The organism is Streptococcus sp. Z554 (genome assembly GCF_053010305.1).
Genome location: NZ_JBRKNV010000001.1, coordinates 115344 through 173014, shown reverse-complemented (window position 1 = coordinate 173014; position 57671 = coordinate 115344). Strand labels below are relative to the sequence as shown.

Annotated in this window: 60 protein-coding genes, 1 tRNA gene, 2 pseudogenes, 1 riboswitch and 1 other annotated feature (2 of these 65 cut by a window edge); of the genes and pseudogenes, 16 read left to right on the top strand and 47 right to left on the bottom strand. The window is 38.4% G+C overall.

Features of this window, described 5'->3' with window-relative positions:
• The 20 genes from ACVC7R_RS00955 to gyrA form a co-directional block, all read right to left on the bottom strand.
• Positions 1-701, bottom strand: partial view of a nucleobase:cation symporter-2 family protein gene (locus ACVC7R_RS00955; RefSeq protein ID WP_447263119.1) — the 5' portion only. The gene continues 559 nt to the left of window position 1, outside the view; 701 of the gene's 1260 nt are visible here — the first part of the coding sequence; its start codon is at positions 699-701; the stop codon falls past the left edge of the window.
• The gene (locus ACVC7R_RS00950) at positions 698-1282 is read right to left on the bottom strand and encodes a xanthine phosphoribosyltransferase (protein ID WP_447263118.1); all 585 of its coding nucleotides are present in this window, start codon (positions 1280-1282) and stop codon (positions 698-700) included. Before ACVC7R_RS00950 ends, ACVC7R_RS00955 begins: the two co-directional genes overlap by 4 nt.
• Positions 1283-1359: 77 nt before the next feature.
• Positions 1360-1456: riboswitch (purine riboswitch) on the bottom strand.
• A complete protein-coding gene (guaC, locus tag ACVC7R_RS00945; RefSeq protein ID WP_447263117.1) occupies positions 1449-2432 on the bottom strand; it encodes a GMP reductase in 984 nt (327 codons plus the stop codon). It overlaps the preceding riboswitch by 8 nt.
• A 182-nt stretch (positions 2433-2614) precedes the next feature.
• On the bottom strand, positions 2615-3919 hold the full coding sequence (locus ACVC7R_RS00940) for an McrC family protein (RefSeq protein ID WP_447263379.1): 1305 nt from the start codon (positions 3917-3919) through the stop codon (positions 2615-2617).
• On the bottom strand, positions 3906-5828 hold the full coding sequence (locus ACVC7R_RS00935; protein ID WP_447263116.1) for an McrB family protein: 1923 nt from the start codon (positions 5826-5828) through the stop codon (positions 3906-3908). The genes ACVC7R_RS00940 and ACVC7R_RS00935 overlap by 14 nt, the downstream gene beginning before the upstream one ends.
• Positions 5829-5990: 162 nt before the next feature.
• On the bottom strand, positions 5991-6770 hold the full coding sequence (locus ACVC7R_RS00930; protein WP_447263115.1) for an L-threonylcarbamoyladenylate synthase: 780 nt from the start codon (positions 6768-6770) through the stop codon (positions 5991-5993).
• A 27-nt stretch (positions 6771-6797) separates the two neighbouring features.
• Positions 6798-7391, bottom strand: a complete 594-nt coding sequence (gene leuD / locus ACVC7R_RS00925; RefSeq protein ID WP_447263114.1) for a 3-isopropylmalate dehydratase small subunit — start codon at positions 7389-7391, stop codon at positions 6798-6800.
• A gap of 9 nt (positions 7392-7400) precedes the next feature.
• On the bottom strand, positions 7401-8783 hold the full coding sequence (leuC, locus tag ACVC7R_RS00920) for a 3-isopropylmalate dehydratase large subunit (protein WP_447263113.1): 1383 nt from the start codon (positions 8781-8783) through the stop codon (positions 7401-7403).
• Between the two features lie 3 nt (positions 8784-8786).
• Entirely contained in the window at positions 8787-9056 is a 270-nt protein-coding gene (locus ACVC7R_RS00915; protein ID WP_447263112.1) for a DUF1294 domain-containing protein, read from the bottom strand.
• Complete coding sequence (leuB, locus tag ACVC7R_RS00910; RefSeq protein ID WP_447263111.1) at positions 9053-10090, bottom strand: 3-isopropylmalate dehydrogenase; 1038 nt, start codon at positions 10088-10090, stop codon at positions 9053-9055. The genes ACVC7R_RS00915 and leuB overlap by 4 nt, the downstream gene beginning before the upstream one ends.
• Positions 10091-10101: 11 nt before the next feature.
• Positions 10102-11664: a 2-isopropylmalate synthase gene (locus ACVC7R_RS00905; RefSeq protein WP_447263110.1), complete on the bottom strand. Its 1563-nt coding sequence runs from the start codon at positions 11662-11664 to the stop codon at positions 10102-10104.
• Positions 11665-11978: 314 nt separating this feature from the next.
• Complete coding sequence (locus tag ACVC7R_RS00900; protein ID WP_447263109.1) at positions 11979-12635, bottom strand: MmcQ/YjbR family DNA-binding protein; 657 nt, start codon at positions 12633-12635, stop codon at positions 11979-11981.
• 43 nt (positions 12636-12678) lie between these two features.
• Positions 12679-13311 carry a copper homeostasis protein CutC gene (locus tag ACVC7R_RS00895; RefSeq protein WP_447263108.1) on the bottom strand — a complete coding sequence of 211 codons (633 nt, stop codon included), beginning with the start codon at positions 13309-13311 and terminating at the stop codon, positions 12679-12681.
• Between the two features lie 93 nt (positions 13312-13404).
• Entirely contained in the window at positions 13405-13764 is a 360-nt protein-coding gene (locus ACVC7R_RS00890; protein WP_447263107.1) for a YbaN family protein, read from the bottom strand.
• A 107-nt stretch (positions 13765-13871) separates the two neighbouring features.
• Positions 13872-15959, bottom strand: coding sequence for a type I DNA topoisomerase (gene topA, locus ACVC7R_RS00885; RefSeq protein WP_447263106.1), 2088 nt, complete (start codon positions 15957-15959; stop codon positions 13872-13874).
• 119 nt (positions 15960-16078) lie between these two features.
• On the bottom strand, positions 16079-16936 hold the full coding sequence (gene dprA, locus ACVC7R_RS00880; RefSeq protein ID WP_447263378.1) for a DNA-processing protein DprA: 858 nt from the start codon (positions 16934-16936) through the stop codon (positions 16079-16081).
• A 110-nt stretch (positions 16937-17046) separates the two neighbouring features.
• On the bottom strand, positions 17047-17982 hold the full coding sequence (dapA, locus tag ACVC7R_RS00875) for a 4-hydroxy-tetrahydrodipicolinate synthase (RefSeq protein WP_447263105.1): 936 nt from the start codon (positions 17980-17982) through the stop codon (positions 17047-17049).
• A 307-nt stretch (positions 17983-18289) separates the two neighbouring features.
• Complete coding sequence (locus ACVC7R_RS00870) at positions 18290-19366, bottom strand: aspartate-semialdehyde dehydrogenase (protein WP_447263104.1); 1077 nt, start codon at positions 19364-19366, stop codon at positions 18290-18292.
• A 155-nt stretch (positions 19367-19521) separates the two neighbouring features.
• The gene (locus ACVC7R_RS00865) at positions 19522-20268 is read right to left on the bottom strand and encodes a class A sortase (protein WP_447263103.1); all 747 of its coding nucleotides are present in this window, start codon (positions 20266-20268) and stop codon (positions 19522-19524) included.
• The gene (gene gyrA / locus ACVC7R_RS00860; RefSeq protein ID WP_447263102.1) at positions 20268-22736 is read right to left on the bottom strand and encodes a DNA gyrase subunit A; all 2469 of its coding nucleotides are present in this window, start codon (positions 22734-22736) and stop codon (positions 20268-20270) included. The genes ACVC7R_RS00865 and gyrA overlap by 1 nt, the downstream gene beginning before the upstream one ends.
• Positions 22737-22929: 193 nt before the next feature.
• On the opposite strand from gyrA, the gene ACVC7R_RS00855 reads away from it, so the two are divergent.
• Complete coding sequence (locus tag ACVC7R_RS00855) at positions 22930-23916, top strand: L-lactate dehydrogenase (protein WP_004253416.1); 987 nt, start codon at positions 22930-22932, stop codon at positions 23914-23916.
• Positions 23917-23981: 65 nt separating this feature from the next.
• Here ACVC7R_RS00855 and sdbB read toward each other — a convergent pair whose 3' ends face one another.
• The 10 genes from sdbB to ACVC7R_RS00805 form a co-directional block, all read right to left on the bottom strand.
• Positions 23982-24545 (bottom strand): thiol-disulfide oxidoreductase-associated lipoprotein SdbB, encoded by a 564-nt coding sequence (gene sdbB / locus ACVC7R_RS00850; protein ID WP_447263101.1) that lies wholly within the window; start codon positions 24543-24545, stop codon positions 23982-23984.
• A gap of 12 nt (positions 24546-24557) precedes the next feature.
• On the bottom strand, positions 24558-25265 hold the full coding sequence (gene ccdA2 / locus ACVC7R_RS00845) for a thiol-disulfide oxidoreductase-associated membrane protein CcdA2 (protein WP_447263100.1): 708 nt from the start codon (positions 25263-25265) through the stop codon (positions 24558-24560).
• A gap of 126 nt (positions 25266-25391) precedes the next feature.
• Entirely contained in the window at positions 25392-26252 is an 861-nt protein-coding gene (locus tag ACVC7R_RS00840) for a methionyl aminopeptidase (RefSeq protein WP_447263099.1), read from the bottom strand.
• A gap of 15 nt (positions 26253-26267) precedes the next feature.
• Positions 26268-27545, bottom strand: coding sequence for a CBS-HotDog domain-containing transcription factor SpxR (spxR, locus tag ACVC7R_RS00835; RefSeq protein WP_447263098.1), 1278 nt, complete (start codon positions 27543-27545; stop codon positions 26268-26270).
• Positions 27538-28089 carry a GNAT family N-acetyltransferase gene (locus tag ACVC7R_RS00830; RefSeq protein WP_251935856.1) on the bottom strand — a complete coding sequence of 184 codons (552 nt, stop codon included), beginning with the start codon at positions 28087-28089 and terminating at the stop codon, positions 27538-27540. The genes spxR and ACVC7R_RS00830 overlap by 8 nt, the downstream gene beginning before the upstream one ends.
• A 17-nt stretch (positions 28090-28106) precedes the next feature.
• Positions 28107-29366 carry a UDP-N-acetylglucosamine 1-carboxyvinyltransferase gene (locus ACVC7R_RS00825; RefSeq protein WP_447263097.1) on the bottom strand — a complete coding sequence of 420 codons (1260 nt, stop codon included), beginning with the start codon at positions 29364-29366 and terminating at the stop codon, positions 28107-28109.
• Between the two features lie 271 nt (positions 29367-29637).
• Positions 29638-29931 carry a 50S ribosomal protein L27 gene (rpmA, locus tag ACVC7R_RS00820; protein WP_006154204.1) on the bottom strand — a complete coding sequence of 98 codons (294 nt, stop codon included), beginning with the start codon at positions 29929-29931 and terminating at the stop codon, positions 29638-29640.
• A 16-nt stretch (positions 29932-29947) separates the two neighbouring features.
• Positions 29948-30292: a ribosomal-processing cysteine protease Prp gene (locus ACVC7R_RS00815; protein ID WP_000613699.1), complete on the bottom strand. Its 345-nt coding sequence runs from the start codon at positions 30290-30292 to the stop codon at positions 29948-29950.
• Positions 30293-30307: 15 nt separating this feature from the next.
• Positions 30308-30622, bottom strand: coding sequence for a 50S ribosomal protein L21 (gene rplU, locus ACVC7R_RS00810; RefSeq protein WP_000109141.1), 315 nt, complete (start codon positions 30620-30622; stop codon positions 30308-30310).
• Between the two features lie 34 nt (positions 30623-30656).
• Positions 30657-30743, bottom strand: a sequence feature (ribosomal protein L21 leader region).
• Positions 30744-30797: 54 nt separating this feature from the next.
• A complete protein-coding gene (locus ACVC7R_RS00805) occupies positions 30798-31493 on the bottom strand; it encodes a YoaK family protein (RefSeq protein WP_447263096.1) in 696 nt (231 codons plus the stop codon).
• Positions 31494-31639: 146 nt separating this feature from the next.
• On the opposite strand from ACVC7R_RS00805, the gene ACVC7R_RS00800 reads away from it, so the two are divergent.
• Both ACVC7R_RS00800 and ACVC7R_RS00795 read left to right on the top strand, forming a co-directional pair.
• Positions 31640-32617 (top strand): Gfo/Idh/MocA family protein, encoded by a 978-nt coding sequence (locus ACVC7R_RS00800; RefSeq protein ID WP_447263095.1) that lies wholly within the window; start codon positions 31640-31642, stop codon positions 32615-32617.
• Complete coding sequence (locus ACVC7R_RS00795; protein ID WP_447263094.1) at positions 32614-33696, top strand: DEAD/DEAH box helicase; 1083 nt, start codon at positions 32614-32616, stop codon at positions 33694-33696. The genes ACVC7R_RS00800 and ACVC7R_RS00795 overlap by 4 nt, the downstream gene beginning before the upstream one ends.
• Positions 33697-33874: 178 nt before the next feature.
• Here the strand turns inward: ACVC7R_RS00795 and ACVC7R_RS00790 are convergent, their stop codons facing one another.
• Positions 33875-34252, bottom strand: coding sequence for a DUF1934 domain-containing protein (locus ACVC7R_RS00790; protein WP_447263093.1), 378 nt, complete (start codon positions 34250-34252; stop codon positions 33875-33877).
• A 72-nt stretch (positions 34253-34324) separates the two neighbouring features.
• On the opposite strand from ACVC7R_RS00790, the gene ACVC7R_RS00785 reads away from it, so the two are divergent.
• A complete protein-coding gene (locus tag ACVC7R_RS00785) occupies positions 34325-35629 on the top strand; it encodes an HD domain-containing protein (protein ID WP_447263092.1) in 1305 nt (434 codons plus the stop codon).
• A gap of 12 nt (positions 35630-35641) precedes the next feature.
• Positions 35642-36448, top strand: a complete 807-nt coding sequence (gene yidA, locus ACVC7R_RS00780) for a sugar-phosphatase (protein WP_447263091.1) — start codon at positions 35642-35644, stop codon at positions 36446-36448.
• Between the two features lie 47 nt (positions 36449-36495).
• Here yidA and ACVC7R_RS00775 read toward each other — a convergent pair whose 3' ends face one another.
• The 3 genes from ACVC7R_RS00775 to ACVC7R_RS00765 form a co-directional block, all read right to left on the bottom strand.
• On the bottom strand, positions 36496-36714 hold the full coding sequence (locus tag ACVC7R_RS00775; RefSeq protein WP_447263090.1) for an AbiV family abortive infection protein: 219 nt from the start codon (positions 36712-36714) through the stop codon (positions 36496-36498).
• The gene (locus ACVC7R_RS00770) at positions 36711-37097 is read right to left on the bottom strand and encodes an AbiV family abortive infection protein (protein WP_447263089.1); all 387 of its coding nucleotides are present in this window, start codon (positions 37095-37097) and stop codon (positions 36711-36713) included. Before ACVC7R_RS00770 ends, ACVC7R_RS00775 begins: the two co-directional genes overlap by 4 nt.
• A gap of 323 nt (positions 37098-37420) precedes the next feature.
• A complete protein-coding gene (locus ACVC7R_RS00765) occupies positions 37421-37906 on the bottom strand; it encodes a hypothetical protein (RefSeq protein ID WP_447263088.1) in 486 nt (161 codons plus the stop codon).
• 1151 nt (positions 37907-39057) lie between these two features.
• Here ACVC7R_RS00765 and ACVC7R_RS00760 point away from each other — a divergent pair.
• The 6 genes from ACVC7R_RS00760 (at position 39058) to ACVC7R_RS00735 (ending at position 44009) form a co-directional block, all read left to right on the top strand.
• Complete coding sequence (locus ACVC7R_RS00760) at positions 39058-39450, top strand: hypothetical protein (RefSeq protein WP_447263087.1); 393 nt, start codon at positions 39058-39060, stop codon at positions 39448-39450.
• Between the two features lie 73 nt (positions 39451-39523).
• A complete protein-coding gene (locus tag ACVC7R_RS00755) occupies positions 39524-40123 on the top strand; it encodes a hypothetical protein (protein WP_447263086.1) in 600 nt (199 codons plus the stop codon).
• Positions 40117-40878 carry a cell division protein FtsK gene (locus ACVC7R_RS00750; protein WP_447263085.1) on the top strand — a complete coding sequence of 254 codons (762 nt, stop codon included), beginning with the start codon at positions 40117-40119 and terminating at the stop codon, positions 40876-40878. Before ACVC7R_RS00755 ends, ACVC7R_RS00750 begins: the two co-directional genes overlap by 7 nt.
• Positions 40879-41072: 194 nt before the next feature.
• Positions 41073-42461 (top strand): Rep family protein, encoded by a 1389-nt coding sequence (locus ACVC7R_RS00745; protein ID WP_447263084.1) that lies wholly within the window; start codon positions 41073-41075, stop codon positions 42459-42461.
• A 27-nt stretch (positions 42462-42488) separates the two neighbouring features.
• Positions 42489-42824, top strand: coding sequence for a DUF771 domain-containing protein (locus tag ACVC7R_RS00740; RefSeq protein WP_447263083.1), 336 nt, complete (start codon positions 42489-42491; stop codon positions 42822-42824).
• A 42-nt stretch (positions 42825-42866) separates the two neighbouring features.
• Complete coding sequence (locus tag ACVC7R_RS00735; RefSeq protein WP_447263082.1) at positions 42867-44009, top strand: site-specific integrase; 1143 nt, start codon at positions 42867-42869, stop codon at positions 44007-44009.
• A 50-nt stretch (positions 44010-44059) separates the two neighbouring features.
• Here the strand turns inward: ACVC7R_RS00735 and ACVC7R_RS00730 are convergent.
• The 6 genes from ACVC7R_RS00730 to ACVC7R_RS00705 all read right to left on the bottom strand — a co-directional run bounded on the left by ACVC7R_RS00730 (position 44060) and on the right by ACVC7R_RS00705 (position 46160).
• Positions 44060-44131, bottom strand: a tRNA-Arg gene (locus tag ACVC7R_RS00730).
• A 43-nt stretch (positions 44132-44174) separates the two neighbouring features.
• A complete protein-coding gene (gene rplS, locus ACVC7R_RS00725; RefSeq protein ID WP_001068670.1) occupies positions 44175-44522 on the bottom strand; it encodes a 50S ribosomal protein L19 in 348 nt (115 codons plus the stop codon).
• Between the two features lie 118 nt (positions 44523-44640).
• Positions 44641-44970, bottom strand: a complete 330-nt coding sequence (gene crcB / locus ACVC7R_RS00720; protein WP_447263081.1) for a fluoride efflux transporter CrcB — start codon at positions 44968-44970, stop codon at positions 44641-44643.
• Positions 44964-45338: a fluoride efflux transporter CrcB gene (gene crcB, locus ACVC7R_RS00715; RefSeq protein ID WP_447263080.1), complete on the bottom strand. Its 375-nt coding sequence runs from the start codon at positions 45336-45338 to the stop codon at positions 44964-44966. The genes crcB (ACVC7R_RS00720) and crcB (ACVC7R_RS00715) overlap by 7 nt, the downstream gene beginning before the upstream one ends.
• On the bottom strand, positions 45335-45601 hold the full coding sequence (locus ACVC7R_RS00710; protein WP_447263079.1) for a chorismate mutase: 267 nt from the start codon (positions 45599-45601) through the stop codon (positions 45335-45337). Before ACVC7R_RS00710 ends, crcB (ACVC7R_RS00715) begins: the two co-directional genes overlap by 4 nt.
• A gap of 115 nt (positions 45602-45716) precedes the next feature.
• Entirely contained in the window at positions 45717-46160 is a 444-nt protein-coding gene (locus ACVC7R_RS00705) for a flavodoxin (RefSeq protein WP_263393487.1), read from the bottom strand.
• Between the two features lie 103 nt (positions 46161-46263).
• Between ACVC7R_RS00705 and ACVC7R_RS00700 the strand changes: the two genes are divergently transcribed.
• On the top strand, positions 46264-47202 hold the full coding sequence (locus tag ACVC7R_RS00700) for a DHH family phosphoesterase (RefSeq protein ID WP_447263078.1): 939 nt from the start codon (positions 46264-46266) through the stop codon (positions 47200-47202).
• 92 nt (positions 47203-47294) lie between these two features.
• Positions 47295-47537 carry a type B 50S ribosomal protein L31 gene (locus ACVC7R_RS00695; protein WP_414275324.1) on the top strand — a complete coding sequence of 81 codons (243 nt, stop codon included), beginning with the start codon at positions 47295-47297 and terminating at the stop codon, positions 47535-47537.
• Between the two features lie 335 nt (positions 47538-47872).
• Here the strand turns inward: ACVC7R_RS00695 and ACVC7R_RS00690 are convergent.
• A pseudogene (locus ACVC7R_RS00690) lies at positions 47873-47968 on the bottom strand (DNA recombinase); the annotation flags it as partial.
• A 328-nt stretch (positions 47969-48296) separates the two neighbouring features.
• Here ACVC7R_RS00690 and ACVC7R_RS00685 point away from each other — a divergent pair.
• The gene (locus ACVC7R_RS00685; RefSeq protein WP_447263077.1) at positions 48297-49340 is read left to right on the top strand and encodes a 2,3-butanediol dehydrogenase; all 1044 of its coding nucleotides are present in this window, start codon (positions 48297-48299) and stop codon (positions 49338-49340) included.
• 270 nt (positions 49341-49610) lie between these two features.
• A pseudogene (locus tag ACVC7R_RS00680) lies at positions 49611-50582 on the top strand (tyrosine-type recombinase/integrase); the annotation flags it as partial.
• A gap of 87 nt (positions 50583-50669) precedes the next feature.
• Here ACVC7R_RS00680 and ACVC7R_RS00675 read toward each other — a convergent pair.
• The 4 genes from ACVC7R_RS00675 to ACVC7R_RS00660 form a co-directional block, all read right to left on the bottom strand.
• On the bottom strand, positions 50670-50945 hold the full coding sequence (locus tag ACVC7R_RS00675) for an HU family DNA-binding protein (RefSeq protein ID WP_447263076.1): 276 nt from the start codon (positions 50943-50945) through the stop codon (positions 50670-50672).
• A 108-nt stretch (positions 50946-51053) separates the two neighbouring features.
• Positions 51054-51890 carry a DegV family protein gene (locus ACVC7R_RS00670; RefSeq protein ID WP_214261802.1) on the bottom strand — a complete coding sequence of 279 codons (837 nt, stop codon included), beginning with the start codon at positions 51888-51890 and terminating at the stop codon, positions 51054-51056.
• A 178-nt stretch (positions 51891-52068) separates the two neighbouring features.
• Entirely contained in the window at positions 52069-53301 is a 1233-nt protein-coding gene (locus ACVC7R_RS00665; RefSeq protein WP_447263075.1) for a tetratricopeptide repeat protein, read from the bottom strand.
• Positions 53291-54454, bottom strand: coding sequence for an AI-2E family transporter (locus tag ACVC7R_RS00660; protein WP_447263074.1), 1164 nt, complete (start codon positions 54452-54454; stop codon positions 53291-53293). The genes ACVC7R_RS00665 and ACVC7R_RS00660 overlap by 11 nt, the downstream gene beginning before the upstream one ends.
• A gap of 189 nt (positions 54455-54643) precedes the next feature.
• Between ACVC7R_RS00660 and ACVC7R_RS00655 the strand changes: the two genes are divergently transcribed.
• Positions 54644-55657: a lactonase family protein gene (locus tag ACVC7R_RS00655; protein ID WP_447263073.1), complete on the top strand. Its 1014-nt coding sequence runs from the start codon at positions 54644-54646 to the stop codon at positions 55655-55657.
• Positions 55658-55856: 199 nt separating this feature from the next.
• Here the strand turns inward: ACVC7R_RS00655 and ACVC7R_RS00650 are convergent, their stop codons facing one another.
• Positions 55857-56276 carry a F0F1 ATP synthase subunit epsilon gene (locus ACVC7R_RS00650; RefSeq protein WP_006148659.1) on the bottom strand — a complete coding sequence of 140 codons (420 nt, stop codon included), beginning with the start codon at positions 56274-56276 and terminating at the stop codon, positions 55857-55859.
• A 10-nt stretch (positions 56277-56286) separates the two neighbouring features.
• Positions 56287-57671 carry the 3' portion of a F0F1 ATP synthase subunit beta gene (gene atpD / locus ACVC7R_RS00645; protein WP_006152632.1) on the bottom strand. Its footprint extends 22 nt past the window's final position, so 1385 of the gene's 1407 nt are visible here — the last part of the coding sequence; its start codon lies off the right edge, out of view; its stop codon occupies positions 56287-56289.

The window sequence follows — 57671 nt, the reverse complement described above, 5'->3', positions numbered from 1 at the left end:
ATCATGACAATAGAAGAAATTTCAAATTGTGGAGCACCAAAGTAGAACGGAGTTGGGATATGAACGAGTGGAGCTTCTGCTACTGGAGAGAAGTCAACCAAGCCCATAGCCGCAGCGATGATTGTACCTGCAATCAAACCAATCAAAATTGAAATTGATTTAATGAATCCTTTGGTAAAGATATTAACCAAAAGAATGATGAGAATCGTGATGGATGCTAAAGCTAGACTTTGCCCAGTCGGCTGTTCTACATTGTTTCCCATATTACCGATAGCAACTGGAATCAAGGTTAAACCAATTGTTGTAATGACAGACCCTGTTACGATTGAAGGGAAAAGATTGGCAATCTTAGAAAATACACCTGCAACCAGAACCACATAAATCCCTGAAGCAATTAAGGCCCCAAACATAGCACCACTACCATGACTTTGTCCAATCATGATAAGAGGAGCAACAGACTGGAAGGCTACCCCAAGAACAATAGGTAAACCAACACCAAAATGTTTATTGAGTTGCAATTGTAAGAGAGTTGCAACCCCACACATAAAGATATCTGTCGAAATAAGGTAGGTCAACTGTTGAGCTGAATAACCTAAAGCACCTGCAATCATGATTGGTACTAGAATTGATCCCGAATACATGGCAAGTAAGTGTTGCAAACCAAGAACGGCTGCCTGTGAGTGGTTTTCCTGTTGTTTCATTTGATATCTGCCTCCTTAAAGATAACTTTTCCATTTTCAAAACGCTCTAAACGCGCAAGTGATACTACCTGATGACCTAATTTTTCTAATAATTCACGACCATCTTGGAAGGATTTTTCAATCACGATTCCGATAGCTTCAACATTAGCACCGGCTTGCTCAATAATCTGAATCAGACCTTTAGCAGCTTGCCCATTTGCCAAAAAATCGTCAATAATTAGTACTTTATCTCCAGGAGATAAGAACTTCCCTGCAATAGATACGGTACTCGTAACTTGTTTCGTGAAAGAATAAACTTCAGCAGTTAAAATCCCCTCATTCATAGTGATATTTTTTGCCTTCTTAGCAAAAATCATGGGTACATCCAACTGTTCAGCCACATAAAGAGCTGGTGCAATTCCAGACGCCTCAATGGTTACAACTTTGGTAATACCAGCATTTTTAAAATGCTCTGCAAAGGTACGACCGATTTCTCGCATCAACTTATAATCAACTTGGTGGGTCAAGAAGGAATCCACCTTAAGAATATTCTCACCAAGAATATTCCCATCTTTTAAAATACGTTCCTCTAATAATTTCACAATAACCTCCGAAATAAAAAAGAGACTTACAAAGTAAGTCTCCAAGCTGAAATAGAGACAGCAATCCCCTGTCTTTATCTCTTTTGTGACTTACTCATTGTTAGGTATTTACGGTACCTTGTAGAAACGCCACGCCAATTCGCGACATAAATAAGTAATCTATAATTTAGTGAGCATCCCCATTCCAGATAGAGTTCTTCACAATCACATAATCTACATGTCTAAGATCAGCTACCTTTCGACCTCCAGCATAAGAAATCGAACTTTGCAAATCTTGTTCCATCTCAGTCAGGGTATCCTGTAAATGTCCTTTAGCAGGGAGAAGAATTTTCTTTCCTTCAACATTCTTGTAGGCACCTTTTTGATATTCTGAAGCTGAACCATAGTATTCTTTAAATTGTTTACCATCGACTTCGACTGTTTTACCAGGGCTTTCAATATGACCTGCAAATAGTGAACCAATCATAACCATGCTTGCTCCAAAGCGGATTGACTTAGCAATATCACCGTGTGTACGAATGCCACCATCAGCAATAACCGGTTTACGTGCAGCCTTAGCACACCAACGAAGAGCCGCTAGTTGCCAACCACCAGTACCAAAACCAGTTTTTACCTTAGTGATACATACTTTACCTGGACCAATTCCGACCTTAGTAGCATCAGCACCAGCATTTTCAAGTTCACGCACAGCTTCTGGAGTACCAACGTTACCAGCGATGACAAAGGTATCTGGCAACTCTTTTTTGATGTGCTGAATCATTGAAATCACACTGTCAGCATGTCCATGAGCAATATCAATCGTGATGTACTCTGGAGCATCTTCTTTTAATTGACTAACAAAATCATACTCGTAATCTTTAACACCAACAGAAATCGAAGCAATCAAGCCTTTCTCATGCATGCGTTTCACAAAAGGAATGCGCCCAGCTTCATCAAAGCGGTGCATGATATAGAAATAACCACCTTTTGCAAGTTGTTCTGCAACATCTTCATCCAAAATCGTTTGCATATTAGAGGGAACAACTGGTAATTTAAAGGTGTGCTTCCCTAGTGTCACTTGTGTGTCAGCCTCTGCTCGACTTTGAAGAACACACTTATTAGGAATTAGCTGAATATCTTCATAGTCAAAAATCGGAAATTCGTTTAACATTTCGATGTCTCGTTTCTTTTATAATGACCTACCTATGCTTGCGCATCACTACGCCTTTTCCGACGTTTCCTCTAACGATTATAAACTAAGGTAAAGATTTTGTCAATTATTTTGAAACCTAAAATTTATAACGTTCGGATTTTACTCGTTATTTCATAAAAAATAGAGAGTTTATAGGCTCTCTAATTTTGTTTTATATTATTTTGAAAAATTCTTTCTGACTTCCCTAGCATTTCATAGAATTCGCTGTAGGATGACGCCTTCTGAGGGACTTGGATAGACCACTTTTTAAGCAAGACCCCATAACCTTCAACTTTTCCTATTTCACTACTTACTGTCTGATCTATGCTAGGGAAAATTAAGCCAGCTTTCTCTGCTTGTAAGATATAAGCATAGGAAATCAATTGAAATAGATCATCACGATTGATTCCCTTTTCAGTCAATTCCAGTTTTTTATATTTAGCATCTAAAACGATTTTTAACTCTTTATGATAAAAATCTGGAAATACCTTTCGTTCACTGTTTGAAAATATTGAAATACCACCTATTTTCTCTCTATTCTTTGGATGAACAAAATTTTTAGGCAACAAGGTATGAACATACTCTTCCCAAAGCCAAGCAACATCAAAAAGAATACCATGGATTTTTTGCTCTTGATATCCTAAACCATGCTTTTCACTATTTAGAATCATCAGGCAAAGCTCCTGTAATTTTCTGTACTCTCGAAAATAGGCATGACGAAGAGGTTTGGTTTTATTCATTCTTATAATCTTAGCACGATCAGCGAGTTTATATGAAGGGGTTACACGAATAATTTCAGATACATGTTCTCGACTAGTCGAGATATTATCAAGAACTCCACTCCCTATACTTTTCTGATTCTTCATGTATTCAATCGTGTGACGGATCAGCTGCATGAGGGGATTATCATAGGTGAACTCTCTAGTTGTGTAGGAAATATTTCCTGTGAAAGGAAGATTTTTCTTGAGATGATTTCCTACATCAATCACTCCCTTAACATGACTGTCGTTATGAGAAAAACTCTGGTATTCCTTATAAAGCCCTTTTCGGAGAGCAGCTTGAAGATACTTAGGAAAGAGATACATCAGAAGTTGATAGAGCTTATCTTCACGCGACAAAGCAACATCTAAACTAGTGAGATTGATATTGAGAACTTTCTGCAATAGATAATGTAAAAAATAGTCATCTCTTTCGTTTGAAAAGCGAGAAGAAATGGTTAATTTCTCCTGACCACAACCTAGAAAACCAGTCACATTTCCTGTCTTGATTTTCTGATTGACCGTTTCCAAAATCTTTTGGTCTTTATCCAAGTCAGGAGAATATTGCAGGTCATTTGGAAAAATAAAGATATTGTCTTCTTGAGAAAGATTCTCTAGGGTTCTGTCTAAAAGAACCTGACTAATTTTAGGATATTCTGCGATAAACTCTTCTTTGTTTAAGGTCTGTTGATTGTCAGTTATCTGCATCGTCATCACCAATGTCTAGCTGATTTATTTGCTTATTATTTGCTAAATCAAACGCTTTTTTCAATGTTTTTAGAGTTTCAACTTCCTCATAAGAACCGCGCAGGTAATCTTCCAACAATGGTTTTAGATAATCAGACCAGAGTAATTCAAAGTCAAAATCCACTTCCTTCAATTTAAGGAAATAACTTGGTCCTATATGGTAATGACTATTTAATTCCTGAACCTTTTCAATTTCGGCATTCAAGTTTCTTAGACGAATTTTAGCTTCTTCAGCCTTATCACCAAGAGCATCATCTAGCATGCCTAGTTGGCTTTCAGCAGTAATTTCAACAAAACGGAAACGACGACGCATTGCGAAATCAAAGGTGTCAACTGAGCGGTCGATATCATTCATAGTTCCGATGATATAAACATTTTCGGGGATATAAAACTTTTCATCGTTTTCGTGTAGATTGGCATATTGAGTAGAAACACTCCCCTTTTCACCACGATAGCCAGGGTCGATAGAGAAAAAGAGTTCCCCAAAAATCTTAGAAATCTCACCACGGTTAATCTCATCGATGATGAAAACGAATTTCTTGTCTGTGTCAATTTCTGTTGGAGAAAGGTAGTCTTTGAGACCAAATCTCTTTCTCAATGTTTCTAGGACAGTTTTCCCACCACTTTTGTAGTATTCTTGCTTATTATAATTTTTATCTTTATACAACTCGTAAACATATTTGCGAGGTATTGACCATCCTGGAACACCACTATCATAATTTACTGACAAATTTTGTCTACTATTAACAGATAAGTAAGATGTTTTTGTTATATATTCTTTTTCTTCAGCAACATTTATATATTCTAAGTAAGAATCCCAAGCCTCATCAAAATTATCTTGTCCTCCAATCAATTGGGCTTCTTTTGCTTTCTGACAAAAATCTTTAAAAATACCATCCTGTAGCCTAAACTCAATAGCTCCATCCCCATTTGATACCGGTCTTAACCCCTCCACAAAATCTGTATAGTCATAAGATGGGTGAAACTGAACAAAGCCTATTTGATCTTCGTTACCATCTGTTAATTCTTTGGCAATTTCTTTAGCAAGATAAGTTTTTCCTGTACCAGGAGCACCACGGAGAATGAGGTTTTTGGATTGTAGTAGAGTTTGACTCAATGTATGATAAACCTTATATTCTAGAGACATTTTTTCTTCTTTCTTTTCATTTTCGTCTAAAAATTGTGTTGAATATTCAAATAAGATACTTCCCAACAATGATGGTTCCAGCTCAGGATACTTTTGCAATACGAGTTGACAAATCTCATGATTCTGAAGATAAGGCCCCCCTTGATTTTTTTGAGGAAGTAGCTTGTTCCAGAATCTCTTTTGACTATTCATATTTACCCCTAAAAAAGAATGGTTCTCAGAATAAATACAAAGAAGTTTTGTAACAACTGCAGAACGACCAATAAATTCATTTGTTGACTTTTTCATGTCAAAGATAGGATTATTGAAATCTAACTTTCTACCAGCTTGGATGATCTCATACAAATCCGATTTTAATTTGTTAAATCGGTCTTCTAGTTCTGATTCTGGAATGATTTTATTAGCTTGATTCTTATAGCTTTTGGTATCCTCATTCCAATAAATACCAAATTTTGAAGAGCCTCCTCCACCAATTCCCATAAATAATGAATTGTACTTTCCAGTCTCAAGAGCATAGCAAAAAGAATTACTTTTAGCGCCTTTCCCAATGACATACTCATCAATAGACATAGTTAAAATTCTATCAAGAGGCCATTCATTAAGAAATTCTTCTCTCAATTCTTCATTTTTCAAACTGTATTGTTTCGCAGATTCTCTTAAATTGATTTCATTTTCTTGATACCAATCATAAAAATCTTCTAAACTAACTCTTCTATCTTTCATCAATTAAACTCCTTTTACTGATAATGTTTGAATATTACACTATCTATTAACATATATTTTAAATCTAGAATAACACATACTATTAAAAAAGAAAAGAATTTCTAAAGAAAAAGCCCAGAGTAGAGGGTTTTATCCCCTCATAACACTAGACTCTTTTTTATCTTAATAATACTCGCCTTGACGGTAATCCCATGAGTTAAAGGTATCTGATAGGTGCATCATGATTTTATCAATGTCAAGTCCTTTACGGATCACAACTGGGGCTGGTGAAGTCGAGCGTGCTCCTCCTTGTTCTGGGATGAGTTTGCCGTCCTTATCGACCATAGACACCATCACACCTTGCTCGTAACGTGTCTCAATCGTTTTGTCTGGTTGGATAGATGCCACATAATCGTCTGCTTCGATGACAAGGTCCACTGCCCCTTCGATACGTTGACCGATACCTTCCACCTTACCACGATTTCCTTTCCCAGACGGGTTAGCTGATGAAGCATAAACCATCTTGCCTTCTTCCCAAAGTTTGGCAGCCAATTGTTCCCCGGCTTTCCCGAACTTAATCACAAAACAGCTCGTTCCACGCACGTCAGTCATGAGTTCTTCACGGCCATCACCGTATGCTTTGAGTTTTTCAAAGGCTTCTGGTTTCCAAGGAAGGATACAACCAAGAAGAATATCTTCATCCCAATGTTTTTGGTAGAAGGCTTCGATTTCAGTGTTGAGTTGGGCTAATGCGCGAAGTTCGTCCATGCTACCGCAGAGGACTACTCCTGGTTTGTTACGATTACGCTCTTTAGCTTCAAACTTACGCTCAAGTCCTGCCTTGTCACTTGTCATGATGATGTAACCAACTTTGGTAGGGCAAACGATACATCCACCCTCACCTTTTAAAATGTCATATCCTTCTTGTGAAAGTGTTCCGTCCCATTGAATGTGTTTTGTCATAGTTCTATTTCCTTTTCTATTTTTATGCTATTCTTGCCAGTAGGCTGGGCGTTGTGTTTCATAGGCAGCAATCAAATCTTCATACTGCAAGGTGATACCAATATCATCCAAACCATTTAGAAGCTTGTGTTTCCACTCGCTATCGATTTCGAAGGAGAACTCTCCAACTGGTGAGATGATTATTTGTTGTTTCAAGTCAACAGTTACCTGTTCAGTCGGTTGTAGCTGGGCTAGTTTCTCTCTAACTTCCCTGGGTTGAACGATGGGCAACATGCCATTATTGAGTTCATTATTGTAATGGATATCCCCAAAAGACCCTGCAATTACGACTTTAAAACCATAGTCAGCTAGAGCCCAAGCTGCGTGCTCTCTCGAAGATCCAGCCCCGAAGTTGTCCCCTGTAATGAGAATACTAGCTTTGCGGTACTCGGGTCGATTAAAGACAAAGTCTGGATTCTCAGTATACTGATCGTCCAAATAACGCCAGGCATACATGAGGTACTTACCAAAGCCTTTTTTATCAATCAACTTGAGAAACTGCTTGGGAAGGATTTGGTCGGTATCAATATTGTCATTCATAAGAGGAACTGTTGTTCCCGTAAATACTGTGAATTTATCCATATCCTCTCCTTACTGGGCTTCAGGCAATTGTCGAACATCTACGAAACGACCTGCGATAGCTGCCGCAGCTGCCATGGCCGGACTACAGAGATGGGTCTTAGCCCCAAATCCTTGTCTGTCTTCAAAGTTACGGTTGCTAGTTGAGGCGCAGTGAACACCATCTGGTACTTTATCAGGATTCATCCCGAGGCACATGGAGCAGCCTGGGTCTCTCCATTCGAAGCCGGCATCTAGGAATACCTTGTCCAAACCTAACTTCTCAGCTGCTCGCTTGACTGGTCGAGAGCCCGGAACTACGATTGCTGTTAGATTGGGAGCAATTTTCTTCCCTTGGACAAATCGAGCAGCTAGTTGTAAGTCGCTAAGACGAGCATTGGTGCAAGATCCGATAAAGATGTATCCTAGTTCAATATCTTCTGGCTTCTGACCTGGTTGTAAATCCATGTAATGATAAGCACGTTCATCATTCATATCCTTTATTTCTGGGAAACTACTGTCAAAGTCAACACCCATAGCAGGATTGGTTCCCCAAGTCACCATAGGAGCCAATTCAGAGACATCCATTCGGATAACCTTGTCATAAAGAGCATCGTCATCACTAACCAGTCTTTTCCAATCAGTTACTGCCGCATCAAAATCCTTGGGAACACACTCACGACCCTTGAGATAGTCATAGGTTTTCTGATCTGGATTCATGATGCCCATCTTGGAGCCGAACTCGATAGACATATTGCAGATAGTCATTCGCTCTTCCATACTCAGTGCATCAATCGCTTGTCCACGATATTCCACCACGTAGCCGACACTACAAGCAACGCCGTACTTGGCAATCAAAGCCAGAATAAAATCCTTAGAATAAACTCCTTTTTGGGGAACTCCTGTGAATTCCACCAACATTTTCTTAGGCTTAACTTGCCAGAGTGTCTGAGTAGCAAAGACGTGCTCGACTTCACTGGTTCCAATTCCGAAAGCAATCGCTCCAAATGCTCCGTGAGTTGCTGTATGGCTATCACCACAGACGATGAATTTCCCTGGCTGTGTTCGTCCTGTTTCTGGACCAACCATGTGAACGATACCCTGTTTTTCAGAACCGTGAGCTGCATGTTCAATCCCAAATTCCTCAACGTTTTCAGCCAGTTTATCAATTTGAGCCTTGGAAATCACATCTCGAATATCGTAGATATTGACTGTTGGAACATTGTGGTCAAAGGTAGCAAAGGTTAAATCCGGTCGTCTCAATCTACGCCCCGTATCTCGTAATCCTTGAAAAGCTTGAGGACTGGTCACCTCATGAATATAGTGCTGGTCCACATACATGAGTTGAGGCTGCCCCTCTTCCCCTGTTATGACATGGAGGTCCCACAATTTATCAAAAATCGATTTTCCTGCCATCCATTACCTCCAAATGAAATATAAGGCTACTAATGTAGTCACCATACCAAGAAACCAAACCGTTTTAAAGTACCATTTTCTAGTCTTATGGTGAAATGTGATTCCTGCCAACCAAGCACCAAATCCACCACAGACAAGTGCTATAGTCAAGAGAATTTTCTCAGGGATGCGCCAAGCACCTCTTTTGGCTTTAGATTTATCAATGCCATAGATTATAAAAATCAAAAGGTTCCAAATCAGGATAGCAAAAGTAATTCCTTCATTTAGTTTCATAGTCTTGCGATAATGGCTTCTGTCATTTCCTTGGTCGAAGCCTGTCCTCCTATATCTTTCGTTAAAATTCCAGCTGCCAAACTTGCTTCTACAGCCTGTTCGATTCGCTCTGCATCCTCATTTCGTCTAAAACTATCACGCAACATCATAGCAACTGATAAAATCATGGAAATAGGATTGGCAATGCCTTGACCTGCAATATCAGGAGCTGAACCGTGAATGGGTTCATAGAGGCTTGGTCCATTTTCAGAGTGACTAGCTGATGGCATAACCCCAAGTGTGCCAGATAGAACGCTTGATTCATCAGATAAAATATCTCCGAACAGATTCTCAGTGACGATAACATCAAACTTAGCTGGATTGGTAATCAGGAGCATGGCAGCTGAGTCGACTAGCTGGTGCTCCAAGGTTACGTCGGGGTAATCTTTTGAGACTTCTTCAGCCACTCTTCGCCAGAGTTTTGATGTAGCCAAAACATTTTGCTTATCAATACTGGTAAGGATTTTTCTCCGACTTCTTGCGATTTCAAAAGCCTTACGAATAATCCGCTCTACTTCCTCATAACTATAGTCATTGATATCACGCGCTTTTTTCTCTTCAAGGATATGATCCCCAAAGTAAATCCCTCCTGTCAACTCACGCACTAGGACAAAGTCTACCCCAGCAATTCGTTCAGGTTTGAGAGGCGACAAGTGCTTGAGACTATCAAAGATTTTAACCGGACGAATATTAGCATAGAGATTAAGTTCCTTGCGGAGAGCCAAAAGTCCTTGTTCTGGTCGAACTGTAGCATTATCATACTGAGGACTACCAATGGCGGCTAGGAGGATCGCATCCGCTTCTCTACTTGCCTTGAGAGTTGCTTCTGGTAAGGGATGTCCTACTGCATCAATACCTGCACCTCCAAAAGGACGCTTGTCTATCTCATAGTCAAAGTCTGTTTTTTCGGCTATAGCGGCTAGAACTTCTAAACCAGCTTCCATGATTTCTGGACCGATTCCGTCACCTGCTAGGGCAACAATTTTCTTTGTCATGGTGTTCTCCTTTAAAGACTAGGCATATCTCTGTAAGAGACATTTGGACCAATCTCGCCAGTATTCTCTTTTTGAACAAGGGTATTGGCATTTATGTATGCAATTGCTGAAGCCTTCAGTACATCAAAATCAAGTCCGGCCGCATTAAAAATAGTTTCTGTATCTCTGTTTTCAACAGTAACTAAGACTCGAGCCTGGGCATCAATACCATCTGTTATAGCATCTATTGTATAGGATACCAGACGAACCGATTGGTTAAAGAACTTGTCAATAGCATTAAAAATAGCCTCCACAGAACCTTGTCCAGTGGCATTAAACTCGACCTTCTCACCATCCAAATACGCCAATCTGACTGTGGCTTCAATGTCATTATCCGCGTGAGTTTGAAGCTGCAGATCATCAAAGTGAAAGCCTTCTGGGTTTTCAACCATAGTTCCAGCTACCAGAGCTCGAATATCTGCGTCTGTGACTTCTTGCTTCTTATCTGCTAAGGCTTTGAACTTGGTAAAGAGGGGATTGATATCCTCATCTGTGAAATCTAGGGCCAATTCTTTCAGTTTTTCTACAAAAGCATGGCGCCCAGACAATTTACCAAGTGGCAGACTGTTACTTTTGACACCCACCAACTCTGGTGTGATGATTTCATAGGTAAGTGGGTTTTTAAGAACACCATCCTGGTGAATACCAGATTCGTGAGAAAAGGCATTGCCACCAACGACGGCCTTGTTTTTAGGAACTGGAATACCAGAGAAGCGAGAAACCATTTCAGAGGTATTGATGGTTTCATTTAGAACGATACTTGTCTCTACTTGGTAATAATCTTGACGAATATTGAGAGCCACTGCTATTTCTTCAAGGGCTGCATTGCCAGCTCGCTCCCCGATACCGTTAATGGTTCCCTCAACACGCCCTGCACCGTTCTTAACAGCAGCGAGGCTATTTGCTACCGCCATTCCAAGATCATCATGACAGTGAGGTGAATAGATAATCTGACGATTGGTCTTGACATTCTCAATCAAGTATTTAAAGATAGCTCCATATTCCTCAGGCGTAGTAAATCCAACCGTGTCAGGGATATTAATGTACTTTGCCCCAGCATCCACTGCTGTCTGTACAACTTGTAAGAGGAAATCCAACTCAGTTCTAGTCGCATCTTCAGGAGAGAATTCAACTACTTCAAATTTCGAACGTGCATAGGAAACATGTTCTTTAATAGCTTCCAATATTTCCTCTTTGCTCTTATTCAACTTGAACTCACGATGAATCGGACTGGTTGCGATAAAGACATGGATTTGTGGATACTTGGCATCCTTGAGTGCCTCATAACACGCATCAATATCAGATTTGACAGAACGTGCCAAACCTGTCACTGCAGTTTTCTTCATGGCTTTAGCGATTTCCTGAACTGCTTTAAATGAATCAGGACTAGCCGCTGGAAAACCAGCTTCTATTGCTGAAATACCCCATTTCTCCAGTTGCTTAGCAATGGCAACCTTTTCCTTGATTGAAAAATTGACACCTGGTGTCTGCTCACCATCTCGGAGACTGGTATCTAAAAACTCAACTACACGCATGAGAATTCTCCCTCCACATTTTCGATATAGAAAAAACATCTCGCTCGGAATTCCAAGCGAGATGTTGATTTACTCCCGCTTGGTAAGCCAAACAGGACTAATGCTATTGCACTAGTCCGAGTACCTCAACAACAAAGCAAATTGATTAAACTTAGCTGTTTTCATGTTTGACTTTCTCCTTTGTTTGATGTCTTGTTTAGTATTCTAGCATAGGAAAAAATTCTTGTCAAGAAAAAATCCAATATTTTCTGAAAATTTCTTCAGTAAAGAATATTTTGGTAATTGAATCTATTTGAAAAATCAAACATACAATTTCATTTCTTCGAAGTCAAAAAGTAACTTCTCTCAAATAATTCAAGTACCTTCTCGTCAGTTAGAGTGTCATCGAGTGGAAGACTAATCCAATAGCGTTTATTCATATGAAAGGCTGGATAAATCCCGTTTTGTGAAAGCAAGTCAGCTACTTGATCATGTTTGAGATTGACTGCTTCCACTAATCCTTCTCTCCCCTTATCTAGCCTATCCCAAGGAATTCTCATTAAAATAGCATACCACTTCTGATTATCTTCATGGCGGAGAACCGCCGTATCAGGGGATTTTTCCCATAAGTATTCAAGTTGATTTTCATACATTTCTTGAACTTGAGTCATGATTCTCTTGGTCTGTGGACAGATAAACTCCTGTACTTCAAAACAGGCCTTTCGAATCTCATAAAGTTGCTCTAGGCATGCCTCTCGAACACTTCCGACAAAAGTTCCTCGCATACTTTCCATGTGGACTTGAGGATAGAGTTCACCAGTTTCCTGATCAAAAACCTGAAAAATTAAGTCTCCGTCCACAACTGTGACTTTCATAAGAAAATCACCCTGCAAAATAATTGAACTATAAGTCCATATTCCTTGATCTTCTACAAATCCATACTCTTTAGCCTTTTTACTGTTAAATTGATAGGCTCTAAAAATTTCAAACATAAGCGAAAACTGCTACCAAAAGCTAGCAGTTCCTTTCTATTTTTTAAAAAACAACCTTAGTTCCATGTAATTGTGTCACACCCAGTTGGTCGATAAAGGTTTGACGGTTGTCCATGTCAATGCCTCCGCCCGGTAAGATTTCAATTTTGCCGGCTGCGTGTTCTAAAATTCTATGATAGTGAGCAAGGCGTTTCTCTAGAGAATCGCCTGACACACCAGCTCGAGTCAAGATACGTCTTACCCCAGCCTGGCTGAGCCAGTCAATAGCTTCTAGTTGATCTTGGTCACTTAAGTCGTCAAAAGCCATATGGAAGACAATCTCCATACCTTTAGATGCTGCAATCAATTTCTCAAGATTGACTTTGTCCAATTTTTTATCTGCTGTTAATGCACCAAAGACAATCCCTTGGCTACCTGCCTGAGCAGTAAGACGAATATCGTCGAGCATAATAGCAATTTCTAGGTCATTGTAGACAAAATCACCACCACGTGGGCGAATCATAGTCATGATAGTCGTATCGTACTTAGCTGCCAGTTCCACAGCTGCCTTGGTAACTCCGTAGCTTGGTGTTGTTCCACCAACTGCCAAATTATCACAAAGCTCAATACGACGAGCTCCTGCCTGCATAGCTTTTTCAAGCAAGGTCACATTTTCAGCACAAAATTCGTAAATCATTTGATACTCCTTGAAGGTTTCTTTGATATTATTATATCATATTATTCTTAGCATCCTCTGTTTTTTATCAAGGGAAATCAAACCTTTTTAAAACTAATCTTTATCTGGTATGACCTTAAAGAGATAATAGGTTATAAATACTGTTAAGCAACCTAAAGCAATTTTTACAGGTAAAAGAGGAGCAAAATAAATGGAGATTCCCATCAAGATATAAATCGAAACAATAATCTTCTTCTTACGTTCACGCGAAATAGACTTCGTTTCTCTAAAGTCCGCAACATAAGTTTGGTAAAGCTTTGTATGATAGAGCCAATCCTCAAAACGTTTAGAAGATTTTGAAAAACAGGCAATTGACAATAAAAGAAAGGGGGTTGTTGGTAATAAAGGTAAGGCCACACCAATTATGGCTAAAGCTAATGAGATGAATCCAATACTGAGATAAATGATGCGCATATTGACTCCTAGTTAAGATTAATGTTCTTCTAGTTTCCCATAAAATGATGAGATCTGTCAAGTTATAACTTAAAAGGACTGAAAACAGTAGTTCAGTCCTTTTACAATTATTTAATTTTTTCTTCTTCGTAGTCACCATTGCTACATACAATTTGTTTGCCTCCACCACGGATTTTCTTCTCCATGAGGAAATGACCACATTTTGGACAATCACGCCCAACAGGCTTATCCCAAGAAGTAAATTCACATTCTGGATAACGATTGCACCCGTAGAAAATACGATTACGCTTGGTTTTACGTTCGATAATTTGGCCTTGATGACAGTTGGGACAAGTTACCCCAATTTCTTTTACAATTGCTTGTGTGTGGCGGCAATCTGGGAAATTGCTACATGCGTAAAACTTACCGAAGCGTCCAATCTTAATCACCATTGGACTTCCACAAACTTCACAGTCAAATCCTGCCGGCTCATCCTTGATTTGAATTTTTTCCATCTCTGCTTCAGCTTTTGCAACCTCTTTAGAGAATGGTTTGTAAAATTCATCAATAACTCGTTGCCATTGTTCTTTACCGACCTCAACATCATCCAGTTTCCCTTCCATCTCAGCGGTAAACTTCACATTAACAATGTCTGGGAAGTATTCGACAATTAGCTTGTTAACGACTTGTCCTAGATCAGTTGGTTCAAAGCGTTTAGATGCGAGTCTTACATAGTAACGTTTTTGAATTGTCTCAATGGTTGGAGCATAAGTAGATGGACGTCCAACTCCATTTTCTTCTAAAGTTTTAATCAGAGTTGCTTCTGAATATCGTGCAGGCGGTTGTGTGAAATGTTGTTCAGGTTTGCTATTGACCTGTTTGACCACATCTCCTACTTTCATATCTGGCAACATCTTATTCTTATCAGAATCATTGTAAATCGCCAAATAACCATCAAATTTGACCTGACTACCATTTGCTGCAAATTGAACACCATTTTGTGACAGCTTCACAGCCATGGTATCAAAAATCGCACCAGTCATCTGACTCGCTACAAAGCGATTCCAGATAAGCGTATAGAGTTTGAGTTGGTCTTTATCCAAGTACTTAGCAATCTTTTCAGGTGTATTGAAAACACTTGATGGTCGGATAGCTTCATGGGCATCCTGAGCACCAGAAGCATTTTTCACCTTACTTCCATGCTTAGAGTACTTGCTACCAAAACGTTCATTGATGTAGCTTGCTGCTTCATTCTGTGCAACCGGACTGATACGAGTTGAGTCCGTACGCATGTATGTAATCAAACCTTGTACACCCGTACCAATATTAATTCCCTCATAGAGCTGTTGGGCAACCATCATGGTCTTACGAGTACGGAAGTTAATCTTATTTGCCGCATCCATCTGCATGGTTGATGTTGTATAAGGTAGCGGTGCATTACGTTTACGCTCTTTTTTATCAACCTGTTCCACTGTGAAGTCTTTGCTAGTAAGATGAGATAAAACTTCTTTTACCTTTTCATTAGTAGCAAGCTTCATCTTCTTCCCATTCATACCATAGAAAGAAGCTTGGAACTGCTTGGTTCCCTTTTTAAAAACTCCATCAATAGTCCAATATTCTTCGGGTTGGAAGGCATTAATCTCATTTTCCCGATCAATGATTAGCTTAAGAGCAACAGACTGAACACGCCCTGCTGATAAGCCTTTTTTAACCTTTTTCCAAAGAATTGGTGAAATTGAATACCCCACTAAACGGTCCAAAACACGACGGGCTTGTTGGGCATCGACCAAATTCATATTGATTTTACGAGGTTCTTTAAAGGCATTCTTAACTGCATCTTTAGTAATCTCGTTGAAAACAACACGATTAGTATCATTCTCATCCAATTCGAGAATATGCGCTAAATGCCAAGAAATAGCTTCTCCTTCGCGGTCCGGGTCACTCGCTAGAAAGACTTTATTTGCCTTCTTAGCTTCTTTTTTCAAATCATTGATGAGAGGACCTTTCCCACGGATATTGATATATTGCGGTTCGTAATTATTTTCCACATCGACTGACATACTTGACTTTTTCAAATCACGAATATGTCCCACGCTGGCCAAAACCTTATAATTGCGTCCCAGATATTTTTCAATCGTTTTTGCCTTAGCGGGAGACTCCACGATTACAAGATTTTTTTTACTTGTTGATTTTTTCTTTTTGGTTGCCGTTGCCACTGTATCACACCTTCTCAAAGTAATAAACTTTATAAAGTGTAAACCATTTTTAAAAACCTGTCAAGACATAACTCCCATATAATAGAAGAAAAGTTTGCACAATGAAATCATTTTACTCGTTAAAATTCAAATTCTGCTAGAATGTCTTGCCCGCATGTTGCTAACTTTGCCCCTTCTTGGATCAAATGATGACAACCGTCTGAACGCCCATCTAAAATTGAACCCGGAATTGCAAAAACATCTCTTCCTTCTTCCATCGCTCGCTCACAAGTGATTAAGCTACCAGATCTCATTTTAGCTTCTACAACGATGACCCCTCTACATAAACCCGCAATCATACGATTTCGTGCAGGAAAGTGATATTTTAAAGGTTCTTCTCCTGGACCGTACTCAGATAATAATAAATGATGTTCTCCAATATATTCTTGAAGGCGTTTATTGGAACGTGGATAATAGACATCTAAACCAGTCCCAATAATTCCAATCGTTTTGCCTCCAGTTTGTAGAACAGACATATGGGCAGCTGTATCTATTCCCCTAGCAAGTCCACTCACCACAACCAATTCATTTTCCAATTCTTCAATGACTTTACGGACTGACTTCGTTCCTGTTTGGCTACAAGATCGACTGCCTACAACCGCAATCTTGGGTAGTTTTAATAGATTGAGGTCTCCTTTGTAAAAAAGCAATACAGGAGCATCATAAATTTCACTAAGTGAAATTGGATAAACATCATCCAAAATCGAAAACGATGGAAACTTTTCAAAATCTTTCTTTAACCGTTCCATGCTCTCAAAAGTTAATTTATGATAACGCTCCATAAAAACGACTGGATTACGACACTCTGAGGCTTCAGCGATGGTCTCTAAACTCAATTCCTGATCATAAATTTCTCCGTATTGAAGTACTTTCAGAACCTGCTGATTACTTAAGCCTGCTTGCTTTAACTTATAAATCTCAAAATTATCAATCTTAATCTTCATGATTAACTCCTTGTTATCTTATCTTTATATATATATTCGTAAAAAAAGAAAAAAACTTCAAAACAATTTTACTTGTTAGGAAGTTTCTATCTCTGTTTATGATGTTAGTAATCAGGTCGAAGAACTCCAGTGACAGTCGCCTTAGTTGCTTCGTAGTCCCCATCAATAACAACCTTGATAATGCGTTTAGCATCCTCTTCTGGTGTAGGAACCAATGGTAGACGAGTTGGTCCGGCTTCAAATCCCATATAGTTAAGGACTGCCTTAACAGGTGCAGGGCTTGGATATGAGAAGAGAGCATTGACCTTAGGAATAAATTTACGCTGAATAGCTGCTGCTTTCTTCATATCACTCTCTTCAATCGCAGTGAACATGTCATGCATTTCATCACCATTGGTATGAGAAGCAACCGAGATGACTCCGTCAGCACCAAGGTTCATTGCATGGAAAGCATCTCCATCTTCACCAGTGTAAATCAAGAATTCGTCTGGTTTGTGCTCAATCAAATAAGCCATATTTGCAAGGCTAGTACATTCCTTGACACCAATGATATTTGGATGTTCTGCTAGGCGAAGCATGGTCTCTGGCGTCAATTCTACTACTACACGACCCGGAATATTATAGATAATAATTGGCAAGTCAGAAGCGTCTGCAATAGCTTTAAAGTGCTGGTACATACCTTCTTGGGATGGCTTATTATAGTATGGAACAATAGCAAGACCAGCTGCAAAACCGCCAAATTCTGCCACTTCTTTAACAAACTCTATAGAGTCTCGAGTATCATTGGTACCAACACCAGCAATTAAAGGGACACGACCATTGACAACCTTTTGAACAGCTGCAAAAAGCTCCAGTTCCTCATCGTGTGTCAAGGTTGGACTTTCAGCAGTAGTTCCCGCCAAGAGAATTCCATCTGTATGATGATCCAATAAATGTTCAATCAACTTTGGAATGGCATCGAAATTGATAGAACCATCTTCATGAAAAGGAGTAATAAAGGCCGTAATAATTTTACAATCTTTTAAATCTTGATAAGACATCGGAAAACCTTTCTCTATAAGAAAGAGGCTGGGGCATACTTGCCTTTGCCTCCTGTTCTGTAAGTAAAATAAGTAGATTCGCTAAATAGCAACGGCGAAATCAAACTCTTCGAGTTACTGATTTCTGAATCATGGCGCAGTGGTTGATTGCTCAAAGCAATGCTTTGAGGTAGCAGATAAGACTTACGAAGTAAGTGCTTCCTTAAGTTTTAACACGCTATCAAATCCCTAAAAGTATCCTAATCAACTGTGCGGGGGCGAAACTACGAAATCAAACTCTTCGAGTTACTGATTTCTGTTTCGCTCCCTATTTCAATTCAAATTTCAATTCTGATGTTGGGCGTACAAGTCCACGTTCGTGAAGGGTTTCTGCAATTTGGACTGAGTTCCAAGCTGCTCCTTTAAGAAGGTTGTCAGATACTACCCACATATGAATACCTTTTTCAGCATCCAAGTCTTTACGGATACGTCCGACAAAGGTTTCGCGAGAACCAACCGCATTGATAGCTTGTGGATAGATTTGGTGAGCCACATCGTCTTCAAGAACTGCACCCGGAAAGGCAGCAATAGCAGCTTTGACTTCATCGATCGGAGCCACTTCTTTTGTTTCAATATAAACTGACTCAGAGTGAGCTGACAAGACAGGAATACGCACGCAAGTTGCTGAAACGGCCATGCTATCATCTTCCATGATTTTCTTAGTTTCCTTTGTCATCTTCATTTCTTCATAAGTGTAGTCATTATCAGTGAAGACATCAATTTGTGGAAGAGCATTAAAGGCGATTGGATAGTGTTTCTTATCGCCGCCTGATGGCAAGATTTCTGCATGCAAATCACGTGGGTTTACGCCGTCATTCAAGACTTCACGAAGTTCACGTTGGGTTTCAAGGATAGCACCCATACCAGCCCCTGAAACAGCCTGGTAAGTTGAAACAATGATACGGTCCAAGCCCCATTTTTGACGAACTGGTTCAAGAGCCACCATCATTTGGATGGTTGAACAGTTAGGGCAGGCGATGATTCCGTTATGTGCATCAAGCGCATGTGCATTGACCTCAGGTACAACCAAAGGTACATCTGGGTTTTGACGGAAGTAAGATGTATTATCAACCACTACTGCACCTGCTTTAACGGCGTATGGTGCATATTTAGCAGAGGTAGATCCACCAGCTGAGAAAAGTGCGATATCAACGCCTTCAAAAGCATCTTCTGTCGTTTCTTCAATAGTTACATCTTGCCCTTTGAATTGCAAAACTTTTCCTGCCGAACGTGCAGACGCCAAATAGCGAATCTTATCAATTGGAAGAGTAGATTCTTCCAACATTTTGATCATTTGAGCACCAACGGCACCAGTAGCACCGACAACAGCAACTGTGTATCCCATAACAAACCTCTTTCGGAATTTTCTAAAAATTTCTATAATAGAAACATTATACTACTTTTTAAAAAAAATGAAAAGTCTTTACCCTATCTATTTTCTTAAAAATAACAAGAAAAAGGCCCGCTATCACTAGCGAACCATTCTACTTATCTTACTGATTAATATCTTTGTTTATAAGGCTTATTAAAGGCTTCCAAGACATCTGATGGAGAATCTGAATAGGCTTTAACTTCCTTAAAGATACCCTTGACAATAATTCGTTCAGTCTCATTATAGTCAACACAAGTTACTAAGGTAATTTCTCTAACACCCGTCCGGTCTTCAATCTCATCAACCCTATCAGGTGTAACACGCTTAACCTCAGTAATTTCATAGGTATAAACCTTCTCTTTGTCAGTCAGATAAATCTTCATACCTGCTTTAGCATTCACCAAAGGCGAGAAGAGCATCTGACTTGCATTTTCAGCAGTGAAGATATGGTGACTAGCAAGTGAATAATTTCCCTCACCCATTTTTTGATCTGGTTTCATAGTACCTGCTCCATAGAACAGGTTCACATTGTCCAAACCTTTAAAGATTGGCAAGTTGATTTCTACTTCAGGAATTGCAATTCCACCAATAACAGGTAACTGTTGTGCATCCCATTGGGATGATAAAACAGCCTCCGAAGAAATAGCCTTAACGGAATCAAAATCAAAATTTCCTTCCACTTTAAGGTTTTCATCAATATTTTCCTTAGTTACCTGACTAACTTGATATTTGTTAGTATTCCAAACCATAAAGATATTACGAATTTTCGAATTAAAAATCAAAGCTAGAGACAAAAGGATTAGAAATCCAGCCAAAATATTAATCAGCAGATTCTTACGCTTATTTTTTTTATTTTTCGTTCTTTTTTGAGACATTATTCTTCACTTTCTGTTTCGTTTTCTGCCCCAACTTCTTCCTTCTCTGCCGCTGCAACACTTGTAAAGGTTACGATCTTAGCATTTTCATCCAAACGCATAACCTTAACTCCCATAGTTGAACGTCCAGTTTGTGAAATATTGGCAACATTCGTTCGAATCATGACACCCGTATCGGTGATAACCATCAAGTCTTCATCGCCTTTTACTGTGAGAAGGCCTGCAAGTGGACCATTTTTATCAGTAATATTAGCGGTTTTCATACCTTTACCAGCACGACCTTTAGTTGGATATTCAGTGGCAACTGTACGCTTACCGTATCCTTTTTCGGTGATAATAAGGACCTCATCTTTGTCAGTGATTACTCTAGCTCCAACTACAGCATCACCTTCACGAAGATTTACCCCTTTAACACCTGTAGCACTACGACTCATACTGCGAACTGAAGACTGGTTGAAACGAACTGCATAACCTAATTTAGTACCGATGATGATGTCCGTATCGTCTTGAGTAAGAAGAACATTAATCAATTCATCTTCATCTTTCAGATTGATAGCTTTGAGACCATTTTGACGAATGTTGGCAAAATCTTTAACGCTAGTTCTCTTAACGATTCCTGCACGAGTTGTAAAGAAGAGATAGGCATCATCACTACGTTCTGATTCGACATTGATAATAGTCTGAATACTTTCTCCCTCATCTAGTTTCAAGAGGTTAACAACAGGCAATCCTTTAGCTGTACGACCGTATTCAGGAATTTCATATCCCTTCAGTCGGTAGACACGCCCCTTGTTGGTAAAGAAGAGCAAGTGATCATGAGTACTTGTTGAAACCAACTCACAAACAAAATCATCGTCCTTGACTCCTGTCCCTTGAACCCCACGTCCACCACGTTTCTGAGCGGTAAACTCGTCTTGGTCCAAACGTTTGATGTAGCCTTTATTTGATAGAGTGATGAGAACATCAGTTTCTTCAATCAAGTCTTCATCTTCAAGCGTTAAGACTTCACCAACCATCAACTCTGTACGACGTTTATCTCCAAACTTGCGTTTGACTTCATCCAATTCTTCTTTGATGATTTGGGCAACGCGTTCTGGTTTTGCAAGAATATCTGCCAAGTCAGCAATCAAAGCAATAAGGTCATCATACTCAGATTGAATCTTATCACGTTCCAATCCTGTCAAACGACGGAGACGCATGTCTAGGATTGCTTGGCTTTGACGTTCAGATAGCTTGAACTTGCTCATCAATTCTGCTTGAGCTTCTTCGTCAGTCTGGCTTGCACGGATGATACGAATGACTTCATCAATATAATCTAGTGCAATCAAGAGACCTTCTAAGATGTGTGCGCGTGCCTCAGCTTTTTCTTTGTCAAATTGAGTACGACGAGTCACTACTTCTTTTTGGTGCTCAATATAGGCATCTAAGATTTGGCGAAGAGACAGAATCTTTGGCACACCATTTTGGATAGCCAACATATTAAAGCCAAAGCTGGTCTGCATCTGAGTCATCTTGAATAGATTGTTCAAAATAACATTGGCTGATGCATCACGTCTAACTTCAATAACAAAGCGGACACCTTCACGGTTAGATTCGTCACGAACAGCTGTAATTCCTTCAATACGTTTCTCTTGAACTAGACGCACAATATGTTCATGTACTTTAGTTTTGTTGACCATATAAGGGAATTCAGTAACAACGATACGTTCGCGACCCGTTTTAGTTTCCTCGATTTCTGTACGAGAACGAAGGACAATAGAACCTTTACCAGTCTCGTATGCCTTATGAATACCTGATTTCCCCATAACAAGGGCACCAGTTGGGAAATCTGGACCAGGCAGTACTTCCATTAAATCTTTGGTTGTAACTTCTGGGTTATCCATGACCAACTTAACAGCATCAATCGTTTCACCCAAGTTATGTGGTGGGATATTGGTCGCCATACCAACGGCAATACCTGTAGCACCATTAACTAAAAGATTTGGAAAACGAGCTGGCAAAACAACAGGTTCGCGTTCATTGGCATCGTAGTTATCAACGAAATCAACTGTATTTTTATTGATGTCGCGAAGCATTTCAAGAGCAATCTTACTCATACGTGCTTCGGTATAACGCTGAGCGGCAGCACCATCACCGTCCATGGAACCAAAGTTACCATGCCCGTCTACAAGCATGTAGCGATAACTCCACCATTGCGCCATACGAACCATAGCTTCATAGATTGATGAGTCTCCGTGTGGGTGGTATTTACCCATAACATCCCCTGTAATACGGGCAGATTTCTTATGAGGTTTATCAGGGGTAACTCCTAATTCGTTCATTCCGTACAAAATACGACGATGAACAGGTTTCAATCCATCACGAACATCAGGAAGAGCACGCGAGACGATTACACTCATGGCGTAGTCGATAAAGCTGGTCTTCATCTCCTTTGTCAGATTGACATTCACTAGATTTTTATCTTGCATTAAAAAATGCCTCATTTCACTATTAGTAACTAGATATATTATACCATAGTTTAGCCTAAATTTCAGTCTTTGAACACTTAAAACGTTTACTTCAATAACTGGATGGTATATCCGTGACAAAGCTATCTAAAAGTGATAAAATGAAATCAAATAGGGAATTTCCCTTAAAAAAACAAAGGAGATGTTTAGACAAATGACAGCAACTAAACAACACAAAAAAGTTATCCTCGTCGGTGACGGTGCCGTAGGTTCTTCTTACGCTTTTGCCCTCGTTACACAAGGAATTGCACAAGAACTTGGTATCATTGAAATTCCACAATTGTTTGAAAAAGCAGTTGGTGATGCTGAAGACCTTAGCCACGCGCTTGCGTTTACTTCACCTAAGAAAATCTATGCAGCTAAGTATGAAGACTGTGCGGATGCGGACCTTGTAGTTATCACTGCTGGAGCTCCACAAAAACCAGGTGAAACTCGTCTTGATCTAGTAGGTAAAAACCTTGCTATCAACAAATCAATCGTTGAACAAGTTGTTGCATCTGGATTTGACGGTATCTTCCTTGTTGCTGCTAACCCAGTTGACATCTTGACTTACTCAACATGGAAATTCTCAGGTTTCCCTAAAGAACGCGTTATCGGTTCAGGTACTTCACTTGACTCAGCTCGTTTCCGTCAAGCACTTGCTGAAACTATCGGTGTTGATGCACGTTCAGTTCACGCCTACATCATGGGTGAGCACGGTGACTCTGAGTTTGCAGTTTGGTCACACGCTAACGTTGCCGGTGTAAAATTGGAACAATGGTTGCAAGCTAACCGTGATTTGAATGAAGCTGATCTTGTTGAACTCTTCATCTCAGTTCGTGACGCAGCTTACTCAATCATCAACAAAAAGGGTGCAACCTACTACGGTATCGCTGTTGCCCTAGCTCGTATTACAAAAGCAATTCTTGACGATGAAAATGCAGTTCTTCCACTTTCAGTCTTCCAAGAAGGTCAATACGGTGTTGAAAACGTCTTTATCGGTCAACCAGCTATCGTTGGTGCGCACGGTATCGTTCGCCCAGTTAACATCCCATTGAACGACGCTGAAACTCAAAAAATGCAACTTTCTGCTCGTGAATTGCAAGAAATTATTGACGAAGCATGGAAAAACCCAGAATTCCAAGCTGCTTCTAAAAACTAATTTCATTTAATTTTTAAAAAAAAGAAATGTCTAGACAAAACAGTCTAGACATTTTTTATATGACTTTAATCCATTTGAGCAAAAGCTGCTTCTGCATCAGCATTACTGATTGCTCCTATTTGAATCTTGGCGATTTTACCATTTGAATCAATTAGAAATTCTGTTGGAATGCTTCGAATCTGATAGGCTTGGAAGGTAGCTCCTTGCGTATCATACAAGACTGGTATATCCTTGTAACCTTGATCCTGATACCATTTTGGAAATTGTTCTATTGATTTTTCACCTTGTAAACCTGGTGCAATGACAGATAATATTTCAAAACCACGATCTTCTTTGGCAGCAAGATCCATCAATTCTGGCATACTCTTTTTACAAGGTCCGCACCAAGATGCCCAGAATTTAAGATAGACTTTTTTACCTTTAAAGTCAGATAGTTTGACCTCTTTTCCGTCCATTGATTGGAGCGTGAAATCAGGCGCTTCTGCCCCTACAGCTATTTGCTTAACAGTTGCTTGCTGCTGGGGCTGACTTGTTTGATTTTCTTGACTTGATTTTTCCTCTCCCTTGCTACAAGCAATCAGAAGAAATAGGGATAAGACACTAAGTCCAAAATAGATAATTTTTTTCATATGTAACTCCTTTTATCCGAATATTCCAGATAATACATTTAGCTGTCCGAGCATCAGTAAAATTCCCATGAGAATAATCAGTAAACCACCGATTTTCTTCAATAAGACTATGTGAGATTTGATTTTACTAAAGTAGGGCATGATGAGTTCTGAAGTCAATGCCAATAACAAGAATGGTAATGCCATCCCTAAAGTATATACTAGAGTTAATAAAGCTCCCTGGAAAGCTCCATTTCCTCCTGACGCAGCTAGTGCTAATACAGAGCTTAAAACTGGACCAATACAAGGAGTCCAACCAAAGCTGAAGCTTATACCTAGTAAAAAGGCCGATAGATATTTACTAGACTGTTTTTTCTTAAATGTAACGGTTTTTTGAATCTCTAATTTCCGTAGATGAAGGATTTCCATCTGATGCAAGCCTAGTATGATAATCATGACTCCCATCACATAACGGAACCAGTCAGCGTAGAGTAAATTCCCCAGATATCCTGCTCCAAACCCTAGAATAAAAAAGATGAGAGAGATACCAGCAATAAAACAGAGTGTTCGAATCAACCCAGACCATGACACATCTTTTCCAAAAAATCGAAATGTCGTTGACTTTTCCTCATTATCTAACAAGACCCCAGCATAAACCGGTAACAAGGGAAAGATACATGGAGAAAAGAATGACAAAACTCCGGCTAGAAAGACCGAAGAAAAAAATAAAATACTTTCCAAGTAAAAACCTTCTTTCAACTATTCATCATCTATTTTACTATAAAAGAAAACGTTTGTAAGATATCTGCTACGTAAATTTAATTTCAACTTTAAGAAACAAAAAAGGAGCCTAGCTCCTTTTTTTGATTAATAGGTTCCTTCTTCACCTTGACTTGTCAAGATTACAGGACCATCTTTGGTAATAACAAATTGATGCTCGTACTGACATGATAAACCACCATCAATGGTTTTGTGAGCCCAACCTGTTTTCATATCTGTATCGATTTCCCAATCACCTGTGTTAATCATAGGTTCGATGGTTAAAACCATGCCTTCACGAAGGCGAAGACCACGACCTGCGATACCGTAGTTTGGAACCATTGGTTCTTCATGCATGGTTGGACCAACACCGTGCCCTACGAGGTCACGAACAACACCGTATCCACGACTTTCAGCATATTCTTGAATAGCTGCACCGATATCACCGATACGGTTGCCGACAACAGCCTTCTCGATTCCTTTATACATAGCTTCTTTGGTCACGTCCATCAAGTTTTTAACTTCTTCCGATGGTGTTCCTACAGCGTAAGCCCAACAAGAATCAGCTAGACCACCCGTAAAGCTTTGAGTATACTTTTTAACTTGTTTCACATTATTAAAATTCAATTTAGAAACATCAAGATCTGATTTTGCAATTGGTCCACCCAGGACCATATCAACCTTGAGAAGATCACCCTCTTTGAGGATATAATGACGAGGGAAGGCGTGTGCTACTTCGTCATTGAGCGAACAGCAGGTTGCATAGGGATAGTCCATAATGGCCCCATCAACACCAATCTGTAGTGGAAGGAAATTCTCTTCTTTACAACGACGGCGAACATACTCTTCTACTTCCCACATATCTACGCCTGGCTTGATGATTTCACGCAAGCCAATATGTATGCTGGCAAGAAAATCACCGGCCTTATCCATAGCTTCGATTTCTCTAGCTGATTTTAATGTAATCATGTTTACTCCTAGATTCTAATTAATTTTTACAGTTACATTTGCTTTAGATACTATTTGATGATTGAGATAAATATCATAATCGATAATAGCCGATCGTCTCGTATGATGAATAATTCTAGCTTGAATCCGTAGAACATCATCAATCTGAACAGCCTGTAAGAAGTAAATCAACATTTGTTCAATGATGAGGTTACGCCCACTATTCACGACCAAGTCTTGTGTCATATGAGTCAAGATTTCTGAAAGAACACCATTAGCTAGAACACCATTTTTTTCTAACATGAAGGGTTCAACTGTAATAACAACTTCATCGTGATGATAAGACAACTTCTGTCCTATCTGTTCTGAAAAGGTTGGTAGTGTTGAAACCTGAGAACGACTCATTTTCTCCATGACATCACGTCTAGTAATGACACCAAGTAAGGTTTGATTGCTCCGTACTACAGGTACCATTTCAAAATCTTCAGCAATCATTCTCTGGCTCACGTTAGCAATATTTGTTGCTAAACCGGTCATGTAGACAGATCTTGTCATGACCTTATCAATGGTAGTCCCGGGTGATTTATCTCCAGCATCTCGCATGGTTACCACACCCACAACAACCTTGTGTTGATTGATAACAGGAAAGCGACTACTTCTATTCTTACGAACTAAATCTAAATAATCCTTTACAGTATCCGTTTCCTGTAAGAAACCATATTCATGACAAGTACGATAGATTTTTTCAACCGTTAAAATATCTGTCTTGATTTGAACATTTGACAAAGCTCGGTTAATCACGGTTGCAATCGTAAATGTGTCATGTTTACTACGTAACACTGGGATGTTTTTCTTATTAGCAGCAGCCAAAACATCTTTATGAACTTCAAATCCACCGGTTACCAAGACTGCATTTTCATTTTCAAGTGCCAATAATTGGATTCGTGTTCTATCTCCGACAATGAGTAGACCACCATCATGAAGATAAGAAAGAATATTCTTTTCTGTCATCGCTCCGATAGAGAATTTACTAAATTCTCTATCGAGACCAGCCTGACCAGCTAAAACTTCCGAACCAGTGACTTCTGCAATTTCTGCAAAGGTCAGTCTCTCAATAGCAACTTTTTTTGACTTGACACGGATAGTTCCACTTCGAGGACGTGTTTCAACCAATCCTCTATTTTCGGCTTCTTTGATAGCACGATAGGCTGTACCGTCACTCACTCCAAGTCTATTTGAAATACTTCGAACACTGACGCGTTTTCCGACTGGTAATTCTTCTAAATAAGCTAAAATTTCTTGGTGTTTACTCATTTAGCTCTCCTTTTGTATAGCGAAATTCTAGATAATCTCGCATCTTGCGAGTATATCGATCACTACCTTTGAAACGACGATATAGAACAAAGCCTGATTTTTGTGCAACCTTTTGACTAGCACTATTTTCTAGATGCGTCACAATCGAAAGTTGCTTTAATTCAAACTGATTCATAGACAAATCGCGTAATTTAGTCACTGCTTCAGTCATATATCCCTGAGACCAATAGTCTTTCCTTAAAAAATAGCCAATTTCCGCTTCTTTCCGTATTTCATCTAGCTTTTCAAACTTGATAGCTCCAATCATTTTTTGGTCTTTTTGATCACAAATAGCCCAAATCCCTAATGGTGATTTCATAAAGTAGTTAGCAAGAGCATATTGACTTTCCTCAATGCTAGCTTGCGTAGGAAAAATAAATTGGAGATTTTCAGGATCTGATGCTAGTTGATGAAAGTCATCTACATCCGTAAAAAAGAATGGACGGAAATACAAACGTTCCGTCTCATAGAAAGAATACATTGCTAATTTTGTCCAGATATTCATTGTGTTCCTCAAAATGACTAATCTTCGATTAGCTCAATATCTGCTCCAAGGTTACGTAATTTTTCAATAATGTTTGAGTAGCCTCTTAAAATGAACTCTACACTAGTAATCTCTGTTTTACCTTCAGCCATTAATCCGGCAATCACCAAGGCTGCTCCTGCACGTAAGTCAGTCGCTCTTACACTTGCACCGTGTAAAGGATTGCCACCCTTATAGAAAATGTGATCATTGGTTGTCGTAATATCTGCGTTCATTTTAGCTAATTCAAAGACATGATTCACACGTTTTTCATAGATTGTATCAATCAGTGTTCCTCGCCCTTCTGCTTTTAAAAGAAGAGGAGTAATTGGCTGTTGAAGGTCTGTCGCAAATCCAGGATATGGAGCTGTTTTGATATTTACAGCCTTGAGATTTGTTTGTTCTTCAACGTAGATACTATCTTCAGAAACTGTCATATGAACACCCATTTCTTCAAGTTTCGCAATGAAACCTTCTAAATGTTCATAAAGTACATTGTTGATACGAATTCCTTGGCCCACAGCAGCAGCCATTGCAATATAAGTCCCTGCTTCAATACGGTCAGGAATAACTTGGTGTCGAGTTCCATGGAGTGTTTCAACACCATCAATTGTGATTATATCTGTACCTGCACCACGAATATGAGCTCCCATATTGTTTAGCAAAGTAGCTACATCAATGATTTCAGGCTCACGAGCAGCATTTTCAATGACTGTACGTCCTTGGGCTTTTACCGCTGCAAGCATCGTATTAATCGTTGCTCCAACACTTACAGTATCCATGTAGATGTGTGCCCCTTGCAACCTAGAACCATTTGTTGAGAGATTCATATTGTCTCCCTCATAGGTCGTTTTAGCACCCATTGCTTCAAAGGCTTTCAAGTGTAAGTCAATTGGACGAGGGCCCAAATCGCATCCACCAGGTAAACCTACTGTTGCTTCACCGAAACGTCCAAGAAGGCTACCATAAAAATAATAAGATGCACGAAGACTGTTGATTTTCCCGTATGGCATTGGTTTATTTTGAACACCACGAGGGTCAATCTCTAGAACATCGTCATAGCGCTTTACACTAGCACCCATAATTTCCATAATATCAACCAAGCTAGCGACATCAGAGATGTCTGGAACACAGTCCAAAATAACAACATCATCTGATAAAATAATAGCAGGAATCAGGGCTACCACACTATTTTTTGCACCGCTAATGGTAATCTCACCCTTTAATGGACGTCCACCGTTAATGACAATTTTTTTCATTATTTTATATATACTCTTTCACTATTTATTCATAAGGTCTCACCCTATATTATACCATATTTCTTTCTTATTATCTATGATTATAGATTAAATAAGTTTCTTAAAAGGAAATTGATTCTAATAGCTTCCGAAGAATTTTTTTATATTTTCCTTCTCTTGTTTGAATCAAAAAAAGCTTTCCGAAAAATTCGGAAAGCTTTGTTTAGTGCTCTTTTAAGCATCCTCGCCTTTTTATTTCAAGGCTCGGGATAAAAAGGTTCACTGGACCTTTTTATTTAGCGATTGGGTAAACAGAAACTTGTTTCTTATCGCGACCTTTACGTTCGAAACGTACTACGCCTTCAACTTTAGCGAACAAAGTATCGTCTCCACCACGTCCAACGTTTACACCTGGATAGATGTGTGTACCACGTTGACGGTAAAGGATTGATCCACCTGAAACAGTTTGTCCGTCAGCTGCTTTAGCTCCAAGACGTTTAGCTTGTGAATCACGTCCGTTTGATGTAGAACCTCCACCTTTTTTGTGGGCGAAAAGTTGCAAGTTGTTAAGAGTCATTTTTAACATAATGTTTTCCTCCGTGTTAGTTTTCTGTGATAACTCTGGTTTGGACGAACTCAGAAGAGTTCTCCGATAAGTTTGCCATACCTAAGAAAAATGATTCAAAGAATAATTGTGTCATTTCTCTCTGGTGAGAAGGAAGATCTTTTGGAATTTCAACCATCAGATAGCCACCTTCATCTTCGTTTAATTCTAAGATTGGTTCATAGCCTGCAAATTTCTCAATGGAATTGATAAAGTTAATGGCAAGCGTAGAAACCGATGCACACACGACATCTAGGCCGTATTCGCCACTCTCGGCGTGTCCAGTAATCTCCGCACTCCTCAGCTCGCCATCTTCGGCTCTCTCAAAGACTGCTTGTATCATGTGTTCTCCTTAAAATTAAGCGTTGATTGCGTTGATGACAACTTTAGTGTATGGTTGACGGTGACCTTGTTTACGATGGCTACCTTTTTTAGGTTTGTACTTGTAAGTAACAACTTTCTTTTGTTTTCCTTGTTTTTCAACAGTTCCAACTACAGTAGCTCCAGCAACAAGTGGAGTTCCGACAACAGTGTTTTCACCACCAACAAGAACAACTTCGTTAAAAGTAACTTCTTGACCAGCTTCAACGTTCAATTTTTCAACGTAAACTGCTTGACCAACTTCAACTTTAACTTGTTTTCCGCCAGTTTTGATAATTGCGTATGTGCTCATTATGCACCTCCTATGATTTTTTGGGTTTCCCCGAATTTTTGTGAAGACTCGCCTAGCATCGTGGGACGAACCACTTAAGCTCATGGGATGAGCGACGATGTTCGTGCGGTTGCACAGGACTGTGCATAGTCAACTCTACAAGTATAGCATGATTCTAAATTTTTGACAAGTATTTTCACTCAAAATTCAGCGTTTTAGTAGACTTTTTTCGCAAAGCAGATAAAACCATACTTAGATAAAAAATACTCATCATGATAGGGACACCTAAAATCGTTTTTTCGTTGAAAACAATGGTTAAGTATGCTGAAAATACTACACCTAGAATGAAACTAATGAGTAGACTCACAAAAATCAAGCCCTCCATCAAAAACGCTGTATGCTTGGTTCGGACGTATTCACCAAAAGCTAACATGGTACGTTTGATATTTCCCGTCATAAAGGCATTGTTATAGGCAATTCCAGAAACTTCTCCAAAAGCTGTTGTAACGAGACCCATACAAAAAGCCAGAGGAGGAACAATAAACATGTTATCAACACTCAATGGAATAAAGCCGATTATCAATGATAAAATAGCTAATGGAACAAGTGATAGAATAGGTTTTTTAACAATGCGAAGTTTTTCCTTGTAAATCGTAAGCAAAAAAACGCCTAACATGAAAGATAAAAGTGTCAATATCTTTATTTCAGCATCAGCCAAATTTCTCTGAACGATTCCGACTGATAGAAATACCACATTCCCCGTTTGCCCAGCGACTAAGGTATTCCCTCTTACAATAAAGGTATAGGCATCGACATAGCCTGCACAAAAAGTCAAAAAAAGCGCCAATCTTTTTGAATGACGAGAAATTTTTCTCATAGGTAATAATCTCATACTAAACTCCTAAATATCCAGTAACCATTGTACCATTTTTTCTAGAAATTTAGAAGTATCAAAGCAAAAGAATTATCTCAAGGTAACGAGTTGGCTCTTTCTATGATATAATGAAATCAATCATTACTTGTGGAAAAGGAGTAACTATGCTAAAACTTGGTATCATAGGAACTAGTTCAATCAGCCATCATTTTCTAGAGGCTGCCCATACTAGCGGGAAATTTCAACTGGGTGCAGTCTATTCTAGAAAAATAGAAACCGCAGAAAAGTTTGTTGAACAGTATCAAGGCGTTAAGCTATTTGATCAACTAAATGATTTCTTTAAGGATTCATTCGATGTGGTATACATTGCTAGTCCCAATTCCCTGCATTTTAGTCAGGCAAAGATGTCTTTAACTGCTGGAAAACATGTTATCCTTGAAAAACCAGCTGTCACTCAACCACAAGAATGGCAGGAATTAGTTCAAACGGCTAAAGATAATAAATGTTTTATCTTTGAAGCAGCACGTAACTATCATGAAGATGCTTTCGCTACAATTAAGAGCTTCCTTGCTGACAAAGAGGTTCTTGGTGCAGATTTTAACTTTGCCAAATATTCATCTAAAATGCCTGAACTCCTTGCTGGCAATACTCCAAACGTTTTCTCAGACCGTTTTGCAGGCGGGGCCCTTATGGATCTTGGTATTTATCCGATTTATGCAGCTGTTCGCTTGTTTGGAAAACCGACTCATGCAACCTATCAAGCTCAGAAACTAGATAATAGCATTGATTTAAATGGAGATGGCACTCTCACCTATCCTAACTATCAAGTACACATCAAAGCAGGAAAGAATATCACTTCTAATCTTCCTTGCGAAATATATACGACAGATGGAACACTGACACTTAATACAATTGAACATGTTCGCTCAGCTATTTTTACAGATCATCAAGGAAATCAAGTCCAGCTTCCTATCCAGCAGGCTCCTCACACCATGACTGAGGAAGTTACTGCTTTTGCAAACATGGTCCAGCAACCAGATCAAACTCTCTACCAATCTTGGATTGATGATGCGACACACGTCCACGACCTACTTTACACCATGCGCCAGGATGCTGGCATTAGATTTGAGGCAGAAAAATGAAAACCAAACTACCTACCGAATGGCAAGAATTGATTGACCAACTGGGCTTCCAAGAATTTACTCCCATTCAAACTCAACTTTTTGAACCTATAACAGAAGGTGAAAATCTTCTTGGAGTCAGTCCAACTGGAACAGGAAAGACTTTGGCCTATCTCCTACCTAGTCTTCTCAAACTCCAAAAGAAAAAAGCCCAACAACTCTTGATTTTAGCACCGAATACTGAGCTTGCTGGACAAATTTTTGACGTCACTAAAACCTGGGCTGAGGCTATCGGATTAACAGCTCAGCTATTTCTATCAGGTTCGAGCCAAAAACGCCAAATAGAACGACTTAAAAAAGGTCCAGAAATTTTGATTGGAACACCTGGTCGTATCTTTGAACTGGTCAAATTGAAAAAAATCAAGATGATGAACGTGGAAACCATCATTCTGGATGAATTCGACCAACTACTTGATGATTCTCAGATTCATTTTGTGGAAAAGATTACCCACTACGCACCTCGTGACCACCAACTCATCTACATGAGTGCCACTACCAAATTTGACCAAGATAAAATCGCACCTAACACGCGCACCATTGACCTCTCGGATCAAAAATTAGACAACATCCAACACTTTTACATGCAGGTGGACCAACGTCACCGAGTCGATATGCTTCGTAAACTGGCACAGGTTGAAGATTTCCGTGGTCTCGTCTTCTTTAATAGCTTGTCAGACCTTGGAAGTGCCGAGGAAAAATTACAATATCGTGATGTTTTAGCAGTTTCGCTAGCTAGCGATGTCAACGTTAAGTTTAGAAAAGTTATTCTAGAAAAATTCAAAGATAATCAACTGACACTACTTCTTGCCACAGACCTTCTCGCTCGTGGTATCGACATTGATAGCTTGGAATGCGTGATTAATTTTGATGTCCCTAGAGACACGGAAACTTATACTCACCGTGCTGGACGTACAGGACGTATGGGGAAAGAAGGATATGTCATCACACTTGTAACCCATCCAGAAGAACTTAAAAAACTGAAAAAATATGCAAGTGTACGTGAGATCGTTCTAAAAAATCAAGAACTCTATATCAAATGAGAGTGGGACAGAAATCGGTCACTCGTTAGAATTCGATCTCGTCGTCCCATCTCCGCACAGTTGAGTAGGGCTGTAAAAGCTGATGAAATCAGCGTAGTAGAGCCCACTCAACCACTGCGTCTTGCTCGACAATCAAAAGACAATTTAGAGGCTAGAACATTTGTCCTAGCCTCTTTTTTTATCCCCAGGTAATTTCTAGACAGTAGTTGGCAAATGGAACTCCTTCTTTGTTTTGTAGTTGGTAAGCTAGTTCAATCTTCTCTTCACCAGCTTCATAGTGGCTTGTTTGGATGATAAACTCCTGCATTCCCATAGGTGTTGGAATATAGGCTAAGCTATCGGTACCCTTGAGAAAACGCATGATGGTCTTGGGATTTGAGAAACGCGTCATGACTAGCTCTTCTTCCTGAAACTTAATCACAACCTTTTCTTGCTCTTCATTGTAAAACAAAAGATAGGTAAAATCGCCTTTTTCACGTAATTCAACATCATAAAGTTGGTCGATTACTTCTAATTGTTCATCGAACTTGATGGTATTTCTCATTCTAATCTTCACAACTATACCTCTTTCCTCTCACTTATCCCTACTATTTTACCAAAAAGCCAAGGAATTTGCTATAATGGTCTTATGAATGAAAAAGTATTTCGTGACCCCGTTCACAACTATATCCATGTTAATAATCAAGTCATTTATGACCTGATCAATACCAAAGAATTTCAGCGGCTCCGTCGCATCAAACAGCTTGGGACATCTAGCTATACTTTCCATGGTGGAGAGCATAGTCGTTTTTCTCACTGTTTGGGTGTCTACGAAATTGCCCGTCAAATCACTGAGATTTTTGAGGAGAAATATCCTGAGGAATGGGATTCGAACGAGTCTCTCTTAACCATGACTGCTGCTCTTCTACACGACCTCGGACATGGTGCCTACTCTCATACTTTTGAAAATCTCTTTGACACTGACCATGAGGCGATTACCCAGGAAATTATCCAAAACCCTGAAACAGAGATTCATCAGGTCCTTTTGCAGGTAGCACCGGACTTTCCAAAAAAAGTAGCCAGCGTGATTGACCACACTTATCCAAACAAACAAGTGGTGCAGCTGATTTCCAGCCAGATCGATGCAGATCGTATGGACTATCTCCTTCGTGACTCCTACTTTACGGGTGCTTTTTATGGCCAGTTTGATCTGACTCGGATCCTTCGTGTCATTCGTCCTGTTGAAAATGGCATTGCCTTTCAGCGTAATGGCATGCATGCCATCGAAGATTATGTACTCAGTCGTTATCAGATGTACATGCAGGTTTATTTCCACCCAGCCACACGTGCCATGGAAGTCCTTCTGCAAAATCTGTTGAAACGTGCCAAGGAACTCTATCCTGAAAATAAAGACTTCTTTGCTCTTACATCGCCACATCTACTGCCATTTTTCGAGAAAAAGGTAACCTTGTCTGATTATCTTGCGCTTGACGACGGGGTTATGAATACCTATTTCCAACTCTGGATGACTAGTACGGATAAAATTCTAGCTGACCTTTCTCAACGGTTTATCAATCGTAAGGTCTTCAAATCCATCACTTTTTCTGAGGAAGACCAAGACCAGCTTGAAATTATGCGGAATTTCGTAGAAGAAATTGGTTTTGACCCTAACTACTACACTGCTATCCACAAGAATTTCGACCTTCCTTACGATATTTATCGACCAGAGTCTGAGAATCCTAGAACTCAAATCGAGATTGTCCAAAAAAATGGTGAACTGGCAGAACTTTCTAGCCTATCTCCTATCGTTCAATCTCTTGCAGGAAGCCGTCATGGTGACAACCGCTTCTACTTCCCTAAAGAAATGCTTAAGCAAAACAGTATTTTCACGAGTATCATTCAACAATTTTCACATTTAATTGAGAATGATCATTTTAATCCAGATAAGAAATAACAGAGGAAATTTATGAGTATAAAACTAATCGCCGTCGATATTGATGGTACCCTTGTTAATAGGAAAAAAGAAATTACTCCAGAAGTTTTTGCAGCTATCCAAGATGCCAAAGCAGCTGGAGTCAAGGTTGTAATCGCAACAGGACGCCCCATCGCTGGAGTTGCAAAACTTCTTGACGACTTGCAGTTGAGAGACGAAGGGGACTATGTTGTGACCTTTAACGGTGCCCTTGTCCAAGAAACTGCCACAGGTCATGAGATTATCAGCGAATCCTTGACTTACGAGGATTATCTGGATATGGAATTCCTCAGCCGTAAGCTAGGTGTCCACATGCACGCCATTACTAAGGACGGTATCTATACTGCCAACCGCAACATCGGAAAATACACGGTTCACGAGTCAACTCTCGTCAGCATGCCAATCTTCTACCGCACTCCTGAAGAGATGGCTGATAAAGAAATCGTCAAATGTATGTTTATCGATGAACCTGAGATTCTCGATGCTGCGATTGAAAAGATTCCAGCAGATTTTTACGAACGTTACTCTATCAACAAGTCTGCTCCTTTCTACCTCGAGCTTCTCAAAAAAGATGTAGACAAGGGCTCTGCTATCACTCATCTAGCTGAAAAACTTGGACTGACGAAAGATGAGACCATGGCTATCGGTGATGAGGAAAATGACCGTGCTATGCTAGCAGTCGTTGGGAATCCCGTTGTTATGGAAAATGGAAATCCAGAACTCAAAAAAATCGCCAAATACATCACCAAGTCTAACGATGAATCTGGTGTCGCCCACGCTATTCGAACTTGGGTGTTGTAGCAAAAGGTAAAAATAGACAAAAATCGCTCAGCTGAGCGTTTTTTTGTCTATTTCATCTTAGAATTAGCAATAATTTCAAAAAATAAATCAGTTTTCTTTGATAACTCTATTGAGTAATTCGTCCAGCCCACTAGATTATCATCAAACGATTCTATCGCAAATAAAAGTAAATTTCTTGCAAATTCTTGAGTTATTAAATCTTTCGGTGTTACAACACTGTTATTTTTTCTATCACAATAAATTGCTTTTTCTCTTAAATCTTTCAATTCTCCAGAATAAATAAATTTAAAAATTTTTTCAAATTTTCATCAGAAATTGCATTTTTAATCCTTTCGCCCATACAAATAGTGTAGCTTGCTCCTACAATTTGTTTAGACTTATGATCTCTTAATTTATCTTTTCTCACATAGGAATCTGAACCTTTAATAAACATCCCCATTCTAATTTTTCCAACCTCTTCTATCACGCTAATAGCTAGAAAAGATGAAGAAGAATAGGAACTATTTATATACAAAACATATGAATCCGAAATCAACTGAACAACATGATCTAAACATTTATTCAATTGTTCAGTTGAAGAAATATAAAAATTGCTAGCTCCGTTTAAGATAGATTCTATCTTATCAAAAGAAAAATCTTTATCAACCATTAGTACTCCAATTTTTATAATTTATGATATTTTGTTAAAGTGCTTCTAGCGATTGCTTATCGAATCTACGTCGACACTTTATATAAATCTTGTAATTTAGGGGCAAATTTGGGGCGAAACACCTCAAACACCCAGTAAAATCAATAGTTTATATGCCCCCTGCAGTCGATTTGGAGTTAAAATAAGTAAAAATGAGTAACAAAAATATTGATAAATCAAGGTTTTGCCACTCTCTAAATCGTATGTAAAAATAAAAGGTAGAACAAAAGTAGAACAGAATATTGTTAAAAAACTGTTCTACTTTTGTGCTTTATTTAGTCTCCTTAAAGAAAGAATCTCTCAACAGAATTCAACCCATCTGATAAGTGATAAGGATTTCCTTGAGCATCAAAAACTACGAACATTGTCATAGTCATATAGTTTACTCTAAACATAAAGCCTTGGCAACCATAAAGTTCTTGATACTGAATCAACTCCTGTACCTTATTCTTCAGAATGTTATATTGTTTTTCAGAAATTGGTACAGGTTGATATTGTTTTCTGCGATACTGTGAACTAAGGAACATTGCAGGTTGGTTAAAATTAAAGTCTATGTAAGCACCTTCTGGATACTTCTCTAAGTCATGTCTTGATACCCTTACCCAAAGTTTATTATCTTTAAACACAAACGTACCAAAACGGTGAGTATCTCCACTATAATACTTTCGACCATTTAAACTTAACTCAGGTTTTTGAAAGAGTACGTCGGGAACATACCCAGTAATGTTTTTGTGATTGATATAAAAATTACGGTCGCAGACCTTTCGCATGGCTTTAACCATTTCCTTTGCACAAGAACGAGATTCTTGTCTTATATGAGTAAGCATGAAGTTACCTTTTCCATACAATCAAAGTACCTATATTGCAATGTTCTATGCCTAAAAGCTTGCATACTAGGGTGATAGACTTAGACGATTTAATAGCCATAACTTCCCTAAATTACTTGCAACTTGGTGTTTAATGTAGTCTTTCTTTATTTCTTTTGTGCCTGCATCAACTACTACCAAAGGTATTTCATTGAAATGTAAGGAGATCTCAATAAAGTCTTTAATTGTTCTAAGATTATAATCTAAAATGAAGAAAGTATAATAGTTAATCTTAGGTGTAGGTATAGCAGACGGAGAAACTTCCATAAAGTAGTTAACTATTAAGACCGTGATACTTAAAAGTTGGTCTATTGAATAAATAAACTATGACAGCTTCCTATTCTCATTTTATCATATTTCATAAATTTTTAAAACAAATTTATAAGTGATTATTCATTGTAATATTTAATAGATGAAGTCCAGAGACAGCTATTTTTAAAGTGGTGATACTTTATGACATTACGGTAAAAAAAGAAGTTCTTTTTTTATATAAAACAATCTATAAAGTGAACTAATTTACAAATAATAAGTAGTATTGATTTTGCAAAGAATAATACAGCTTATTGCCACAATATAAACCAAGTCAATTATGTTGACTTGGTTTTTTATTTTATTCTTTTAGTAGAAATATCTAAGTCTTTTTCTCACAGTAAATGATTTTTAACCCTATATATAAATCTTCTTCTATACCTAAAACATTAATAGAAAATACATTTAGAATATATAAAATGGCGATGAAACTGAATCCCCCTGTGCAAAACAAGAGAGTTCTTACTAAAATATAAGTTCAATATACCTTAAAGACTTACTTCCCCTTACATATAATATATAAGTATTGCGTATTTTAGAAAAGATTGATTCTTTTAAAAAAGAGATGTCATAAGTTGGAGTATCCCCCTGCTGTATAGTAGTTGAACTTAAAAGAAAGGAGTGGTTAAAATGTACACTTAGTCCAAGATAATGGCTTTCAAATAGTTGTTATCATCAAAGATTAAAATTACTTGTCAGCATTCTAAAAAGTCTGACCACGCAAAGTAGACAAAGGAGAAATTCATATGTCGAAAGGGAAAAAATTAATCGTAGGTGACTACGAAAGCTCAAGAGCACTTTTAGATGCTTTATCAGCTTCTGTTGATATCCCCTCAGAAATCAAAGTAGTTGATACAAATAGCGGAATCATCAATGATGGTCAAGAAAATCAACGTTCGTGGGCATATCTGACATGCGTAGATGTTGAACTCTATGAGCAATTCGCTAGTATTAATCAGGAAGCTTACTGTCCATCGTTGAAAATCAAGTTGAAGAACTATCAAAACGAGAGTTTAGATGGTTTGGTTAATACTGACATCATACTGAATAAGTATGACTTGTCATTTGTCCTTGACAAGTTGAAACAGCCGGTTGGGCTCGCTCTTGTAGCTGAGCTTTCTGATATTTCATTAAAATAAATGATAAAAATAGTGAGTTATCATCTGCATTGTGTAGATGATAACTACTCACTATAAAAAGGAGTAAAAAAATATGCTAATAAAAATACTATCCTATCTTTTTATTGTACTGTTCCTATGGCAAAGTGTGAATGTTCTGTTCATTCTTCTAAAACGACAGTTTCTCATTTTGTCAGATGAGGTTGTTAAGAGAAATGAAAATTTATGGGAACAATGCCTCTTGTTGACAGGCAAGCAAGTTAAGATTATAACCACATTGATCCGAAATGTCATTCTTTGGTTGTTGAAGAAGAAGGTTGATGAACAATTACAAGCTCGAAAAGCTACTATCTTACAAAACGTAGTTAATCATCTCAATCAAAACCTATCCCATGATTTACAGTTAAAAACTATAAATCCTGCTACAACACGAGGTGTAGATATTTGGGTCTATCTCGCTAATAATCTTGACACAAACTCTCAAAAAGAGCTTGAAGAGTATTTCAGGGGTGTGTTGGCTAAATACACAAATGAATTTGCTCTTGACTATATGCACATAGAAATGAATGTTGGTGCTGGTTGGGTTGCTAAATTCGATGTTAAAACAATCGAAGAGGCAACATACAATCGTATGGCAAGAGCTTCTGAGGTTGTTCAAGAAGAGGAATTTGATGAGGACTTAGATTTATGGTAGATACTAGACCATTATTAAAAGTAGGTGGTGGAAAACTAGGTTGGGAGGTTCCTAGTTCTATCATTAACTACCTGATTCTTGGTAATGTAGGTTCAGGAAAATCAGTGATTGCTAAAATGGTTGTCACTGACGTATTTATTACTGCTCACAGAAAAAAAAGAGCGTTACCAATGCTTGTCGTTTCTGAAATCAAACAGGAAGACTGGTTAGAATTTGAAGATAGTCCTAATGTTTTTCTCGGTTGGAGGGCTCACAAAGCTATCGAAGTCGCTTATAATGAGATGATTCGCCGTCAAGAAGATAGATTTATAGAAAGAATACCATTGATTTTATTAGTTGAGGAAGTGACTGTTTTGATGAGTTCACTCGAAGGAAAACAGAAAAGTAAAATTCAAAAAATGCTTAAGTCTATCATCCTCAGTGGTCGAAGTCGCTCCATTTTCTGTTGCTTTGTTTCCCAAGATTTGCCAGCCCAAGACGGAATCGATACAAATCTTCGAAATCAATTTGGAGCTGTTCTCGGTTTAGGAAATATGGCTTCACGTTCAGCAATCGCAGATAATATTTTTTCCCTAGAACCTGGACAAAAGCTAGAAGCTCTTCCAAACCGTTATGGCTGGTATCAAGAAATGAACGGCAGTCAACCTATAAAAGTTCAAGTTCGGAACGTTCGTGACTTTACTAAAATGCACAAAGTGCTTAAGAAGATGCTCGAGCAGTATCAGACACCAAATGAAAGTGCCTCAGAGGGTTAGGGGTGGCAAGCCGTAGTGCTTGTTCATTTTACCAATCCTAACCCTCTGAGGTGCAAATCTGCGGTAGGCAAAATATTTCTAACTTATACTCTAACTATTCTACGCACGTGTTAGACTGGGCTTGTCGACGGTCTAACACTAGAATAGTTAAAAGAATAATTAAAAAATAGTTAAAAAAGAAAGGCTAAATATATATGGCTAAAAAAACAAAAGAAGCACTATTAACTTCTATATCTATTACACAATACTTTCAGCCTAAATATTGGAAGAACGGCTGGGACGAAGAAATAATAAAATCACAAAACGTAGAATCGATTCTACAAGAAATAGTAAATAGAGCCAATCAAGTGGCAACAGTTTCTGAAGCGTATGCAATCAAGCATGATAAGGATACATCTGTAGCATTCGACAAATCTCTTCAAACAACAACTACAGAACTTAAAGAACCGCACATTCACGCTTTACTCAAGTTTGATAAAGGAGCCACACTAATTGACCTAGCGATTCATCTAGGACTTGAACCTCAGTATCTTGAGAAAGCTAAGTCTGGTAGATATGGCTACGATAATTTGTTAGCTTACTTAATTCATGCAAAAGATAAAGAAAAGTATCAATATACTCCTGACGAAGTATTCACTCTGAAAGGTAAAGACTACTTGGAAGTTTATCACGAAAGACAAGGAAGCTGGCTTAAAGGAAAAGCTAAAAAAGAGGTAAAGCAGACTTACGAAGATATTGATTTGCTAATCGATAATATTCTGAACGAGAATATTACCAAAAAAGAGATACTTCTTAACAATGAATACCACATGCTCTACACAATCCATAGAGTTAGAATAAACGATGCAATTAGAACTGTTGGAGAAATTAAAAGTGCCAGAACAAAAGATGAACTGGAAAACGGAGAGTTCAAAAAGACAATATTATTTATATATGGAGCATCTGGCCTTGGAAAATCGACGTTTGCAAAAGAGATAGCAAAAAATCTTATTCAGTTAGCAAAGCTGAATAATAAAAAATGGCAATCAGTCGTGACCGCAGGAACCAATATGTTTGATGAAGTCAACGGAGAAGAAATTCTATTACTTGATGATGTTCGAGGAGATAGCTTAACCGCGTCAGACTGGTTAAAAGTTTTAGATCCATATAATATTAGTCCTATCTCAGCACGTTATCAAAATAAAATAGGTGCTGCCAAGGTCATTATTATCACAAGTTCTAAACATCCTTTAACGTTCTTCTATCATACAAAAGGGAATAATCATGAAGATTTATCACAGTACGTAAGAAGAATTACTCATCTAGTAACGTTGAAGGGAAATAGTGATTCTCCAACTTTTCACGAAGCACAGCCTGAAAGAATAATGAATAGAGTAGTTCAGATTCCAGGTCTCAAGCAAACGACGTCCTTAACTTACGATTTTAAGCCCGATACTAAAATGGAAAGTAAAGAAGAATTGTTATCCATGGTGGTGTCTACAGTTGGACTAAATAATAACTGGGAATTCTGGGATTACAATAAAATAAAACCCCCATCTGGTACTTTGACGAGAGAAGACGAGTATACAGCCAATCAAGAATAGAATTAGTAAATCATGGAGGAAGTAAATATGCAGGACAAAATTATTATTGATTTGAGGGACATAGAGATACCAATTCCTGAAGATATGGTTATTGTTGCTCGAAAAGAATACGAATTTTTAAAACATCAAGCCTCAATCGGCAAGTATCTGACACTTGATGATTTATTAGAAATGCTAACTGTTTCAAGACCATGGTTACTAAGCAATGTTTTGAATGTACCTGAAATTCGCAAAGAAATAGATGTTGAGTTAAATTCTAAAGGTTTTGTGAAATATCCAAAAAACAAGGGTGGTCGTTATTTCTTTCTAGCTAGCAAAGCGCGAAAATGGTTTGAAGATAATTTTAGAGAAATTATGGTATAATAACCTTGGTAAAACCTTGGTTATCTAAGAAAGAGGTAACAAATGGCAACTTTTAGACAACGTACTAAAAGTGGTACATGGGACTATAGAATTGTGGATAGCAATAAAAAACTTGTTGCATCTAAAGGTGGCTTCAGAACGAAGAAAGAAGCGGAAAAAGAAGCTATATCTATTGAATTGAAGTTAATGTCCGGTGCAAAAATTAATTCGCAAGCTAGTTTATATGAGTTATGGGAAGAATGGTTTGATGTTGTTGTAAGGCCACTTGGAAAAAGTGAATCAACGCTTTTTAAGCATAAGAAGAGAGGAGACTTGATAAAGGAACTTTTTCAAGATAGACCGGCAACTTCTATTCGTTTTAGTCAATATCAACGAGCTTTAAATTCATATGCTGAGAGGGTTACAAAAGATACTGTAGCAAGATTAAACTCAGAAATCCGAAAAGTCATTCAGTTTGCTCAACGTGACCAATTAGATATAGTTGATTTTACTGATGGTGCGATTATTTCAGGGATGAAGAAAAGCAAGACAACAGACGAAAAATATATTGACAATATTGAAGACTATTATAAGATTTTAGTTCATTTAAAAAGTCATCTTAATTACAGTAAATCTGTGATTCCTTATCTTTTGTTTGTTTCCTTTAAAACAGGGATGCGTTTCGGAGAGATTTTAGGTTTAACTTGGGATTGCATTGATTTTGAAAATCAAGTCATCCACACTTATAGGCGCTACTATAATTATAAATGGAGACCACCCAAAACGGATACATCTGTTCGAGATGTGCCTATAGATGAAGAAACATCTGAGGTTTTGAAATTATTAAAGAAAGAACAAAAGATTATCTATAAGAATCAAGGTATTAAGGAAAAAGAAAATTTCCTTTTCTATGATGTTGTGTATGGAGTTCCTAGTAATAACGCAGTAAATCAAAGTTTACAATCGCTACTAAAAAAACTAGAAATTTTTCCTTATAATTTAACGGCTACAGGTATTAGACATACTTATGCTAGTTTATTGCTTGCAAAAGGGATTGATATTTGGGTAGTTGCCCATGTAATGGGACATAAAAATATTAAACAGGTAACCGAAACTTACGGTCATTTATTAAAGGAAAAAAAAGAAAAAGAGCATCAATTTATTCGAAAACTTTTGAGCGAGAATCAATTGGTAGAACAAAAGTAGAACAGAAATAAAAAAAGCCCTTTAACAAAGGCTTTTTCCTGTTGTTTAGATGCCCCCTGCAGGAATCGAACCTGCAACTACTCCTTAGGAGGGAGTTGTTATATCCATTGAACTAAGGGAGCTAGAGAAAAACCCTGCCTTGCAGCAGAGTTTTTTATCATCGAATTAACGACGGATTTCTTTGATACGAGCTGCCTTACCTTGAAGAGCACGCAAGTAGTACAATTTCGCACGACGTACTTTACCGTAACGAACAACTTCGATCTTTTCAACACGTGGAGTGTGGATTGGGAAGATACGTTCAACACCTACACCGTTAGAGATTTTACGAACTGTGTAGTTTTCTGAGATGCCAGCACCTTTACGTGCAATAACAACACCTTCAAAGATCTGAACACGTTCACGGTTTCCTTCGACAACTTTCGCGTGTACACGAACAGTGTCACCAGGACGGAATGAAGGGATATCTGTACGAAGTTGACCTTCAGTCAAGCTTTGGATTAATGGATTCATTTTATTCTCCTATCTTTGTCAATCTTGAGGAAACTTCCTCAGCGGATAAACTGTATTTTTGTGCGTCCATTACACACAAGATACAGTTTATCAAATTTCCAGAAAAAAGTAAAGAAATTTATAGCAGAATTCCTAAAAAAATCGCAAGAAAACCAAGCAAGTAGGTTAATAATAGGTAACTATAAAATGTCTTCTTGTCACTTAGCAGTTTTTGGAGTTCATCGTTCAAGGTTGAAAAAGTCGTCAAGCCACCACAAAAACCAGTAGCAAGTATAGAATAGACTTCTTTTGACTCCACATGGTTGTAGCATAATCCAATCAAAAAGCAACCTAGAAGATTGGCTATGAGTGTTCCTAGTGGTAGTTCTGACCCTTGATTATAACGGGAAAAGAAATAACGGACAAGAGCACCCAGTCCACAGGCAAGCGCTAGATAAAATACTACCATTTCTTCCTCCCTAGACAATAAGCAAATAAAAGCCCTCCCCCGACACTCAAAAGCAGATAAATACTTAAGCTAAGATAACGCCCTGTGTCCAGCAATTTCACAGCATCTAAGAGGAGACTAGAAAATGTCGTTAATCCACCGCAGAATCCTGTTCCCAGCGCTAGAATAAGACCTTTACTGCTTCCCTTATAAACCAGATAACCTTTTACAAGGTAGACAAGGCAAAAAATTCCTAAATAGTTGACTACTAGTGTTCCCCAAGGGAAGTCTGGACTAGATGGCAACCATTTCGAAATCTGAAAACGCACAATTCCTCCAAGCATACCTGCTAGAAAGATTCCTAGAGGGTAAAATTTTTCGTTTTTCATTTGATCGTTTTATCCTGATAATCACGCGAACGTTTGAGAATATCTGAAAAAGTCGCTACAATTGTATCTTGGTATTTTTTATTGCTGACACGACTTTTGACTTTTTCAAAGATAACTTTTTCTCTTTTAGTATCTTGAATAGGTTTTCCTGAAGCTTTTTTATAGGCAATTACTCCTTCAACTAAATACATTCTCTCTTCTAACAGTTGGACGATTTGGTCATCGATTTTATCAATTTCTTGTCGAATAATATCTAAATCCATAGGGTCTCCTTTTTTATTGAACTATAGTATCAAAAAAGCACTAGATAGGCTAGTAAAATCTTAAGTCTCATGAATAAAAACTGCACTGACAATTTTCATCAGTGCAACTTCATGCTTATCCCACTTTTGCAGCTAATTCTTCTGCGAATTGCTCCAAGCGTTCAATATCTTCTTCCTCAGCAGAAAGGTCAACTTTAACGCACTCTGAACCTTTTTCAGCTCCTGTAGCTACAAATACTCGGTCAAAGTCATCAACTGCTTTACAGAATTCATCGTAAAAAGTATCACCTGATCCAACGACACCATAGATTTTACCACTCAAGTTGAGGTCTGCTAGATCTTCGTAGAAGTCCATCATCTCATCTGGTAATTCTCCATCTCCGTATGTATAGGTTGCTACAATTGCGATGTCTGCTTCTAAAAAGTCAGAAGCGTCAACAGTTGTACACTCATCAACATCGACATCTAAACCACATTCTCTTAATTTATCTGCTACAATATCTGCGATTTCTTCAGTATTACCGGTCATACTGGCAAATACAATTTTTGCTAATGCCATAAGGTCCTCCTCAATTAATCTTTCTCCATTATATCACATCTTTTTCATTTTAAAAATAAAAACTCTTGTGCTACAATGAAATGAGAAAGAATTGAGGTTCATTATGGAAATTTGCCATCAAATTTTAGAAAAAATCAAAGAATACGATACTATTATCATTCACCGTCATATGAAACCAGATCCCGATGCTTTGGGGAGTCAGGTAGGTTTGAAAGCTCTTCTCACTCACCATTTTCCAGAAAAGACCATCAAAGTAGTTGGTTATAACGAACCAACTCTAACTTGGATGGCGGAAATGGATACTGTCCAAGACAGTGACTACCACGGAGCTCTTGCTATTATTTGTGATACAGCGAATCGTCCTCGTATCGATGATAAACGCTACGAACAAGCTGATTTCACCATCAAAATCGATCACCATCCAAATGATGATATCTATGGTGACCTATCATGGGTGGATACAAGTTCAAGCAGTGCCAGTGAGATGATTGCTCTTTTTGCTGAAGCTACAAAGCTTGAGTTATCAGATTACGCTGCTAAACTATTGTGTGCAGGAATTATCGGTGATACTGGCCGTTTCCTTTACCCTTCGACTTCTGCACGTACGCTTCGTATCGCAAGTCAACTCAGAGAACATGATTTTGACTACGCTGAATTGATGCGTAAAATGGATACTATGAGCTTTAAAATTGCTAAACTGCAGGGTTATGTCTATGATCACTTAGAAGTTGATGAAAATGGTGCTGCACGTGTTATTCTCACCCAAGAGATCTTGAAGAAATACGACGTTACTGATGCGGAAACAGCAGCCATCGTTGGGGCTCCGGGCCGTATCGATACTGTTAGCCTTTGGGGAATCTTTGTGGAGCAAGCAGATGGTCACTATCGCGTACGTCTTCGCAGTAAATTTGTCCCTATCAATGGTGTCGCAAAAGAACATGATGGCGGTGGCCATCCCCTTGCTAGTGGAGCAAATTCTTATAGTTTAGAAGAGAATGAGCTCATCTACCAAAAATTAAAAAACTTGCTGAAAAATAGATAAAAAGCTTGCCAAACTTTTCAGAATCTGATAGACTAGTATGGTAACAATCTATGGCTCGCAAAGAGACCATGGCAGAAAGGAAATATTGCAAAATGAAAAAAGATATCCATCCAGAATATCGCCCAGTTGTCTTCATGGACACAACTACTGGTTACCAATTTCTTAGCGGTTCAACAAAACGCTCTAGCGAAACTGTTGAGTTCGAAGGCGAAACTTACCCATTGATCCGTGTGGAAATTTCATCAGACTCACACCCATTCTACACTGGACGTCAAAAGTTCACTCAAGCAGATGGACGCGTGGATCGTTTCAACAAAAAATACGGTCTCAAATAATCAACCGCATCACTTGTATACGGTTGAACAAAAACAACTTCGATTCGGAGTTGTTTTTTTTGTTTCATTTATTTTTTCAATCTTAAATTTCTTTATAGCTTATAATGGTTCCAATTCTTATTTCTACTTCTACTTTTGTAGCAAGTTCTCTATAAAACAAAAAAAACTACTAACCAAGCTTGACGCTTGATCAATAGGTTTTTTATAAAATCACTTTCTGTTAAAATTTTAACATTATTTAATGTAAACTCATGATCAAAAAAATCCTTTATTTTCCCCATGATTTCTTGGTCATTGTAATTTTCTTGAGAAATAAGGTAGTAAGCGTCATCCTCTTTAAATAGCAATAAACAATTAGCCTTAATAAAATCTTCTGTTTGAGTTTTTAGAAAATCATCAGGATTCTTAAACTCAACTTGATAATAATTCATTTAATTTCACCTCTTTTTATTGATAATTTAAGTTTACAAAAAAGAGTGGACAAATTATGTCAACTCGATTGTTTTTATCAAAAAATTAAAAATTAGAAAACCTACTCCTTATTTAGTAAAATAGTTGAGATAAATCATGTTAGCAATAAAAATGCAGTATAGATATTCTAATACACGTTATTACAAAAAATTGATTTCGAAATCTATAGATTTCGAAATCAATCATTTCAATCCTTAAAGTTGACAAAAGAATAACAAATGTTTATAATATTATTTGTAAGCGTTTTCTTACGAGAAAGCAATATATAAATAAAAAGGAGTTATCCATATGGCTACTATGAAAGCTGCTCGCTGGCATGGCAAGAAGGACGTTCGCATCGAGGAAGTAGAAGTACCAAATATCCTTCCGCATCAAGTAAAGGTTGCTGTTAAATTTGCAGGAATCTGTGGAACAGACTTGCATGAATACTTAGACGGGCCAATTTTTATTCCAACTGAAGAGCATGTTTACTCTGGTCAAAAGGCACCAGTAACCCTAGGGCATGAATTCTCAGGTGAAATTGTGGAAGTCGGAAGTGATGTAACTCGTGTCAAAGTTGGGGATCGCGTGACGATTGAACCAATTTTGGCAAAACATAACCTAATCGGTGACTACAACCTTGATCCAAACTTGAACTTCGTCGGCCTTGCGGCAGATGGTGGTTTTGCGAAGTATTGTGTGCTTGATGGTGATATTGTGCATGTGATTCCAGATAGCTTGAGCTATGAACAAGCTGCGCTTACAGAACCTGCAGCTGTTGCTGTTTATGCCGTTCGTCAATCTGCATTGAAAACTGGGGATACAGCCGTTATCTTTGGCTTGGGTCCAATCGGTCTTTTGATTGTTGAAGCCCTTCGTGCAGCAGGAGCATCAAAAATCTATGCGGTTGAATTATCTCCTGAACGCCAAGCGAAAGCGGAAGAATTGGGAGCAATCGTTGTTCGCCCAGAAGAAGGAGAAACAATCGTCGAAGCCATCCATCGTTTAACAGGTGGTGGAGCAGATGTTTCTTATGAAGTAACAGGAGTTCCTGTTGTTTTAGGTCAAGCCCTTGCAGCGGTTCATAAAGCTGGTGAATGTATGGTTGTATCTATCTGGGAACGTGAAGCTAGCATCAATCCAAATGAATTCGCTATCCAAGAAAAAACCCTCAAAGGGATTATCGCTTATCGTCACATCTTCCCTAAAGTATTGGAATTAATGGAACAAGGCTACTTCTCTGCTGAAAAATTGGTTACCAAGAAAATCAAATTGGAAAATATTGTTCAAGATGGCTTTATCGAATTGACGCAAGATAAATCTCAAATCAAGATTTTGGTAGAACCAGAATAAGCATAAAATAATTATTATTTAACAACTAGAAATCAGTCGGGATTATCTCATCCCGATTTTTTAGATTTCAAACAATTATATTTTTAAAAACACAGACAGTAACACTTGTCTGTGTTTTTGATATTTATTAATAAAATACTATCATTGGTAGGATTTACAGAATCGCCAGCCGGAATCAAAACAAATGCAGGATTACCAAGAGAATTATTCTCTCCCGTATTTAATACTAATAGAGGATATTCTTTCTGTCTTGTAAATGTTGTAATTTCACTAGAAAGCTCAGAAATGCTTTTTACAGAGCTTTTTGATCAATGGTGGTCCATTCTACAAACAAGGGATTAAACGTTCTTCCATCGCTTCATTAAGCGGAAATATCAAAGAGATAAAAGATGACTTCGGAATTGGTATCAAAGTTTCTAAAATTGATCCAAAATATGTTCAATCATACCTAGATAAACTCGATTGCTCAAGGAATAAAAAAGAGCGAAATAAGTCCATGCTCAATCTTGCTTTTGATTATGCAATAGACCTTGGCATTATCAAGGATAATCCAGCTAGGAGAGCTAAGCTTCCAAGAGTTAAAAAACTTTAGAAGATTGGAAAAAAGTAGAACAAAAATATCTTGAAGAAGATGAAATCAAAATGCTATTGAAAGAACTATATCGTAGACCAAATACTTATCGGATTGGACTGCTCTCTGAATTCATGAGCCTGAATGGTTGTCGTATTGGGGAATCTATGGGGATAGAGCCTCATAATGTTGATTATGAATCTAACATCCTGCAGCTTCACGGAACCTACGACCACACAAATGGATATCAGAAAGGTGAAAAGACTTCACCGAAAACCCTGGCATCCTATCGCGAAACCGTCATGACCACCAGTGAAAAAGAGATATTAGAAGAGATGGAATTCATGAATAAACTAGAGAAGAATATCAATCTTCGTTATAAAGACATGGGCTTCATCTTCACAACAAAAAATGGAGCCCCTCTTCAAACAAATTCTTTTAACCTTGCTTTAAAAAAAGCAAATGAAAGACTTGAACATCCTATAAATAAAAATCTTATAAGCCATATCTTCCGTCACACCTTAGTCAGTCGTTTATCTGAAAATAATGTGCCACTCAAGGCTATTATGGATCGTGTGGGCCATTCAGATGCAAAGACTACTACTCAAATTTATATCCATATTACTAAAAAAATGAAATCAACAGTTGCAGATATCATGGAAAAGTATTGATCTTTGCCCCAAAGATACCCCAATATAACAAAAAAAGCCTGTCACACAAGCTCAAATGCTTGATATGACAGACTTTTTATAAAATCATTATTTAACTGCTTCTTTAAGAGCTTTACCAGCTTTGAATGCTGGAACTTTAGAAGCTTTGATTTTGATTTCTTTACCAGTTTGTGGGTTGCGACCTTTACGAGCTGCACGTTTACGAACTTCGAAGTTACCAAAACCAATCAATTGAACTTTTTCACCAGCTGAAAGGAATTCAGTTACAGCTGCGAATACAGCGTTAACTGCTGCTGCTGAATCTTTCTTAGTCAATTCTGTAGCTTCTGCTACTTTAGCGATCAAATCTTGTTTGTTTGCCATGTTAATGAATCCTCCAAAATTATTTCTAATTAACACTTATAATCATAACCTAAAATTGCTTTTAGGTCAAGTCAAAAACACCTTTTATCTCAATTTTTCTTCATTTTTTTAGGAATTATAGCGAATTAAGATTGCCCAGGCATTTTCACCGGTGTGAGTTTGGATAATTGATCCTGTTTCTAGGACTGAAATTGGTTTTTCAACGTAAGGTTGTAGAACAGCTTTCATCTCGTTTGCCCATTCATTTGTACCTGCATAAGAAATACCAATCTCTGCTACTGAACGATTTGATAGAGTGGCTACTAATTCATCCAACCATTTCTTAAAGGTTTTAGAACCACGGCCCTTAACAATCGGTTGAAGCTCATGGTCTTTCATCTGCATGACTACTCGAATATTTAGTAAAGAGCTCAACAAACCAGTAACACGACCAATACGTCCTCCCTTAACGAGGTTTTCTAAAGTTGAAACACCGATGTAGAGTTCAGTATGATTTTTAACATCTTCTACATGCTCCAAGATGGTTTCTAAGTCTTTTCCTTCTTGAGCTAGTTTAGCAGCTTCTACAACTTGGAACTTCAATGCCTGATCTGTGAATGAACTATCTAAAACAGTGACATCTGCTGTTGATAAACTTGCTCCTTGACGCGCTGCTTCAACAGTTCCTGATAAAGCATGGGACATATGGATAGCCAAAATCTGACTACCATCCTTACCCAATTCATCAAAAATCTCTGCAAAGAGGCCAACTGGTGGTTGACTGGTCTTAGGAAGATTTTTACTAGCGAGCATCAAGCGAAGAAATTCTCCTTCTTCAAGATCTGCATCCGAATAAAGGACACTATCAATCATGACAGATAATGGAACAACAGTAATATCAAATTCTTTAACCACTTCTGGTTCAATAGTAACAGAAGAATCCGTTACAATTTTTACTTTTGTCATATTTCCAATCTTTCTATTTTTACTAATTTTATAATTCAACTTATAACTGTAACAATTATATCAAAAAATTATCAAAAATTCATACTATATCTATTTATTTTGAATACTGAAACTTGAATTCTTTTTAAAGAGGCCATCAAAAATAACCGCCTCTTTAGAGGCGATTATTAGGGATATCTTACATTAAATGATGATACAATTCCTGCATCTGCATATCATCTGGAACTAAGTGAAGATAAGCTTGGATGTATCCTTTTGCTTCTTCTAGCTTGCCTAACTCTCTTAATAAATAAATATATTGCTCCAAAAACTCTGGATTGTCTTTGAGGTCAGTAGCAAGCTCCTTATAGAGATCATAGGCAGCATCTAATTCTTCCGTCTCTTGATAGCTTCGAGCGATCATCCATTTAGTCAAGAGGTTTTCAGGCTCATAGACTGCTAAAGCGAGAATATCTTCGTATCTTTCTTGTTCTTGGTAGATGGTTGCTAAGCGTAGCAAAATTTCTTCCTGATCATCAGCATTCTCTTGTGCTTGTAGCAGATAAGCTTCTGCTTGCTCAGGTTGATGCAACTCGTAAGATAGCTGAGATGCTAGGAGTAAGAGCCGCGTTTCAAAAGGATTTTTTGACAAGCCCTGTTGCGCTATTTTAAGTGCTTCTTCTGTTTGATGCTCTTTATGCAACGCTTGACTATAGCCATACTCGTATCCTTCAAAATCTGGGGAAATAGTATCCAATTGTTTAAAGTACAAGGTTGCTTTTTGGTAGTCCTCTTGGTCAAAATAGAGACTCGCAAGCTCAAAGGCTGTTTGGTCATCATATTCTAATTCTAAGGCTTTTTCTAGAAATTCTATTGCAGATTCGAACTTCCCTAAACGTGCATAAGCAAGACCAATTCTCTGATAGGTCGAAATTCCAGTTTGATCATAGATAAGACGATTATCTAATTGAGCATAGCCTTTAATGGCCTCTAAATCGTTTCCTAGCTCACTATCTAGCTCAGCTAGTCCAAATATTAGGAGAGGGTCATCAGAGTATCTACGAGCTTCTAAGAGCTTCTCACGCGCAACATCTGTCAATCCTTCCATCTGATATAAATCTGCTTTTAAGGCAAGAGCTGATACGTACCATTCGCTTTCTGGACCAATCTTCTCTAAATAGTCAAAAGCCTCTTCGATAAGTCCGTCCTCACCAGCTATTGCAGCTAGATTGATGTAGACTTCTGGAAATTTCGGTGCTAATTTCTCATAGATTTGTGCAGCTTGTGGGAAGAAACCAATCCCTTCCAAATAAGCAGCAAGTTCAAGAAGAACGTCATCTGAATCTTCTTCTAAAGCTTTTTGGAAAAAAGATTCTGCTTTTGATAGATTTTGTTGCTCCAAAGCTTCGAGCATTTGTTGACTATTGTTCACCTTCAGTCTCCTCTACTGGCTCATAAAGTCCACTAACTCCTTTATACCAATCAAAAATTTCTGAGATAACTACTTTTGCAGAAGCGTAGATTGGAATACCTAGCAATACACCCCAAATACCGAACATAGAACCTGAAGTTAATAGTACAAAAAGAATCGTAATTGGGTGAATATTTAATTGGCTACCTAAAATCAGTGGAGAAACAAAACGTCCTTCAATAGTTTGCTCTACAATAAAAACGATAATAACTTTTAAGAGCATAACAGGACCTGCAATTAGACCCAAAACCAGGGCTGGAATCATAGCAAGAAAACTACCTAGATAAGGAACTAAATTGAGAATACCGGCAGTAATACCTAAAGTAACAGCATAGCGTAGTCCGATAATCTTGAAAAAGATAATAAACATGATAGCGACGATTACAGCTACTGTGATTTGTCCTCTTACATAGTTAGACAGTTGCTGATTGACATCTGTTAATACCTTACCAACTGGTTCTCTCAATTTATTTGGTAAAAATTGAGTAATATAATCTCTAAGTCCTTTTCCATCTCGAAGGAGATAAAAGAGCATAAATGGCATGATAATGAGAGCGACAATGACCTGTGAAGTTCCACTGATAAGAGCACTCACCCAGTTAACAGCCTTAGAAGAAATATTACTTGCCCAAGCAGTTGCTTGTGTTGAAAAATTAGCAAGAACTTGTTCCAGTTGGGGTCTAAAATCATCAGGTAAACGCTTGGTTACCAGCTCATCAATAACTCTGTCCGCATCTTCGAGATAACTTGGCACATTTTGTGCAAAAATGACTACTTGACGTTGAAGATTTGGAATCGCAACGGCTAGTCCAATAATCAAGAGAATGGCAATAATGATAAAGATAATACTAATGGCTAATACACGGTTTATCTTATACTTCTCCATCAAATCTACTAGTGGATTCAAGAGGTAGAAAAGAAGTCCCGATAAGATAACCGGCAACATCACTACTGATAAAAAGTCTATAACTGGGATAAATAAAAAGCTAATTTTACTGAGAATAAAAATATTGAGACCTATTAACAAGGTCACCAAGAAAACAGTAATAGCTTTATTGTCTAAAAACCATTTAAAAAACCAAGATAGGGTAAAGTGTTTCTCTTTTTGTTCCATTTTTTCTTCCTTTCCTTTGTCCTAACATTATACCATGTTTTAAGAAAAATAAGGGGTTTTTATAGTCTTTTAGTAAAGGATAAATGTGTCTACTTGACAAGTGAAGAGCTCTTTTTTCTGACTTAGAATTTTCATCCAGCAGGCCTTTTTATGTTATAATTGAATTATATTTTTTCTAGAGGTATGAATATGAAAGAAATAGTATATTTTGGAACCTATACACGACGTACTTCCCAAGGGATTTACAAGGCTGATTTTGATACAGAGACTGGCAAGCTCTCAAATTTAGAACTATTTGCAAGCGAGCCAAGTCCGACCTACCTAGCCTTTGATCAGCATCAACATCTCTATACTGTTGGAAGCCATGATGACAAAGGTGGAATCGTAGCATACAAAATGGATGGCGTCCTCCTAAACCACGTCGTTGAAGAAGGTGCTCCTCACTGCTATGTTGCAGTTGATGAGACACGTAGTCTAGTCTATGGTGCTAACTACCATAAAGGCCAAGTCTTAGTTTATAAGCGTAAAGAGGATGGCAGTCTTGAATTGGCTGACAAGGTTCAACATACTGGCCATGGTCCACATGAAAACCAAGCTTCTCCCCACGTACACTTTACTGATTTAACACCAGACCAATATTTGGTAACTTGTGACTTAGGTACTGACGAGGTCATTACCTATGATATCAATCCAGAAGGAAAGTTGACTAAACTAGCAACCTATAATTGTAACCCAGGCGCTGGTGCTCGTCATCTTGTTTTCCACAACCACTATAAGATTGCTTATCTTATCTGTGAACTCAATAGTACGATTGAAGTATTGATTTACGATGGAGTCGGAGAATTCGAACAAATGCAGGTCATTTCAACCTTACCAGATGACTATAATGGTTTTAATGCTACTGCTGCTATTCGTCTTTCTAAAGATGGCAAATTCCTCTACGCTTCTAACCGAGGTCATGATTCGATCGCTGTCTATAGCATTTTAGCAGATGGAAGTTTGGAATTGTTAGAGATTGTTCCAACCCATGGGAAAAATCCTCGTGATTTTGATTTGTCCCCTGACCAAGAGTTCCTTATCGCTGTTCACCAGGATTCTGATAATGCTACTATCTTTAAGCGCAATCCTGAAACTGGTAGACTGGCAGAACTCTCTAATGAATTTCAGGTTCCTGAAGCAGTCTGCATTCACTTTTCTAACTAAGACAAAATAAAAATGAGGCTGGGACAAAAGTCCTAGCCTCTCAATTTTCTTTGGATTGTCGAGCAAGACGCAGTGGTTGAGTGGGATCTACTACGCTGATTTCATCAGCTTTTACAGCCCTACTCAACTGTGCGGAGGTGGGACGACGAAATCGAATTATAACGAATGACCGATTTCTGTCCCACTCTCATTTTTTATTTTATAATTTATTTCCGACATTGATACGGTTAATGGCACGTTGCAATGCAATTTTAGCACGGCGTTCTTGGTCAATCAAGTGTTTGTCTTGTGCTTCTTCGATTTCACGTTCTGCACGAAGTTTAGCACGTTCAGCACGACTAACATCGATATCACGTGCTCGTTCAGCAGAGTCAGCAATAATGGTAATCACATTATTAGCAATCTCAATGATTCCTCCGTTTACTGCAATCCAGTTCACATGAGTATCATCATCGATGCGTTTAACCTTTACTTCATCAACTGCTAGAACCGCAATCATATTTTCATGTCGTGGCAAGATCCCCATCTCACCATCCAGAGTTCGTACCGATACAAAGCTGGCATGGTGATCATAGACGAGGCCATCTGGTGTCACGATCTGGACAGTTAAATGTGCCATAGATCACCTCTTAAAATCCCATTTTTTCAGCCTTAGCAATAACGTCTTCGATTGAACCTACTCCACGGAAGGCATCTTCTGGTAGGTGATCGTATTTACCGTCAAGAATTTCCTTGAAGCCACGAACAGTTTCAGCTACTGGAACATAAGATCCTGGTTGACCAGTAAACTGTTCTGCAACGTTGAAGTTTTGTGACAAGAAGAACTGAATACGACGTGCACGAGCAACTAAAGTCTTTTCTTCATCAGAAAGTTCATCCATACCAAGGATGGCAATAATATCTTGCAATTCGTGGTAACGTTGAAGAACACGTTTCACTTCAGCAGCTACAGCATAGTGCTCTTCTCCAACAATCTCAGGCGCCAAGGCACGTGAGCTTGAAGCAAGTGGGTCAACGGCTGGGTAGATACCCAATTGAACCAATTTACGTTCCAAGTTAGTTGTTGAATCCAAGTGAGCAAAAGCTGTTGCTGGCGCTGGGTCAGTATAGTCATCCGCTGGCACGTAGATTGCCTGGATAGAGGTTACAGAACCCTTCTTCGTTGACGTGATACGTTCTTGCAATTGACCCATTTCTGTTGCGAGGGTTGGCTGGTAACCAACGGCTGAAGGCATACGGCCCAAGAGGGCAGATACTTCTGAACCTGCTTGCGTGAAACGGAAAATGTTGTCAATGAAAAGAAGAACGTCTTGACCTTCTACATCACGGAAATATTCAGCGATTGTCAAACCAGTAAGGGCAACACGCATACGTGCTCCTGGTGGTTCATTCATCTGACCAAATACCATGGCTGTTTTCTCGATAACGCCTGATTCCTTCATTTCCCAGTATAGGTCATTCCCTTCACGAGTACGTTCCCCAACACCAGTAAATACTGAGATACCACCGTGTTCTTGGGCAATGTTGTGAATCAATTCTTGGATCAATACGGTCTTACCAACTCCGGCACCACCGAAGAGTCCGACCTTACCACCTTTAAGGTAAGGGGCAAGAAGGTCGATAACCTTGATCCCTGTTTCTAAAATTTCTGAAGAGGTAGACAATTCATCAAAAGTGGGTGCTTTTTTATGAATTGGCTGACGCTCTGCATCTTCACCGAAAGGAGCTTCCAAGTCAATGGTATCTCCCAAAACGTTGAAGACACGTCCTAGAGTTTCTTTCCCAACAGGTACTGAGATTGGACGACCTGTGTCCAATACTTCCAAACCACGGGTCAAGCCATCAGTTGATTCCATAGCGATGGTACGAACCATACCATCTCCCAACTCCAAGGCTACTTCAAGGACGATTTTCGTTTTTCTTTCGTCATTTTTGTAGACGACAAGTGCATTATTAATCTCTGGTAGTTTCTCACCTGCTGCAAACATGACGTCTACAACGGGACCGATAACCT

Excerpts from the sequence above, each read along its gene's own strand:
- guaC (WP_447263117.1), bottom strand. The coding sequence starts at position 2,432 with ATGTTAAACGAATTTCCGATTTTTGACTATGAAGATATTCAGCTAATT.
- ACVC7R_RS00940 (WP_447263379.1), bottom strand. The coding sequence starts at position 3,919 with ATGCAGATAACTGACAATCAACAGACCTTAAACAAAGAAGAGTTTATC.
- ACVC7R_RS00935 (WP_447263116.1), bottom strand. The coding sequence starts at position 5,828 with ATGAAAGATAGAAGAGTTAGTTTAGAAGATTTTTATGATTGGTATCAA.
- ACVC7R_RS00930 (WP_447263115.1), bottom strand. The coding sequence starts at position 6,770 with ATGACAAAACACATTCAATGGGACGGAACACTTTCACAAGAAGGATAT.
- leuD (WP_447263114.1), bottom strand. The coding sequence starts at position 7,391 with ATGGATAAATTCACAGTATTTACGGGAACAACAGTTCCTCTTATGAAT.
- leuC (WP_447263113.1), bottom strand. The coding sequence starts at position 8,783 with ATGGCAGGAAAATCGATTTTTGATAAATTGTGGGACCTCCATGTCATA.
- ACVC7R_RS00915 (WP_447263112.1), bottom strand. The coding sequence starts at position 9,056 with ATGAAACTAAATGAAGGAATTACTTTTGCTATCCTGATTTGGAACCTT.
- leuB (WP_447263111.1), bottom strand. The coding sequence starts at position 10,090 with ATGACAAAGAAAATTGTTGCCCTAGCAGGTGACGGAATCGGTCCAGAA.
- ACVC7R_RS00905 (WP_447263110.1), bottom strand. The coding sequence starts at position 11,664 with ATGCGTGTAGTTGAGTTTTTAGATACCAGTCTCCGAGATGGTGAGCAG.
- ACVC7R_RS00900 (WP_447263109.1), bottom strand. The coding sequence starts at position 12,635 with ATGTTTGAAATTTTTAGAGCCTATCAATTTAACAGTAAAAAGGCTAAA.
- ACVC7R_RS00895 (WP_447263108.1), bottom strand. The coding sequence starts at position 13,311 with ATGATTTACGAATTTTGTGCTGAAAATGTGACCTTGCTTGAAAAAGCT.
- ACVC7R_RS00890 (WP_447263107.1), bottom strand. The coding sequence starts at position 13,764 with ATGCGCATCATTTATCTCAGTATTGGATTCATCTCATTAGCTTTAGCC.
- dapA (WP_447263105.1), bottom strand. The coding sequence starts at position 17,982 with ATGTCTTATCAAGATTTAAAAGATTGTAAAATTATTACGGCCTTTATT.
- ACVC7R_RS00870 (WP_447263104.1), bottom strand. The coding sequence starts at position 19,366 with ATGGGATACACAGTTGCTGTTGTCGGTGCTACTGGTGCCGTTGGTGCT.
- ACVC7R_RS00865 (WP_447263103.1), bottom strand. The coding sequence starts at position 20,268 with ATGTCTCAAAAAAGAACGAAAAATAAAAAAAATAAGCGTAAGAATCTG.
- gyrA (WP_447263102.1), bottom strand. The coding sequence starts at position 22,736 with ATGCAAGATAAAAATCTAGTGAATGTCAATCTGACAAAGGAGATGAAG.
- ACVC7R_RS00855 (WP_004253416.1), top strand. The coding sequence starts at position 22,930 with ATGACAGCAACTAAACAACACAAAAAAGTTATCCTCGTCGGTGACGGT.
- sdbB (WP_447263101.1), bottom strand. The coding sequence starts at position 24,545 with ATGAAAAAAATTATCTATTTTGGACTTAGTGTCTTATCCCTATTTCTT.
- ACVC7R_RS00840 (WP_447263099.1), bottom strand. The coding sequence starts at position 26,252 with ATGATTACATTAAAATCAGCTAGAGAAATCGAAGCTATGGATAAGGCC.
- spxR (WP_447263098.1), bottom strand. The coding sequence starts at position 27,545 with ATGAGTAAACACCAAGAAATTTTAGCTTATTTAGAAGAATTACCAGTC.
- ACVC7R_RS00830 (WP_251935856.1), bottom strand. The coding sequence starts at position 28,089 with ATGAATATCTGGACAAAATTAGCAATGTATTCTTTCTATGAGACGGAA.
- ACVC7R_RS00825 (WP_447263097.1), bottom strand. The coding sequence starts at position 29,366 with ATGAAAAAAATTGTCATTAACGGTGGACGTCCATTAAAGGGTGAGATT.
- rpmA (WP_006154204.1), bottom strand. The coding sequence starts at position 29,931 with ATGTTAAAAATGACTCTTAACAACTTGCAACTTTTCGCCCACAAAAAA.
- ACVC7R_RS00815 (WP_000613699.1), bottom strand. The coding sequence starts at position 30,292 with ATGATACAAGCAGTCTTTGAGAGAGCCGAAGATGGCGAGCTGAGGAGT.
- rplU (WP_000109141.1), bottom strand. The coding sequence starts at position 30,622 with ATGAGCACATACGCAATTATCAAAACTGGCGGAAAACAAGTTAAAGTT.
- ACVC7R_RS00805 (WP_447263096.1), bottom strand. The coding sequence starts at position 31,493 with ATGAGATTATTACCTATGAGAAAAATTTCTCGTCATTCAAAAAGATTG.
- ACVC7R_RS00800 (WP_447263095.1), top strand. The coding sequence starts at position 31,640 with ATGCTAAAACTTGGTATCATAGGAACTAGTTCAATCAGCCATCATTTT.
- ACVC7R_RS00795 (WP_447263094.1), top strand. The coding sequence starts at position 32,614 with ATGAAAACCAAACTACCTACCGAATGGCAAGAATTGATTGACCAACTG.
- ACVC7R_RS00785 (WP_447263092.1), top strand. The coding sequence starts at position 34,325 with ATGAATGAAAAAGTATTTCGTGACCCCGTTCACAACTATATCCATGTT.
- yidA (WP_447263091.1), top strand. The coding sequence starts at position 35,642 with ATGAGTATAAAACTAATCGCCGTCGATATTGATGGTACCCTTGTTAAT.
- ACVC7R_RS00770 (WP_447263089.1), bottom strand. The coding sequence starts at position 37,097 with ATGGTTGATAAAGATTTTTCTTTTGATAAGATAGAATCTATCTTAAAC.
- ACVC7R_RS00765 (WP_447263088.1), bottom strand. The coding sequence starts at position 37,906 with ATGCGAAAGGTCTGCGACCGTAATTTTTATATCAATCACAAAAACATT.
- ACVC7R_RS00760 (WP_447263087.1), top strand. The coding sequence starts at position 39,058 with ATGTCGAAAGGGAAAAAATTAATCGTAGGTGACTACGAAAGCTCAAGA.
- ACVC7R_RS00755 (WP_447263086.1), top strand. The coding sequence starts at position 39,524 with ATGCTAATAAAAATACTATCCTATCTTTTTATTGTACTGTTCCTATGG.
- ACVC7R_RS00750 (WP_447263085.1), top strand. The coding sequence starts at position 40,117 with ATGGTAGATACTAGACCATTATTAAAAGTAGGTGGTGGAAAACTAGGT.
- ACVC7R_RS00745 (WP_447263084.1), top strand. The coding sequence starts at position 41,073 with ATGGCTAAAAAAACAAAAGAAGCACTATTAACTTCTATATCTATTACA.
- ACVC7R_RS00740 (WP_447263083.1), top strand. The coding sequence starts at position 42,489 with ATGCAGGACAAAATTATTATTGATTTGAGGGACATAGAGATACCAATT.
- ACVC7R_RS00735 (WP_447263082.1), top strand. The coding sequence starts at position 42,867 with ATGGCAACTTTTAGACAACGTACTAAAAGTGGTACATGGGACTATAGA.
- rplS (WP_001068670.1), bottom strand. The coding sequence starts at position 44,522 with ATGAATCCATTAATCCAAAGCTTGACTGAAGGTCAACTTCGTACAGAT.
- crcB (WP_447263081.1), bottom strand. The coding sequence starts at position 44,970 with ATGGTAGTATTTTATCTAGCGCTTGCCTGTGGACTGGGTGCTCTTGTC.
- crcB (WP_447263080.1), bottom strand. The coding sequence starts at position 45,338 with ATGAAAAACGAAAAATTTTACCCTCTAGGAATCTTTCTAGCAGGTATG.
- ACVC7R_RS00710 (WP_447263079.1), bottom strand. The coding sequence starts at position 45,601 with ATGGATTTAGATATTATTCGACAAGAAATTGATAAAATCGATGACCAA.
- ACVC7R_RS00705 (WP_263393487.1), bottom strand. The coding sequence starts at position 46,160 with ATGGCATTAGCAAAAATTGTATTTGCCAGTATGACCGGTAATACTGAA.
- ACVC7R_RS00700 (WP_447263078.1), top strand. The coding sequence starts at position 46,264 with ATGGAAATTTGCCATCAAATTTTAGAAAAAATCAAAGAATACGATACT.
- ACVC7R_RS00695 (WP_414275324.1), top strand. The coding sequence starts at position 47,295 with ATGAAAAAAGATATCCATCCAGAATATCGCCCAGTTGTCTTCATGGAC.
- ACVC7R_RS00685 (WP_447263077.1), top strand. The coding sequence starts at position 48,297 with ATGGCTACTATGAAAGCTGCTCGCTGGCATGGCAAGAAGGACGTTCGC.
- ACVC7R_RS00675 (WP_447263076.1), bottom strand. The coding sequence starts at position 50,945 with ATGGCAAACAAACAAGATTTGATCGCTAAAGTAGCAGAAGCTACAGAA.
- ACVC7R_RS00670 (WP_214261802.1), bottom strand. The coding sequence starts at position 51,890 with ATGACAAAAGTAAAAATTGTAACGGATTCTTCTGTTACTATTGAACCA.
- ACVC7R_RS00660 (WP_447263074.1), bottom strand. The coding sequence starts at position 54,454 with ATGGAACAAAAAGAGAAACACTTTACCCTATCTTGGTTTTTTAAATGG.
- ACVC7R_RS00655 (WP_447263073.1), top strand. The coding sequence starts at position 54,644 with ATGAAAGAAATAGTATATTTTGGAACCTATACACGACGTACTTCCCAA.
- ACVC7R_RS00650 (WP_006148659.1), bottom strand. The coding sequence starts at position 56,276 with ATGGCACATTTAACTGTCCAGATCGTGACACCAGATGGCCTCGTCTAT.